We start from the raw sequence: 53585 nt of genomic DNA, 5'->3' as shown, positions 1-53585 counted from the left end.
ATTTTTTCTCATATACGCCGCCATCATCGTATGTGAAAGAGGACCACGACCGGTAAGTGAAAAGATGAAATCACTTTTAGAAATACAGCGGGCTTGTTCAATTACTTTTAATGCTTCAGATGATAAGGGCACGCGAAATTCTTTTGTTGTATCACGTTTTCCTTTCATATTCTCAGCAGGTATGATCCATATATCCCCATCAATTTGATCTTTATGAATATGACGTAAAGGGTTAGAGCGAACCCCTGTAATGATAAGCAGACGAAAAGCAAGATGTGTTATGTTTTGTGTTTTACAGAGGAACTGATAAAAAGCCGGCACATCTCTCCAATGCGCCGTTAGCGGTTCATTCTCCGCTAACGCTTTGACCACAAGCAGTAAATTCTCCTCTAGTGCATTAGCATACCTACCTTTGCTTTCATGTTTAAGATCACACCGGAATGAACGCGTATAGACAATTTCCCGCATAGCAAGCTTAGGTTTGCTTTTCAGATTTACGCATTTCGGTTCTATCTTCCCGTATCATGGTCCTTAAGCCGTCTAATGATGTATGTTCGATGCGTCTCATTTCAGCATCCTCGATAGCTCGTAATGTTTCCGGATTTGGTTGGAATAGATCAAGCGGTAATGCTCGATCTCTAGCAATGCGGGTCATAAACATGCGTACTGCATCCGATACAGTTAAACCCGTAGACTTAATAACTGCACTTGCAATTTCTTGAACTTCATCAGGTATGCGGGCTTGAATTTTTCCCATTGCTAAACCTCCTATTCAATTGTAGTACAATGTACTACACGTTAAGTTTATGTCAAGAGTTTCAACAATAGCTTTTCACAAGAGAACTTAGCAAAATTCAAAAAATGATTAGAGAAAGTTGGCAGAATAAGATATGTTTTGTAGAAGAATATTGGAAAATCCTATTCCCTAACCTTTATTTATGAACCTCGCACTTTTAAAAAAAACTATATAAAATCAATGTGATATATGAATAAAAAAGAGCATAATATCACTAAAAGAGTGTTATAGAAATGATGTATCATGACGATTCTACCACTCGATAGTGCTTCGATAAGAGAAGCAATAGCGCTTCTTGAAAAAGGGAAGTTAGTAGCGTTACCAACGGAAACTGTTTATGGATTAGCGGGCGATGCAACCAATGGGAGGGCAATTTCTTCTATTTATTCTACAAAGGGTCGTCCGCAAATTAATCCTCTTATTGCGCATGTTAGCGGCATCGAAATGGCACAACGTTATGTTAAAATTGACTTTCTTTCACGCCAATTAATGGAGGAATTTTGGCCAGGGCCTTTGACATTGGTTTTGCCTTTAAAGGAACAGCATAATATCCATCCTTTAACAACCTCTGGTTTGAATACCTTGGCTGTTCGTTTTCCAGACAGTCGTTTTGCGGAAGTGGTACAACATTTTGGCCGTCCACTTGCTGCTCCTAGTGCGAATCAATCGGGGCGTCTTAGCCCTACTTCAGCTGAGGCTGTTTTTGCATCTTTGGGGGAATCTGTTCCTTTAATATTGGACGGAGGACCTGCTAAAATAGGGCTAGAATCAACGATTATTAAAATTTGTGGTGAAAATATTTATCTTTTGCGTCCAGGGGGGCTTACGGCTGATAAAATTGAAGAAGTTGTGGGGAAGTCTTTAAAACGGATAGATCAAAGGGCGGCGATTGAAGCTCCTGGGATGTTAAAATCGCATTATGCCCCCAATGCCACGGTTCGTTTGAATGTAGAAAAGGTGGAAAATGGTGAAGCGCTTTTAGCATTTGGTTCAAAGCGTGTTATGGGGGCTGAAAATGCCGTTTCTATTTTAAACCTTAGCGAAGATGGAAAGTTGGAAGAGGCAGCCTCTCATTTATTTCAATATATGAAGGAATTAGATTCATTTAAAGTGAGATGTATCGCAGTAGAACCTATTCCATCATACGGATTAGGGGAGGCTATCAATGATCGTCTTATACGGGCTGCAGCTCCAAAGGAGAAATGAACATGGAGCAGGAATTAATTGAGGGGTTTAGGGAAATTGTTGGTGCTAAGCATGCTATAACAGATCAAGCGTTGATTGCGCCGTATTTGCTTGAAGAGCGTGGGCTTTTTCATGGAAAAACACCTTTACTTTTACGTCCATCTTCTTGCGCAGAGATCTCATCGATTATGCAGTTAGCGAGCAAAACGCGCACACCGATTGTGCCACAGGGTGGAAATACAGGGCTTGTGGGGGGACAACAACCAGATGAAAGAGGAGGGAGCGTTCTTTTATCCATGGAGCGATTAAATAAGATTAGAGCTATAAATCTTGAGGGAAATTTTGTTGTTGTAGAGGCTGGTGTTATTTTACAGGATTTACAGAAAAAAGTGGATGAATCAGGTCGTTTTTTCCCTCTTTCTTTGGCATCTGAAGGTTCTTGCCAAGTAGGAGGCAATCTTTCGTCGAATGCTGGAGGGACAGCTGTTTTAGCTTATGGCAATATGCGTGATCTTTGTCTTGGTTTAGAAGTTGTTTTACCGGATGGGCGTATTTTAGATGATTTGCGTTTTGTTAAAAAAGACAATAGCGGTTACGATTTAAAAGATCTTTTTATTGGTGCAGAAGGCACATTGGGAGTTATAACCGCAGCCGTTTTGAAGATGTTTCCAAAAATAAAAGGAAAAGCTGTTGCTTTGGTGGGATTATATAGTCCGGCGAAGGCTTTAGAGTTTTTATCTCTGGCTCAAGAATATGGAGGAGGGATGTTGACAGGTTTTGAGCTCATGGGAAATCTCAGTTTGCAAATGGCTTTAGATTATAAGATGTGTGAGAAGCCTCCTCTTCAGCGGAAACATGAATGGTATGTATTAATGAACATTTCATCGTTGCAAGGCAATGATGAGGCATTATCGGTATTGAGTACTATTTTAGAAGAAGCTTTAAAGAATGCGGTGATAGAAGATGCAGTTGTTGCGCAATCTTTAAAACAGCAAGATTTTTTTTGGCAATTACGAGAAAGTATATCATCAGCACAAAAGTTAGCAGGAGGGTCCATTAAGCATGATATTGCAATCCCACTTGCTTCTATTCCTGATTTTATTGCTGAGGCAGCGCTTATTGTAGAAGATATTGCTCCAGGAGCACGGGTGATTTGTTTTGGACACATGGGCGATGGAAATTTACATTATAATATTACACAACCTGTAGGAGCTGATACGACAGTGTTCTTGCAGTTATGGTCAACAATGAATCATCGCATTCATAGTTTAGTGGTGGACTATAGAGGTGCATTTTCTGCTGAGCATGGAATTGGTCAGCTTAAGCGCGAAGAACTTCGTTCTTTTAAATCGCCTGTCGCATTGGATATTATGCAAGGGATTAAAAAAACGCTCGATCCTTTAGGGATAATGAATCCTGGAAAAGTATTATAATTCAAGAATGGTGATCATGTATTTTTGTTTAGATTTTAATAACCAAAAAAGAAACCAGTTGTTTTTTATTCAAACTTTTAATAATCCAATGAGAAAAAGCTGCTAAAGGGTGTATGTTATTTAAGATAAATTGGGATAATGTATATGGCTAATCAATGCTTTAATCAGGCAAAAGCGGTGCTTGAATTTCGGTTAGATCCGTGCCATTTGCCACAAACGACGACATATTTTTCATCCAAAACGGGTAATCAGGTTATTTGTTCGTTAAATGAGCGTGGTGTTTCTTTTAAAACGGATATGCCTTCAAGTTTATCGCATTTAATACCCCCTTATCATTTCCAAGGAATTGCAGCACGTACCGTAAAAACGCGTTCAGGAGAAAGAGCTGTTGCATTAGAATTACTTCATGCCGATGAGGAAGCTTGTATACCACTTTTGGTTTCCAGAGATTTGAATAATGTTCTTCTGGATTGGCGGTTATGGGCGGATACTTATGGCCTTCCCATGCTTATGATCAATGAAGATAATCGCATTCTGGTTGTAAAAGATCGTTCTGATTTACATCGATTTTTTGGTACAACAGCACATTCTAAACAAAAGCGTTTTTTACTTCGTTATAGCAATCCGTTAGGCTTGCGTTTGGTGATTGCGAATCGAATTGCACTCCAGTAATATTAACATGCATTTATTTTTGTACTACCGTCAGCATTTATCTTGTTGTGCTGTAAAACATCGTTGTTTGGAGCGGTAATATAAGGCATGTAAACTTCACACATGAAGTGTTTTAGGAGATATGGCAAATATTCTTAAGTTTGCTTGTAGGTATTTGTGTAAGTGCAGCATAGGAGTGGGAAGCAAGAGGAACCCGCTCAATGAGAATCCAGACCTTTACAGACGGGATTTGGTGTGACTTTTGGTTCTTGAAAACAAAAAGAGGAAGTCAATGATTGTAAATGAGAGTTTTTTGACACCATACATTGGCAGCAGGAATCGATTATGTAAAACGCTTTTTTCGGAGAGGTAAAAACGGTTTTCATAACAATAGAAACTGTTTTTTTTGGCGGTATAATTTTGGGTTTTTGCCACATCATAAAAACACCAGCAGCTTGCTGGAAGTGTTTTTGAATTTTTTTATAAATAATTTCTCCATGTTGAATGAGAGCTTTGAATATTGCAGAATATTCTTATTTCATCTCTCTCTCTTATAATCAAAATCATTTAGATAGAAAGGGTGATCGTAATATTGAGAGTTGGAAAATACAAAGATGGTATCGGTTTTTATTCCAGAAAGATGGAAGAGTGGATTTATACTATTTGCAGGTAGTGTTGTAAAATGGGAGTGATGAGCATGAGAGGTATTGTTTAAGAATTTGTATGTGAATAATATAACTATCTTTTTTGGGCATTTTATTTTTTGTAAAAGCGGAATTTCATTAAAAACGCGATAGATAAAAGAAATGATAGTATATATGTTTTTCTTCAGGACTTTATAAGAAAGAAAGTGTTTATAAAAATGATGAGAAAATACGTTTAAAGTAACAGTAAAATGATCATTTTATATTACATTTTCGGATTCAAAAAATTTTCCTATTTTATCATGAGTAGATATTCTATTTATAATATTTGATTGTTCAAAGGAAAGCACACTCATTTTTTCAAAATTATGGTCAACGTAAAACAGTGAGAAAATTTGTGTGTCATGCTCTTATATAAAATAATAAAATCGTAAAAAAGAATATTCAAAGGATTTTATTTTCTCGCGCAACGGCTCTCCATCCGATATCACGACGAACAAAACCTTCTGGCCAATCAATACAATCAACAGCTTCATAGGCACGTTTTTGTGCATGCGTAATCGTTTTTCCTGTTGCAGTTATATTGAGAACACGTCCACCATTTGCAATGAGTTCTCCATCACGCAACACTGTACCAGCTTGAAAAACTTTCACATCGGGAAGAGAGTTTACTTGATCAACGTTACGGATAACAGTACCTTTTTGGGGAGAGTCTGGATAACCATTAGCAGCCATAACAACGGTGAGAGCAGCTTTTTCAGACCACCGAAGAGGCTTATTTTCAAGTTTTCCTTGAGCAGCAGCAAGAAAAATTGGCAAAATGTCATCTTTGAGGCGCATCATTAAAACTTGACATTCAGGATCACCGAATCGTACGTTAAATTCAATTAATTCGGGTCCTTTTTGCGTTATCATTAATCCGACGAAGAGAATACCTTTAAAGGGAGCGCCCATTTCTTTCATGCTTTTTAAAGCTGGTTCAACAATTTCTTTGAGAGTACGATTCACTATTTCTTTGGTCATGATGGGCGCTGGTGAATAAGCACCCATACCACCGGTGTTTGCTCCAATATCCCCATCACCTACACGTTTATGATCTTGAGCAGATCCAAAAGGAAGAGCAACTTTACCATCACAAAGGCAGAAGAAGCTTGCTTCTTCACCTTCAAGAAAAGATTCTACAACAATTTTGTTTCCTGCATCTCCAAATGTACTTTTGAAGCAGGCATCAACTGCGTTAAATGCTTCTTCCATAGTTGTTGCAACCACAACACCTTTGCCAGCTGCTAAGCCATCAGCTTTAATAACAATGGGAACATCTTGTTGCTGAATGTAAGCTTTAGCTTTAGAGGCATCATTAAAGCATTGGTAACTTCCTGTAGGAATGTTATTCTTACGACATAAATCTTTTGTAAAAGCTTTTGAACCTTCTAGTTGAGCAGCTTTTTGAGTAGGACCAAATACACAGATGTTAGCGCTATTAAGAGAGTCTGTTATACCCGCAACCAATGGTGCTTCTGGTCCTACAATTACAAGATCAATAGAACGTGCTTTACAAAAATCAATAACAAGGGAATGGTCATCAATGTTTAAATTAATATTTTCACCAAATTCTGTTGTTGCAGGATTTCCAGGAGCACAGTATAACTTTGTTAGCAGTGGTGATGCTGCTATTTTCCATGCTAAAGCGTGTTCTCGTCCACCTGAGCCAATAAGAAGAATATTCATTGCTTGCTCCTCTCATAAAAGATGATTAATCTCATCCCCTTCTCATAAGAATGAAATGTCTCTATCGCAAGACCAAAGGTAAATCATTTGATGAAAAAAAATAAAAATATCGCGCATGTTCAGTCCTATGATAGCCAAGGACGGGTTATGGATGCATCTTCCAAACAATGGGTTTACAATTTCCTTCCCTGTTCTTTATGGTTTTATGCGCAATTGGCGCGTTGGGATCGGCCTATTGGATGGCAATTGTTGATGTGGCCTTGTTTTTGGTCAACAACAATGGCTTTTTTCTCTTATAAAATGCATTACGATACTCTTTTATCAATGTTTCTTCATTGGGTTTGGTATCTTTTTCTTTTTTTTCTGGGATCTATTGCTATGCGAGGGGCAGGATGTACTTGGAATGATCTTATTGACCATAAAATTGATGCTCAGGTAGAAAGGACACGTTCTCGCCCATTGCCGACAGGTCATGTGAGTCGGTTTCAAGCAAGAGTTTTTATACTTGTGCAATGTTTGGTTGGTTTAGTTGTTTTATCACAATTTAATAGGTTTAGTTTTTTTCTAGGTATTTCGTCATTGATAGCTGTTGCATTTTATCCTTTTATGAAACGCGTAACATATTGGCCGCAGTTTTTTTTAGGCGTTGCGTTTAATTGGGGGGCATTAATGGGGTGGGCTGTTGTCTTTGGAAGTTTAAGCTGGGCACCAATCTTGCTTTATGTAGGATCAATTTTGTGGACCATAGGATATGATACAATCTACGCACATCAAGATAAAGAAGATGACGTTACTGTTGGTGTCCGTTCTACGGCTCTTCTCTTTGGTAAAGCAACCAAGCGTGCTTTAGTATTTTTGTATGGTGGTTTTGTGATGTTCATTAGTCTAGCATTTTATTTAGCTGGAGTCCCTGTTCTTAGTTTTTTGGGGATTTTTGTGGCAAGCATCCATATGTTTATTCAAATTAAAGTCATTGATATAGATGACAGTTCACAATGCCTCAGGCTTTTCAAATCTAATTCGCTTATTGGTTTTGTGATTTTTGCTGGTTTAGTATGTGGGGGTATATGGACGATATTTTATCCTGCGGTCTAAAAATAAGTTAGCTAAAATCATAGTTTCTACTGAATACAGTATGTTTTTTTAAATAAGCTTGTTGCTAATCTATTTTTAAGCGATACAGTAGAAAATATTACTAATCAACTGTTACAGTGGAAATGAAATTCTTCTATTTAAATAAAATAAATCATCTTCTTTTAGAATTTTTCAAATAAAAAATATTTGTTTAACTGTTGGGAAGAAAAAATCTTCATAACGATGAAATTTGAAGGATTAGGGATAAAGTTTTTGTCTTTTCCAATCGCTGTGTTCAACACAATCTCGTGTAAAAAGCAGACGATCATGTAAACGAAATGGGCGATCACACCAGAACTCTATAGAAAGGGGTTTAACACGAAACCCAGACCAATAAGGTGGTCGTGGAATATTACCTAGAGCATAACGCGCAGTATATTGAGCAATTGCTTTTTCGAGCACAAAACGATTGTCTAAAGGTTGAGATTGTTTAGATGCCCATGCACCAATTCGACTACCACGTGGTCGTGATTGGAAATAGGCATCGGCTTCCTGTTGACTTACTTTTTCAACAATTCCTCTAATTCTTACCTGACGACGGAGCGATTTCCAATGAAAACCTAAGGATGCTTTCATTGATTTTAAAATTTCTTGTCCTTTACAGCTTTCATAATTGGTATAGAAGACAAAGCCTTGGGGACTGTAGTCTTTGAGGAGAACCATACGAACATTAGGGAGTCCTGTTTCGTCAACTGTTGCTAATGCCATAGCATTCGGATCATTTATTTCACTTATCGTTGCCTCTTCAAGCCACTTTGCGAAAAGTTCAAAAGGTTTTTGCATTTGCATAAAATGATCATCTGTTGGTATTTTTTTGCTCATAGTTTCTCCAAATATCAGTGAGCATGGGTGAGGCATTTTCTCATTTACTTTATCATCAAGAAGTCACAGTACCATTTTTCCTTATTTTCAAAAAGCCAATGCTATCGTGTATTTCTATGGTAGTTTAATTATTTTTACTTTAGCATAGACTACAAGGAGCTATATTAAATAAATATCTCATTTTATCTGGTATTTTAGTTTATTGATAGACATATAAAGAGAAAAGAAGAAATTATTCTCTAGAATAGATTGATGAAGTTATAAGGGTATTAACAACGTATCAGTTGATATTTTGAAAACGAAGAAATTGAAAAGAGGGCAATATGCGTGATCCCTACACGATTCTGGGTGTGGCACGTACCGCAAAATCGCAAGAGATTAAATCGGCATTTAGAAGATTAGCAAAGAAGTATCATCCAGATCATAATAGAGATGATGCAAAGGCTAAAGAAAAATTTGCTGAAATTAATCAAGCTTATGAAATTATAGGTGATAAAGATAAAAAGGCACAATTTGACCGCGGTGAAATTGATATGGAAGGAAAACCGCTTTATCAAGCCTATGGTACTGGTGAAAATTTTAGCAATAAACAAAATCCCTTTTCAGGAAGAGCAAAGGGATTTGATTTTTCCTCTTCAGGTGGTGCAGGTTTTGATGCGAGTGATATTTTTCGGGATCTGTTTGGAGGAGGAGGTAGCTTTTCGAATTCCACACACTATAACCGTCCCCAACAAGGAGCACATGTTCGTGCTAATCTTGCCATAACACTAGAGCAGATGGTTGGCGCAGAAAAGGTGGAAGCTGTTTTTCCAAATGGAAAAAAGTTAAAAATTAAACTTCCATATTATATTGAAGACGGACAGGTTATTCGTTTAAAAGGTCAGGGAGAAGAGGTAGCTCTTGGGCAAGCAGGAGATGCGTTGATAACCATTCAGATTCAAAAACATCCTCGTTTTCGGGTTGAAGGAAGAGCACTTCATCTTGATTTACCAGTTTCTCTTAAACATGCTGTTTTGGGAGCAAAAGAAGAAGTTGAGACGTTGGAGGGACGTGTGGTTTTAACGATTCCTGCGTGGTCAAGTTCTGATCGCGTTTTACGGTTGAAAGGGAAAGGGCTTCGTTTAAAAAATGGTACAAGAGATGATCTTTATGTGCATGTTCGCATTATGTTGCCGGAAGGTGAAAATGCCGCGCTAGAACAGTTTTTGCAAATGCAACAAGATTAATTTTAAAATTTTTATATATAAAAGCGTAGTTTTTGTTTGATTTTAAACCAATTGCTTGAAGAAAAAGTTGACCTGTGTCATAGGCAGATGAATAATATTAATTTTAAGTAACAATGGGGCAGTGCTGATGGCTAAGGGTAATGGTTTATTGTACGGTAAGCGTGGTTTAATTTTGGGGTTGGCCAATAATCGCTCCATCGCTTGGGGAATCGCTAAAGCGGCAAGTAGCGCAGGGGCAGAGCTTGCTTTTACCTATCAGGGTGAAGCAATGAAAAAGCGTGTTGAGCCTTTGGCTGAAGAATTAAAGGGGTTTGTTTGTGGACATTGTGATGTTTCTGACAGTGTCTCTATTGATACGGTCTTTAAAGAAATAGAGAAGAAATGGGGAAAACTCGATTTTTTAGTTCATGCTATTGGTTTTTCTGATAAAGATGAATTAAGTGGTCGTTATATTGATATCAGCGAATCAAATTTTATGATGACCATGAATATTTCCGTTTATTCCCTAACGGCTCTAACGAAGCGTGCAGAAAAATTGATGCCAGATGGTGGTTCAATCTTGACACTGACCTATTATGGAGCAGAAAAGGTTGTTCCAAATTATAATGTAATGGGGGTTGCTAAAGCGGCTCTTGAAGCGAGCGTGAAATATTTAGCGGTAGATTTAGGTCCTCAAAATATTCGTGTTAATGCTATATCTGCTGGACCCATTAAAACGTTAGCAGCTTCTGGTATTGGTGATTTTCGTTATATTTTAAAATGGAATGAATATAATGCTCCATTACGTCGTACGGTAACAATTGAAGAGGTTGGTGATTCTGCGCTTTATTTTCTTTCAGATTTGTCTCGTTCTGTTACTGGTGAAGTCCATCATGTCGATTCGGGTTATAATATCATAGGTATGAAAGCCGTTGATGCACCAGACATTTCTGTCGTTAAAGAATAAAGTTTGGTTTATAGGATTTTATTGGACAGCAGTAATTTGACCAAATTTAAAGTGGCTAAGAGTATTTGAGCGCAAAGAGCTACCTTGTGTATAGCATACAACATGCGTTGTCGTTGTAATATTTGACAGAGAAACGGATCTTTTTCATGTCGCATAATACATTTGGTCATTTGTTTCGTGTAACAACATGGGGTGAAAGTCATGGTGCTGCTCTTGGTTGTGTCATTGATGGTTGTCCACCTGGAATTATTTTTACTCTTGCAGAAGTTCAAGCTTATCTTGATAAACGCAAACCAGGACAATCAAAATATACAACGCAGCGCCGAGAACCAGATAAAGTAGAGGTCCTTTCAGGAGTTGTTGTTCAAGACGATGGGACGACATTGGTGACAACAGGTACACCAATTTCTCTGTTGATTCGAAACACAGATCAGCGTTCGAAGGATTATAGCTCGATTGCCCATCAGTATCGTCCAGGACATGCGGATTATACTTATGATATTAAATATGGCATTCGTGATTTTCGAGGCGGGGGACGTGCTTCGGCACGGGAGACGGCAGCACGTGTTGCAGCTGGTGCATTTGCTCGTAAAATCGTTCCTGGTTTGATTGTACGAGGAGCAGTGATAGCAATTGGTCCTCATAATATTAATCGTGATCGTTGGGATTGGTCAGAGGTTGATAATAATCCTTTTTTTACAGCTGATGCAGAGATGGTTCACATTTTTAGTGATTATATCAGTAAACTCCGTAAAGAGGGGACATCTGTTGGAGCGGTTGTTGAGATCGTTGCAGAAAATGTTCCGGCAGGTTTAGGAGCCCCTATTTACGCAAAGCTTGATCAAGATATTGCCTCGTTACTTATGTCGATTAATGCGGTAAAAGGTGTGGAAATTGGTGATGGTTTTGCGGCAGCCCGCTTGAGTGGAGAAGAAAATGCCGATGAAATGCGAATGGGAAATGATGGAAAACCGCTTTTTTTATCAAATCATGCGGGAGGTATTTTAGGGGGAATATCGAGTGGACAGCCAATTGTTGCACGTTTTGCTGTAAAGCCTACTTCATCAATTTTAACACCTCGTCGCTCTATTGATGTTGATGGTCATGATATAAACGTTATAACAAAGGGGCGTCATGATCCATGTGTTGGGATCCGTGCCGTTCCTGTTGGTGAAGCGATGGTTGCTTGTGCTATTGCTGACCATTATCTAAGACATCGCGGTCAAGTTGGGTGATTGAGAAGGTGAACAATGGCGTATGATGAAAAAAAAATTGTTTCTGCACTTAAAGCTTTTGAACACGGTGAAATTGTTGTGGTAACAGATGATGATGACCGTGAAAATGAAGGTGATTTAACTGTTGCTGCAGCGCATTGTACAGAAGAAAAGATGGCGTTTATTCTTCGTCACACAACAGGTATTGTGTGCACACCTATGCCAAAAACAGAAGCAAAACGGTTTAATCTTTCTCCTATGGTACCAGATAATAACTCTGCACATGGGACACAATTTACGGTTACTGTTGATTTTAAACACGGCATAACAACAGGGATCTCAGCACATGACCGTACATTAGCTGTACGTAATCTTGCGAATTCAAATGCAAGTGCGGATGATTTTGTTCGTCCAGGGCATGTTTTTCCTTTGATTGCGCATGAAGGGGGGGTGCTCATGCGTTCAGGTCACACAGAGGCGGCTGTTGATTTATGTAAATTAGCTAATTTGCCGCCGGTTGGTGTTATCGGTGAGTTAGTTAATGATGATGGAAGCGTTAAACATGGCGATCAGATTATGAAATTTGCGCAAGAACATCGGTTGCATATTATAACGGTTGCAGATTTAATTGCTTACCGCCAACGTAAGGAAATATTGATCAAAAATGTTGGAGAAATGCCTATTGAAACATTTGTAGGTCCCGCTATTATTCAAAGTTATCAACTCCCTTGGGAAGCCGTTCAGCATATTGCAATTGTTTTTGGTGATGTCCGTGAGGGGGAGGATATTCCTGTGTATTTACATCATGAAAACATTATAAATGACGTTTTTTGTCAAACTTCAGATATTATGGTGATGATGCGGCGTATGATGGAAAAAGAAAAACGTGGCGTATTTATTTATTTGCGTGAAGGATCTGTTATACAATCAACTATTGATATTCAAAACATGGCAAGAGACAGTTCAGAAAACCATGTGCAGGCGATTGAACGCGAAGAAGAATGGCGCAAAATTGGTTTAGGATCACAAATTTTAAAATATTTAGGAATAGGCTCTGTTATTGTTTATGCTTCTAAAGAGCGCCATTATGTAGGTTTGGAAGGTTTTGGAATTCGTATATCCAGAACAGATATTTTTTGAGGTTCATATGAAAAAAGAGATACAAGAGGGAGATATTACGACCTTAAGTTTCGAGCAAGCGCTTAAGCAACTTGAAGTTATTGTCGAAAATTTGGAACGTGGCGATGTGCCTTTGGAACAATCCATTGATATTTATGAACGCGGTGAAGCGCTTAAAAAGCATTGTGAAAAACTCTTAAGAGTTGCTGAAGCTAAAGTTGAAAAAATCCAGTTTTCAGAAGAAGGTTCTCCAGAAGGAGTAGAACCACTTGATGCTAAATAATATTAAATCTTTTTGGATATTTATTGTGGGACTTAAGAGATGCAATAACCTTAGTTTATAAACAGAAAAATTTATTGATTTCTTTTTTATATAATAATTTAAAAATGAGGAAATTATAGTTCATCTCAATAGAAAAGAGCATTTTTCAGTAAAAAAAGATGCAAAACTGTAAATAAGAGTAGAGAAGATGTATTTCGTTGCGTTTTCTTGAGTTAAGATAATAGAAAGGATTTTTTTTGTCTCAGGTCCTAACACCATTGCTTGACCGTGTTTGTTTTCCGCAAGATTTGCGGGCATTGCATGAGTCTGATTTGGTACAGTTGGTTGATGAGTTGCGGACAGCAACAATTGATGCGGTTTCTGTAACAGGTGGTCATCTTGGGGCGGGACTTGGTGTTGTTGAGCTCACTGTTGCATTACATTATATTTTTAATACACCAGAGGATAGGATTATTTGGGATGTTGGTCATCAAACCTATCCACACAAGATTTTAACGGGGCGTAGAGAAAAAATTCGCACATTACGTCAAGAGGGCGGATTATCTGGTTTTACAAAACGTTCAGAAAGTGTGTATGATCCATTTGGAGCGGGGCATTCATCTACTTCTATTTCAGCGGGGCTTGGCATGGCGGTGGCAAGTGCTTTGAAAGCAGAGACAAGACGCAATATCATAACTGTCATTGGTGATGGTGCAATGTCTGCGGGTATGGCATATGAAGCAATGAACAACGCTGGTGTTTTGAATGCGCGCTTGATTGTTGTTCTTAATGATAACGATATGTCTATAGCACCACCTACAGGTGCTATGAGTGCACATCTTGCACGATTAGTGTCTCGTCCTTCTTATCGTCATTTGCGTGAACGCGTAAAGATGTTGAGCGAAAAATTGCCAAAGTTTTTTTTGGATAAGGCCCGTCGTTCAGAGGAATTTGCGCGTGGCCTTTTGGTTGGGGGAACTTTATTTGATGAGCTTGGCTTTTATTATGTTGGACCCATAGATGGGCACAATTTGGGGCATTTATTGCCTGTTTTTAAAAATGTTCGTGAATATCCTAACGGTCCTGTTTTGGTGCATGTTGTAACCCATAAGGGAAAGGGATATCCACCTGCAGAGGCCTCGTCTGATAAATATCATGGTGTTAATCGTTTTGATGTCACGACAGGAAAACAGGTAAAAGCATCAAGTAATATTCTACCCTATACCAAGGTATTTTCTAAAGCTTTAATAGAAGAAGCTCACCATGATGATAAGATTGTTGGCATAACAGCAGCGATGCCAACAGGGACAGGTCTTGATTCTTTTGCGAAAAAATTTCCTGAAAAAATGTTTGATGTTGGTATCGCTGAGCAACATGCCGTAACTTTTGCGGCAGGACTTGCTTGTGAAGGGTATAAGCCTTTTGTTGCAATTTATTCTACTTTTTTACAGCGTGCTTATGATCAAATTATTCATGATGTATCAATTCAAAAATTACCGGTACGTTTTGCTATTGACCGAGCAGGTTTTGTGGGGGCAGATGGCGCAACACATGCTGGAAGTTTTGATATTGTTTTTTTGTCCACTCTTCCTGAGTTTGTTGTTATGGCACCTTCTGATGAGCTTGAATTGATGCATATGGTGCGTACAGCTGCAGCTTATGATCAGGGACCCATTTCTTTTCGTTATCCGCGTGGTGAGGGGATTGGTATAGATTTACCGCAACGTGGTGAGTTATTAGAAATTGGAAAAGGGCGCGTTCTGCGTGAAGGGAATAAGATCGCTTTGGTTTGTTTTGGAACGCGGATGTCAGAAGTGTTGCAAGCTGCTGATGCGTTGGAGGTTGAAGGGTTATCTACAACGGTTGCAGATGCACGGTTTGCAAAACCTTTAGATAAGGATTTGATGCGTCGTTTGGCACGTGAGCATGAGGTATTGGTGACAATTGAAGAGGGGGCAATCGGTGGATTTGGAGCGCACATATTACAATTTTTAGCGCAAGAAGGGCTCTTAGAGCATGGTTTGAAAGTTCGTACACTACAACTTCCAGATGAATATTTGAATCACGGCTCACCAGAAAAAGTTCTTTCACGTATCGGGCTTGATGCTATGGGCATTGTCAACACGGTTTTTACAGCTTTGGACCGCGAGATTCGAACAGGATAAAAAATTCGAGTATGAGATGGCTGCCAGAAAAAGACTCGATATTCTTTTAGTTGAAAAAAACTTTTTTAAGACACGTTCACGCGCACGTGATGCTGTTATGCGCCAAACTGTTAAAGTTAACGGAGAAATCGTTTTTAAAGCTGGGCAAATCGTTTTTGATGATGCAGAGATTACCGTTTGTGATCCAGCGCAGAATTATGTTTCTCGGGCAGCGTTAAAATTGATTGCTGCACTTGATGCATTTCCAATTATAACAGATAAAGTGACAGCCATTGATGTTGGTGCATCAACAGGTGGTTTTACGCAAGTTCTCTTAGAGCGTGGAGCAGATCATGTCATTGCTGTTGATGTTGGGCATCATCAATTTGATAAACGTTTATTGGGCAACAGTGCTATAACGTTATTAGAAGGCTTGAATGTCAGAGATTTTAAACAGGAACATTTAGGTGGGCGAGAAATTGATCTTATCGTTTCAGATGTTAGCTTTATTTCTCTCAAACTTGCATTGCCTCCTGTTTTGTCTTTAGCCAAGAAGGGTGCCCAAGCTGTTTTACTGGTAAAGCCTCAGTTTGAGGTTGGTCGTAAACATTTTAGTAAGGGAGGAATATTAAGTCCATCAAGTGCTAAAGAAACTGCTGAGGCGCTTTTTGTTTGGTTAAATACACAAACAGGGTGGAGTGCAAAAGGTTTAATTTCTTCCCCTATTACAGGTGGTGATGGCAACGTGGAATATTTACTATTCGGAGAAAAACAAGAGTGAATGACAATGTCATAATCGATCATATCGGAGCAAATGGTTATGGTATTGCTAAGACGTCTCACGGCTTCGTTTCTGTTCCTTTTACTTTACCAGGAGAGTGTGCTGAAATTACTGTTCATGGAAAATATGCAACATATATAGCATTAAAAGAAAAATCATCAGAACGCATTGATACTCTTTGTCAGCATTTTGGAGAATGTGGAGGGTGTACTCTTCAGCATTGGCATATGGATGCTTATCGCGTATGGAAACAACAATTGGTTGTTGAGGCGCTTAAAAAGTATGGACTTAATAATGTTGTTGCGCCTTTAATAGAATGTAAACCTTATAGCCGACGGCGGATTACTCTAACAGCATCCATGACCCCACAGGGGCAAAAAGTTGGTTTTAACCGTTATCTCTCTCATGAGATTGTAGCTCTTGAGGAATGCCCAGTAAGCCGTCCAGAGCTTATTTCTCAGTTGCATAATATCAGAGAGCTCTGTGCTTTTCTAAAGAACTCTGCCAAACGGTTTCATGTTACGATAACATGTGTTGAAAATGGTTTAGATGTTGCTTTAAGCGGTTGCATTATATACCATGAATCACTTCGTCAGAAAATGATCAGTGCTGCTCTTTCATATGGGATTATACGTTTATCTGTTGACGGTGAAGTTTTGGTTGAACGAGAAAAACCAGAGATTTACTTTGGAGATGTCCGTGTTGAATTTCCTTCTGGTGGTTTTCTGCAAGCAACTTGTGAAGCGGAAAATATAATGGGCAATATTATTTTGACTCATTTAAAAAAAGCAAAGAATGCTGTTGATTTGTTTTCAGGGGTAGGAACATTTACCTTGCGTATGGCAAAAAAGATGAATGTTCATGCAGTAGAAAATAATGAAGATGCATTAAGAAATCTAAATACAGCAGCACGTTTTGCGACTGGTTTAAAAACGGTCACTTGTGAAAAACGTGATCTTTTCCGACATCCCCTTTCTGTAAAGGAACTTGAATGTTTTGAGAGTGTTGTTTTTGATCCTCCCCGTGCTGGTGCAGAGCAACAAGTACGTGAATTAGCGAAGACAACAGTATCACGTGTTGTGGCAATTTCTTGTAATCCTACTACATTTGCTCGTGATTTATCTCTTCTTGTTGCAGGGGGGTATACAGTAGAAAAAATCATACCGATCGATCAATTTTTATGGTCACCACATGTCGAAATTGTTGCTGTTTTGAGCAAAAAGAAAAAAAAGAAAGGTTGGAAACTTTAGCCTAATTTTTTTTAAAAGTTTACCTGAGTATTATTATAAAATCTCTCCAAAATTTATCTATAATAATAACCTTTTTCTCGTTGATCTAAGAGCACTGAATGTAGAAAGTGCTTTTTTATTATGAAATATAAAAGACAAGTTACCCCACACAAAAAAACCACAAAAAAGACGAATGGATTACGAAGAATATGTGTCTGAATAAGCCTGTTCCATCGTTATATTTGCCATCTCCCAATGTTTCTAAAATTCTTGGTACTTGAGACGGTCCATAAGAAGAATCTTTAGTTCTTTCTTGTACAGTTTTTATCCATATAACTCTCCCTGCCTGTAATGTATAAACGAATGATTTTGATTGGTTCAACAGACACAGATTTAAAATGAGAGAATCTTACGGTATTCAAGGTTCTAATACAATATGAATAACGCTAGATTATCTTTATAAATCAATGCATTGTACCCCCTCACAAAATGGTCGTAATAGACGAGAAGGAGGCAATACGGGGAAGGAATGAGCAAGCTTATTCCTCTATAAGCGCAGTTCCACCGATTGTCATATTATTGATTCGAAGGTGAGGTTGGCCAACACCAACAGGGACATTTTGGCCAGCTTTTCCACACATACCAATACCATTATCTAGTTTACTATCATTACCAATCATTGTGATACGTTTCATAGCATCCGGTCCATTTCCAATAAGAGTTGCCCCTTTGATTGGTGCACAAATTTTACCATTTTCTACTCGGTATGCTTCAGTACATTCAAAGACGAATTTTCCAGAAGTAATATCAACTTGTCCTCCACCAAATGAAACAGCATAGATACCACTTTTAAGTGAAGAAAGGATTTCTTCAGGTGTTTTATCTCCTCCTAGCATGATTGTATTGGTCATTCGTGGCATTGGTGCATAAGCATAAGATTCACGCCGTCCATTTCCAGTTGATTTACCTCCCATAAGCCGTGCATTAAGCCTGTCTTGCATAAAACCAACGAGCTTTCCATCTTCAATGAGAACGTTATATCCTGAAGGGGTCCCCTCATCATCAACAGTGAGAGAGCCACGGCATTGTGGAATTGTTCCGTCATCAACAACTGTAACACCTTTTGCTGCAACTTGTTGTCCTAAAAGTCCAGCAAAAGCGGATGTTTTTTTACGGTTAAAGTCACCTTCTAAACCATGACCTACAGCTTCATGGAGCATAACACCAGGCCATCCGTTGGCTAAGACAACATCAAAAGATCCAGCAGGTGCTGCTTCTGCTTCTAAATTTGTTAAAGCCATACGTAAGGCTTCATCTGCAGCTTTCTTCCAATTGTCTTCATGAATAAATTGGTTAAATGCTTGTCTCCCTCCACACCCATAAAAACCATTTTCACGTCGATTGCCTTCAGCTACGACCACAGATATAGAAAGTCGCACAAGGGGACGAATATCACGAACCAAATAACCATCTGCACGTAAAATTTCAACATGTTGTAGCGAGCCGGAAAGAGAAACAGTCACTTGATGCAATTTATCATTTTTAGCACGTAAATAGGCATCAATTTTTTGCAAAAGAGCACTTTTTTCTTCAAATGATGGAGCATCAAGGGGATTATGCGGTTGATAAAGTCTTTTGTTTGTTTGTTGAGGTGCTATACTATAAGGCCCTGCATGATTATTATAGGTAACAGCTTTAGCAGCTTCACTGGCACGTTTGAGTGCAGCAGCTGATAACTCACTAGAGTGAGCATATCCAGTAGCCTCTCCAGCAACAACGCGTAGTCCAAATCCCATATCTTGATGAAATGAGCCGTTTTTAAGCTGCCCATTATCAAATAAAAGAGCTTCGCTTTCTGTGTACTCAAGGTAAAGCTCACCATCATCAGCATGATGAAGTGTTTCCTGTACAAGTGATTGCACTTTAGAGGAAGCAATATCAAAATGATCAATCAGCGATTTCATAAGAATTATCCTATTTTTATGGGGGCTTAGAAGATTTTTATCAATCTAATTTTAAGAATCTTTCAAAATATACGATGAAATTTCAATCGTTTAAAGTGTATTGATTTCACTCATGTTGGTAAGGTTGCATAGGCGTCGCCAAGACCATGAAGGTCAACAAAACCTCCAATCCCTTGTTCCGGAGTTGTAAAGATAAGATAGGTTGCCATTTTTCCTTTTAAAAAGAGCTGCAATATGTCTTCTTTAAGAAAGGCTTCAGCAACACAATTATCACCAAGACAACGACGATATTCCATTCTGCCCATATTTTTATCGTCAATTTTAATTCCAACGCCAGGACGTAATTCAACGCGAATCGGAACAAAAACACGCATCAAGGCACCTTGCTTTTGAGGAAGTTTATAAAATGTAACGCGCAAGGTAATATCTTGACGCCCTTGTGTGTGAACGTTTTGTACAACTTCACACTGCATGTTAGGTGTACCTGGTGGTAGAGAACAAACTTTTGTCCATGCACCATAGGTTTGTGGAGCAGGGACACTTTGCGCATAGGGTGTTTGTGCAAATGCATGACTGATAAAACTACTATAAAGTGTGTAAAAAACAGTGCCAATAAAAAAAGTTTTTTTGAGTAATTTATAAAGTATCACAGAAAATCCTATCCGACTTAACACTCACAACCATGCATAGATTTACATAAAAAATGAATTCCCTATAAAAAACTATAACACAAAATCAGTATTTACCCAAATATATTAATTCATAGGATATATTTTTATGATACACTTGTAATATGGGAAAGAACGTTGATTGAAAAAATGTGTTTTTATTGCCAGTATTTTCATCTACTTTTAGGGTATACGTGCGAAAGAGATATTTCATATTTTCTCAAAAATACGATTGGTCTTAATTGGTCATTTCCATACGCTAGATAATATTTGTCAGATAATATTGGGTTTGTGAATGACAGAAATGGAAAAGGGCTTTGAGTGGAATGTCAGTTTCAGAAAAGTTATCGGTTGTGAATGGTAAATCAACGCCACCAAAATCCACTATTAGTGATTATATCACATTATTAAAGCCACGTGTTATGTCTCTTGTGATCTTTACGGCTTTAGTTGGTTTGATGGTGTCTCCTGTTCCTATCAATCCGTGGTATGGTTTTTTAGCAATTTTATGTATTGCTGCTGGTGGCGGTGGTGCGGGAGCACTGAACATGTGGTATGATGCTGACATTGATGCTGTGATGGAACGGACTAAAAAGCGTCCCATTCCCATGGGTAAAATCAGCTCTCAAAAGGCATTTATTTTTGGCATGGTTCTTTCTATGCTCTCGGTATTGGTTATGGGGAGCTTCATTAATTGGTTTGCGGCATTTTTTCTTGCTTTTACGATTTTCTTTTATGTCGTTATCTATACAATTTGGTTAAAGCGTATCACACCACAAAATATTGTTATTGGTGGTGCTTCTGGGGCTTTTCCACCAATGATTGGATGGGCCGCGGCAACAGGGACAGTGAGTATTGATAGCTTTTTATTATTTTTGATCATTTTTATGTGGACCCCCCCCCATTTTTGGTCTCTTTCTTTATTTTCATCTCTTGATTATGAGGCTGCAGGCATCCCTATGATGCCTAATGTACGAGGTGAACATTCAACAAAAAAACAGATTTTATTTTATACTATTTTGATGGCATTATGTGCTGCTGCTCCTTGCTTTATTGGTCTTGGCGGAATTTTTTATGCTATTTTTTCAACAATTTTAAGCATTATCTTTATTTATTTTGCCTATCGTTTATGGAAAGCTGATACACATAATGAAACTATTTTGATGGCCAAAAAAACGTTTTTCTTTTCGTTACTCTATTTGGCAGCTATCTTTGGAGTTCTTTTGATTGAATCTCTTGTTTGGTATTTTATCGCTCTTTAGGCAAATAAAATGAAAAAGCAAATTTAAAAAGAGCTTTTCTTCAAGAAAATTCTGTAAGAAAACACGATAGAGTCTGTTCTTATGCAAAAGATGATATTGCGCGTTTTTTTACATTGCTTATTCATGTATAATAATAGGTTGTTTGAATATATAGCTAAAACTATAGAGATTAAGGATGATTTATGTCTGGACTTCCCCCTTTAACGATACGTCTTTGTGGTCCACGTGGATTTTGTGCAGGGGTTGATCGTGCTATCCAGATTGTTCTGCTTGCATTAAAAAAATATAGTGCTCCAGTATATGTTCGTCATGAAATTGTACACAACCGCTACGTGGTTGAGGGATTACAGCAACGGGGAGCTGTTTTTGTCGAAGAACTTGATGAGATTCCAGAAGAACATCGCAATCAACCGGTTGTTTTTTCTGCTCATGGTGTACCAAAATCTGTTTCAGAAGAAGCGCGATGCTATAATTTGTTTTATCTCGATGCAACATGTCCGTTGGTCTCGAAAGTGCATAAACAAGCGATACGACATCAACGTCATGGTCGTCATGTTATATTGATTGGTCATGCTGGTCATCCTGAGGTGATAGGGACAATGGGACAGCTTGAAGAAGGGGCTGTGACGCTTATTGAAACGATAGAAGATGCTTTGCATTATCAACCCAATGATCCAGATAAATTAGGATTTGTGACACAAACAACGCTTTCTGTTGAAGATACTGCAGGAATTATCGATATATTACAACAACGTTTTCCTACATTAGCAGCCCCAGCGGCTGAGTCAATTTGCTATGCTACAACGAATCGACAAGATGCGGTTAAAGCAGCGGCAAAGGGGAGCGATTTGTTTTTGATTGTTGGAGCACCAAATTCTTCTAATTCACGACGTTTAGTAGAGGTTGCCGAAAAGTCTGGTGCGCGGCAAGCTATTTTAGTTCAGCGCGCTGATGAAATTAATTTTGAAAACCTAAAATCTCTTTCTATTGTCAGTCTTTCAGCAGGGGCTTCGGCTCCTGAAATTATTATTGATGAAATTATTTCAGCATTTCGTGAGCGTTATGATGTCACAATAGAATTAGCTGAAACAGCGGTAGAAACGGAAAAATTTTTAGTGAGTCGCGAATTACGTGACGTCATTTTAACGTCTCAAGATATGGCTTTCGTCAATGGTCAAGCAAATAATGCAAAAAATGAAAATCAGAATACAAACATATCTACAACGAAAGCAGAATAATGGCCGTTTATACAGATATTCACCCAAATGATTTAAAAGTGTTTTTAACACGTTATGCAATAGGATCACTTTTGTCTTATCAAGGTATAGAGGAGGGGATTGAAAATTCTAATTTTATGTTAGAGACAACACAAGGGCGATTTATTTTAACACTTTATGAAAAGCGTATTTCAAAAGATGATTTACCTTTTTTTTGTCGCTTGATGCAGCATTTAGGACAGCGTGGAATTCCTTGTCCTCAACCTGTTATTCAAAATGATGGAATGATGATCTGTGAATTAGCAGGACGTCCTGCCGCTATTATTACTTTTCTGGAAGGAGAGTGGATCCGCCAGCCCAATATAGATCATTGTGGCGAAGTGGGGATGGGGCTCGCACAATTACATTTAGCAGGACAGGATTTTACACTTAGTCGTAAAAATACTCTTTCTGTTATGGATTGGAAGGTCTTGTGGCAACATTGTCAAACCAAAGAAGATGCATTGTTAAAAGAATTTGGACAAAAAATTGAGTTGGAATTGGCTTTTTTACAGAAAAATTGGCCGTTCAATTTACCAATAGGCATTATTCATGCAGATCTATTTAATGATAACGTCTTTTTTGTGAATCATCGTCTTTCTGGGATGATAGATTTCTATTTTGCTTGTAATGACTTTTTTGCTTATGATTTAGCGATCTGTTTAAATGCTTGGTGCTTTGAGCCTGATCATTCCTATAATCTTACCAAAGCACGTAAGTTATTGGAAAGTTATCAAAAAATAAGACCATTGATCCCTTTAGAATTGGACAAGATGGTTTTATTAGCTCGTGGTGCGTCTCTACGTTTCTTACTCACACGTCTATATGATTGGTTTAATACACCGCCTAATAGCTTTGTTATTAAGAAAGATCCATGGGAGTATTGGCACAAGCTTTGTTTTTTCAGTAATGTAAATTCGCTAAGTGAATTAGGTTTTTAAATTTTATGGCAACTCAACAAAAAGTCGTTGAAATTTATACAGATGGTGCTTGCTCAGGGAACCCTGGAATTGGAGGATGGGGGGCAATTTTACGCTGGAATGGTCATGAACGGGAGCTTTATGGCGGTAAGATTCATACGACAAACAATCAAATGGAACTCATGGCGGCTATTTGTGCATTAAAGGCGCTTAAAGAGCCCTGTTTGGTCGATCTTTATACAGACTCAGTTTATGTGCGTAACGGTATATCTAAGTGGATTGAAGATTGGAAAAAGAATAATTGGCGCACCGCATCAAAAAGTCCTGTTAAAAATATGGAGCTATGGCAAGCTCTTGAGGATGCTAGTTCTTGTCATACAGTCAGATGGCACTGGGTAAAAGGGCATGCGGGACATCCAGAAAATGAACGCGCAGATGCCCTTGCTCGCAAAGCAATTACTCAATATCGTGAAAATGGACGTTTTCCAGCATAATTGCTGTTTGGGAGCTTTTTCTTTTATCACGGAGTCGCAAGCGGGGTTGGCTGCGTATGGAATATGAATGTTCCACTTAAGGCGTGATCTTTAAAAGAAACTGTATAAAAAATTTTTTGGTTTATTTCTTCTGGTGCGAAATAGAGTGGAGCACTGAAGAGTGTATATTCTGCGTTATCACTGACTTTTCTTGCTGCTCCAATTTGCATTTCTCCTCCATCTAAAAAGAGAGAGGAAGGTGTAGTTTTGTTGTTATTTTGTATTTTTATAAGAAGGGTACTGTTATTTTTTTCGGCACTTATTTTTAGTGCATTCTGCATCATGCGGGGCAAAGAATCTTGCGCCTTTTTTAAGAAGGAAGCAGGAAGATGTTTATTTTTAAGAGCAGATGGCGAAAAATCAAAGTTAATAGTAAATGGAAGACAGATTTGATTACATAATCCAAGAGTGAAAGCACCACTTAAATTTTTGCTTGAACCAGAAAGATTGAAGGGCAATATTACTTTATCTTTATAACCTAATGACCAATCATTTTCTGTTTCAAAAAGCTGTGGAGTAGGATAAAAGATTTCATAAGAAATCTGTTGGTTGAAATTAAAAAATGGTGCCATGCCAGAATTACCTGGATTACGCCAGTAAGTTTTCCATCCTGGTTTAAGCTCAATTTCAATAATGCCTTCTCTTATTCCAGAAAGAGAAGGTTCAGTGATCGCTAATCGGATACGACCACCATCTGATTCATACCAAGATGTTGCGAAAAGCTGGAGTTTTTGTTCTGTTTGAGCATTTACAGGAATGTTAAGTAATTCTAAAACTATGAATGTTAAGCTTAAAGTAACGAAAAGCTTTTTATAAAAGAAAGTTGCGATATTTTGTAAATGTGTAAATATACGACTTTTTTTCATTGGAGTTTTATTTTCCTAGTGTGCTAAATGAACAAACTTTTATCATGTAAATTATGGAGAATAACAGATTAATGAAGCGGTGTAATGGCTTTTTAGGTGGACAATTACTCATAGCAATGCCTGGGATGAATGACAAACGCTTTATTCGTTCTGTTATTTATATTTGTGCGCATTCTAATGCCGGTGCGATGGGCATCATTCTTAATCAATTGCATCATATTGATTTTCCAGAGCTTTTGCTTCATTTGGGAGTCATAGACAGTGGCCAAAAAAAAAGTCTTTCTGAACCAATAAAACAGTTTCCAGTTCGCTATGGTGGTCCTGTTGATCCTTTGCGTGGTTTTGTCCTTCATTCAGATGATTATGCTTGTGAAGAAACTGTTTTTATTGCAGATAAGATCTGTTTTACTGCGACAATTGATATATTAAAAGCGATCAGTTGCGAACAAGGTCCGCAACATGCACTGGTCGCATTAGGCTATGCTGGATGGAAAGCGGGGCAACTTGAGGCAGAAATTTCTACAAATGGTTGGCTAATCAGTTCTACATCACCTAGTTTTCTTTTTGAAAGCGATTTAAGCTGCAAGTATGATAAAAGTTTAACACGCATGGGTATCGATCCAACTTATCTTGCTTCTGAAATGGGACACGCGTAGAGTTTTTTCTAAGCTTTTTAACTTTACACGTTATTTTATCCATTATGTTTTTATTTTATAAGGGAAATGGCTCTGAACGAGTGTAATTAATTCTTCTATGGCAATCGGTTTCGTCACAAGTGTACTTTGAACATATTTACAGCCTTCTTGACGAAGAAAGATTGCTTCTTTTTCATTTTCAACACCTTCTGCGATAATTTGCAAATTAAGATCTGTTGCCATATTAATGATAGACTTTAGAACAATTTTCTTCTTAAGAGAGTCGATTGAGATAAGTGAACGATCAAGTTTAACCATATCAAATGGATAACGTACGAGATAGGTCAGAGACGAATAACCTGTTCCAAAATTATCGAGTGCGAGATTCATTCCCAGTGTTTTAATTTGTTCAAGAAAGTGCGCTGATTGTTCAGGATTATTTCTTAAGACAAATTCAGATATTTCAATCATCAGACGCCCTTTGTGGAGCGGATGGCGAAGCAAAGCGGCACGCAATTGACTGATAAAACGAGGATGAATCATTTCTGCGCTTGGTAAATTAATTGAAATAAAGAAAGATTGTTGGGAAAACTTTTCTTGTACATTTATAAGATCAATAATGGCATTATCGATGATAAACTGTGACAAATCCATAACAATTTGTTCATTTTCTACGATTTTTATGAAATCAGAGACATTTAAATTTCCATAAGTGGGATGATGCCATTCTACAATTGTTTCAAAACCAATAATATGTCCGTCTGATAAATTAAGAATAGGATGGTAGAGGATTTTCATCTCATTACGTTTTATGGCATAATGAACATCTTTCTCCAGAGTATTATGTTCGAGACCCAAAGTGCGAAAATTAGGACGAAAAGGTTCAATATGGTTTCCACCCATTTGTTTTGCGCGAATCATCGCTAATTCACTATCATTAAAAATATCTTTAGCCGTCGATCGGCTTTCACTCCATGTAACCAATCCGATAGAGGTTGAAAGGATTATTTTGTTTTCTGAAAGTGAAATAGGTGCTGAAATTGTTTTGTGCAAATGATCTGCAAATGCTGCAATTTTTTGTGGTTCGGTTTCACTAAGTAAAATAATTGCAAAGCGGTCTGCTGAAAGACGCGATAAGGTGTCTTGAAAGTTAATGAGACGATTTAAACGACGTGCGATTATAAGCAGTACAGTATCCCCAACTGCTATGCCTAATTTGCGATTAATTTGGCGAAAATTGTCAAAATCAATCATAAAGACAGTCGGTCTAATTTTGATATTTGCTTTCGCTAAAGAGGTATAATTTTGTAGTCTATCAAAGAAAATTTGTTGGTTAGGAAGTCCGGTTAAGCTGTCGTGGATTGCATCATGCAATAAGCGTTCTTCGGATTTTTTATGGTTAGTAATATTGACAATGGTTCCAATGACACGTGTGATTTTTCCATCTTTTTGCATAGCCGGACGTGCACGAAGAGAAAACCAATGATAATAACCACCACCGGAAGAAAGACGAAAAATTTGATCAATGCGCCCTTTTTTATTTTTAAGAATGATATCCAATACAGCTTGAAAGCGTTCACGATCATCATGGTGCAAGGCTGAAATCCAGTTGCGCATAGGTCCATTGAGGTTATGAATTTCAGTACCAAAAAGGGTTGCCATGTTTGGATGTACAACAATACGGTCACGCTCGATATTCCAATCCCAAATAATATTTCCAGCACCCTTTGCTGCGAGTACTTGTTGTTCCAGGTCGGAAAATATTCCTTCATGGAAAGCGTCATTAGAAAAAGTTTGTTGCAGGACAGTAAAGCTTATGAGAAGAACAATGAGCACTAATCCCCCCGCTAATGCTGGCTGGATAATATCATTGTTTAAATGTCCAGCTATGCAAGCATAGGCTCCAACACACCAAAAGCTAATGAGCAACCATGTTGGAATAAGCATAATAGCGCGGTCATAGCTTCTGATTGAGAAATAGATGATTAATATTATACCAAGCACAGCGGTAAGGCCAAAAGACAAACGCGCAATTCCAGCTGCTCTGATGGGATCATAAATAGCAAAGGCTCCTAGACTGCAAAAGGCAATGGTCCAAGCGATAGCACCGTAACTAAAATGATAATGCCAGCGGTTAAGGCTGAGATAGGTAAAAAGAAAAATGAAGAGTGTAGCAGTAAGAGCTACTTCTGTACCAGCACGCCAGATTGGTTGTGTTGTGAGTGTAACTGCAAAGAATTTATTTAAAAAGTTGAAGTCAATACCAATATAAAAAAGCACTGCCCAAGCAACAGCAGCTGTTGCAGGAAACAGCCCTGTTCCACGGACGACGAAGAGAACAGTTAACAAAAGCGCTAAGAGACCTGATATCCCAAGAAGAATACCATGATAAAGCGTATAAGAATTAATTGCATCTTTATAAGCTTCAGGTTGCCATAAATAGATTTGCGGTAGATTTGCAGAGTTAAGTTCGGCCACAAATGTAACAACAGCACCAGGGTTAAGAGTAATACGAAAGATATCAGAGTTTGCACTAAGTTGACGATCGAGGGAAAAACCTTCGCTTGGCGTTATGGATTGAATCCTTGCTGATCCAAGGTCTGGCCAAAAAAATCCAGAACGTGCCATGCGGTAATGGGGGGCAACAATGAGACGATCAACTTGTTCATCTGTTGGATTTGCAAGAGAAAAAACTGCCCAATTTCCGGAAAATTTTTCATTTTTTGCCTGCACTTCAATACGCCATACAATACCATCTGGTCCTGGCGCTGTACTTGTTTGAAAAATAGAGTTGTTTGTATGGTGAATTTCAATTGCTTTTGAGAGATCAAGAGCAGCATCTTGAGAAGAAATTTTAACTGGCTCAATTGCTTGTGCTGATGTAAGATGGACAAAAGAACTAACGACTACAATGAAAATGATGTCAATTATTTTACGCAAACTCTTCACAATGTCCCACTCTCAATATTTTAGGATGTTTAATTTTCATTTCGATTTTTGAGAAAAAACGTCCACCTTTTATAATTTATTTACATAATAAATTGTTATCACTTTTTCTTAAGTTGTGTGATTTTATATACAAATAAACCACATACCCATTTGCTCCAATAGAACTTGAAGCGAATGAAGTTTTATATTTTAAAAGGGCAAAGTTAAACCATAAATTTCCAGATTTCACGGATATACCTTCACTCATTAGAATCTTTATCACATGAAGTATGAATTGGGTAGTTTTGTACGCCTCTTTGCCCAATATTTCCAAAACTTATTTAATGAGAAGAGCTTTTGTGGTAAATTTTATGATAAAATATGTGATGTTATTGTGATGCTGCTTTGAAAAGAAGTTTTTACTTTAGCTTGTATGAAAGAGTTGACGTTAAATCATCAAAATTTATGAGGGGTCCTACAGGTCCGACAGCAGTTAGTGTTGGTGTGGAGTTTGTAAAAAGACGATGTGCTAAATCAGTTAATCTTTTAGGAGTAATGAGATTGAGGCGTTCAATTGTTTCCGATATTGGAATTGGTCGACCATAAAGGAGTATTTGGCGAGCAATGAGATGTGCTTGACTAGAAGGATTTTCCTGTGACATTGTCAGGTTCGCACGATATTGCGTTTGTGCTCGTTGTAGTTCATTGGCGTGAATATTTTTGCTGACCTTGGAAAGTTCATCAAGAATCACAGGAATAAGTTCTTTGAGCCCTTCTTGTCCGGTAGCTGCGTGAACACCAAAAAGTCCAGTATCTGAAAATCCCCAATGAAAAGCATAAATAGAATAGCATAATCCACGTTTCTCTCTTACCTCTTGAAAAAGACGTGAAGACATACCACCACCAAGAATGATTGAAAGAATTTGGGCCGCATAAAAATCACGCGCGTGATAAGCGCGTCCTTCAAACCCTAGAACAACTTGTGTATCCATTAAATCGCGATATTCACGAAAGTCGCCACCGACATAATTTGCAAGATTAGTAAGAGGTGCGGTTGAATGGGAGCGAAAAGTACCAAGACGACTTTCAACTTCTCGCACGAAACTTTCGTGCTTTACAGCTCCTGCTGCAACGACAATCATACGATCTGCACTATATTGTTTATTGATGAAATCATGGAGATCAGTAGATGTAAATGATTGAATAGTTTTAGCTGTTCCTAAAATAGAGCGCCCAAGGGATTGATGACGAAAGGCTGTTTCTGTAAAATGATCAAAAACAATATCATCAGGAGTGTCATGGGCAGCACCAATTTCCTGAAAGATTACTTGTTTTTCTCGTTCTAGTTCATTGTCGTCAAATTTTGAATGCATTAAAATATCGGCTAAAATATCTATAGCAAGAGGGATATCGCTTTTAAGTACACGTGCAAAGTAAGCTGTTGTTTCAATACTGGTTGTAGCATTTATTTCACCGCCAACATCTTCAATATCGGTTGCAATTTGAAAAGCAGTGCGGTTTTCGGTTCCTTTAAAAGCCATATGCTCAAGAAGATGAGCAATACCATGCTGTGTGGAGGTTTCATTGCGTGAGCCCACTTTAACCCATATCCCGAGGGCAACACTATCAATTTGTTGCATTGTATGTGTGGCGATAGTCAAACCATTACTAAGGCGACATATATCTACATCCATGTATTTACAACTCCATTAATAAGCTAAATACCTCATTGTAAAGGTATTAGAATATTCTTGATTTAAATTAATGCAGCTAACTTTAATAAGATGCACGCGATTTTAAAGAAATATAATCTTTTACTATTTTTTCATCATTAGCAAGACTTATAAAATGTTCTTCGTGTTTCATTACATCATTGAGATGAGATGGCCATGGAGCATGAAGGCCACAAGCGCTTTTAATCGTATCAGGAAATTTAGCTGGATGAGCCGTGGCAAGAACGATCATTGGAATATGCGGTTTTTTGTTTTCACGCGCTACTTGAAGAGCAACCGCTGTATGTGGATCAACAAGATAGCCACTTTCCTTATAGACACTATCAATTGTTTGAGCTGTTGTAGCCATGTTGCTTTTCCCGGCGGAAAATAGGGAACGAATATTTTTGAGTTGCTTTTCATCAAGAGTAAAGAGCCCCGTTTTTTTCAAGTTTTCCATTGCATTGCGAATCCAGATTGGATCACGATTGCCACTTTCAAAGAGCAAACGTTCAAAATTAGAAGAGACCTGAATATCCATAGAAGGTGATGTTGTATGGACTATTGGTTGTGTTTCATAAGTACCACTGGTCAATGTACGTACAAGGATGTCGTTATCATTCGTTGCGATGACCAGTTGAGCAATGGGTAATCCCATACGGGCTGCGACATAACCTGCAAAAATATCACCAAAATTTCCAGTAGGAACAGTAAATGAAACAGCTCTATCAGGAGCTCCTAAAGAAAGTGCAGATGAAAAATAGTAAACAATTTGCGCCATGATACGCGCCCAATTTATAGAATTCACACCTGAAAGTGCTCTTTTTGTACGAAAATTGTGGTCATTAAACATTGCTTTGACAAGGGCTTGGCAATCATCAAAATTTCCTTCAATGGCAATGGCATGAACATTTGAACATTGATTGGTTGTCATTTGCCGTTGTTGAACAGGTGATACACGTCCTTTAGGAAATAAAATAAAAATATCTGAGTGTTCTTTTCCAGCAAAAGCTTGTATCGCAGCTCCACCTGTATCACCTGATGTTGCAGCAATAATCGTTGCACATCTATTTTTTTCAGTCAAAACATAATCCATCAGTCGAGAAAGAAACTGCATTGCTACATCTTTAAAAGCTAAAGTAGGACCATGAAAGAGTTCAAGGATAAATTCATCTGCTCCAGTTTGTCGTAACGGACAGATTGCTGGATGGTGAAAGGTTGCATAAGATTCAGCGATCATATTTTCAAAAGCTGTATATTCGATTTCGTTATTCACAAAGGGCCACAGAATAGTTTTAGCAATTGTTGTATAGGACTGACCACGAAGTGCTCGTAACGCATCAAATGATAGCTGAGGAAATTTATCTGGCAAATAAAGTCCCCCATCACTTGCCAACCCTGTCATGATTGTTTCCGTAAAGCTTAAAGCAGGAGCTTCACCTCTCGTGCTGATATATTCCATAAGTCTTATCCTTTTTTTTATTTCTGGCAAATTGGTGAAGTTATTTATTTCACGTTTTTCATAATATTTAAATTATTAAATGGATAGAGCTTCTTTTCTTCTTTTTAACTCAATAATGAAAGGAAATAGTCTTAAGCATTTTTATTTTTAAGATATAAACGTCAAATGTTCACAGAAAATCTGTTGCAGACGAAAATTTCCTCTCTATTATTCACTCACTTAAATTTTACAACGTATCTTCACTTGTGCACCTTCTAAAATAATAAAATTAAATAGATAGAATGGTAGTTACTGAAGAACTTTTGTATAAAACTCAATCATTCATAGTTATTTTATGCTCTTAATACTTTGTAACAATTACATCTGCTAAACCGAATGTTAAAATGATACATCTCAGAATTCACACTGGAAGATTTATAAGGTAATTTTATGGCATTTCGTGCGCAAATCTATACTTTGCATAATCTTTTTTTAGCATAATTTATCATTTTGTATAATAATAGATATTATATTTATGCTATACAGTATGGTAACTTAAAGTTTATCCATAGAAAACATACAACAGCCTGCTAAATGATGTGAAGCAGGCTGTAAAGTATTCTCATTTTTAATAGAAAAAATACTGAGTATCTTTGAATTATTTTCCTTTAATTTTTCCTATTGCACATCCGATTATCCCGCTAAATATGGACATAACAAATCCAGTCAAGAATCCAAAACCTAAAGCTCCTACTGTAGAAAAAATTCCTAGCGTAATTGGTTCAAACACTTTCTCAAATTTTCCTTCAAAGGCAGATTCACTTTTTGCTTTATGAGTGAAACTTGGGACATAAAGAGCCGCTATATCGATAGCTTTTTTCTTTCCTTGTTCTATTAAAGAGACAGTTTCCCATTGAGTATCATTGTTCAAATGATTGGCATGAACATTTATAACTTGTGAAAGCAAAAAAGAAACTGCTATTAAAATATTTAATACGTAAGTTTTCAATACTTTAATCATAATTTTTCACCACTACTTTTACTTTTATTTTAATCTGAATTGAATAGATTCGTCGGCAGAATTAGTGCACATTGAGAGAAACAGAAGCATTTAAAGCTTTTTTCATTCTTAGTGTGATAATTCATTAGTTTTTTGTCATCAACAATCGATCAACACAGAATATATCCATAGTTTATATTTCATATGAGAAGGTTTTATTCTGATGAAATTTCAATTCTAACGAGATTTAAAACACGATATTATTTTACTTATTATCCATCCTAAAAACATGCCTATCGTACTTGATGCATATCCAAGTGCCATCCCCATACCAAAAGCCCCGATTGTAAGAGGTTCAACGACCTTTTCAAATTTTCCTTCAATAGTAGTTTCATTACTCACTCCACGATTTAGACTGGGTCTATAGAGAGAAACGGTATGGACTGCATCCTTTCTTTTCTGCTTTATTGCAGAAACAAAAGTATTCTCACGATGAGTACTATTTTGCAAAGAGTTTGCATGTACATTTACAACCTGAGAAAGAGAAAAGGCAGACATAATGAAAATACTTAATATATGATTTTTAAATAATTTAATCATAATTTACCTCAAATATTTTATACTATATATATGCGTAAATTTATACTTTGGATATTTGGATATAATCTACAACATTTATATTTTGTAGAAAGATGAGCTTCATTATGTAATTATTTACAATAAATTATAGACACATAATGAAGCTAATATTCTAGAGTTCTAGATGAGGTTGAATTATTTGAACATCAATACTATGTCCTTTATCCAACTTATTATCGATCCTATAAAGCTCATTGCATATCCAGTAAACAATAGTCCCATTCCTATAGTTATAGGCTCAACGACCTTTTCTAATTTTCCTTCACCAGTTGTTCCATTTTCTGTTTGATAATTTACAGATGGAACATAGAAAGCAGTCGTAGAAACTACATCGGATGTCGCATATTTTACTTGTTCCATTGGGAAAACAGAAAGTTCCTCTTTTGGAGTATCATTTTTCAAATAGTTTGCATTAACATTTACAGTTTGTGAAATAAAAAAAGTGCTCGCTATAAAAATGCTTAAGATATAATTTTTAAATATTTTTATCATAACTTTACCTCAAATATTTTTAAGTTATATATGTAAGAAATATACATAATGTTTATGTATCTCACACTATATATAATTTATATATTTCAATATGTATTTTTAGTCAATAATAAAAATACATATAAAAATATAACTGTATTTTTTTATAAACATTATTGTAAAAAAGTAACAGTAATAATTACAAAAATATTTTTTAAAAAAATTTATGCAATATCTTATTATGTGTTATATATAAAACAACACGTGGTTATCGTATGATTTTTATAAAATGATATTAATATTATTTTTTTAATACAATTATAAATAATAAAGTTGATCAAACTTTTTACATAATAAATATATATAAATTTATTTATTATAGATATTATAATAAAAAACATAAAAATTATGATATATTTATAAAAATATTCTTAAAAATTAAAATATTAATGGACATGCTAAAATATTATTATTTATATGAGTTATTATAGGTAGTCATTATTATAATAATATGTGTTCTATAGATATTATTAAGTTATTATTCAATGATTATTAATTGCATCATGATAGCATAATACTACTGCTTACTTAACTATTAATTATATACATTTATCTTATAGATAATAATATGTTATAGATACTAAAAAATATACAGCTCTCTCATAGTGGAAAGTAGAGCTCGAATTGGATAGAGATAAATGATATTATCTTTTTCTCGCCAATGTGAGCGGCGTATTACTATGATGCAAAGTGTATAGAAGAATGTCAATTCAGACATATTTATGAGTGCCGAAAGATCAGCATTGGATAATATTTTTCGACATTTTCTTCTTTCCAAACTGAAAAGCCGCTTTTATTTTTAGAAAGGGTGTTTTTCCTAAAGTTGGATTACTTTTGAAAAGATCTGATTTCATTGCTTATTTAAAAAGTCTATTAAGTGCTTTTGGAAAATTTTGAGCAACTACTGGTATCTCTGTACGTTGTTTAACATGATTGTATGTTTCATATTTAAGTGCTTTTTTAAAGAAACCGTTCTCAAGGTACTCAAGCCTATTTTGCAACGCTATATATGATGATAAAGTCCCATAATATAAAATTCTTAGGACATCAGAATTTTTGACGTTTATAAAGAAGAAAGATGGCAGTGCCATACACTTTGCTCGCTCCTAATGTTGCTACTAATTTTTGCCTTTTGAGATAATTCATTAAAAGGCATTTTTATTTCTTTAATTCAGCATATCCAGATTTTAAATGAGAGAATCTTACAATATTCGGTTTTTTTGCTTAATTTGAATAATGATTAATTATTGATTATAAATCAACATGTTGTCTGTAAATTACTTGGTATGAAATGTTTTTTATAAAAGGCACATTTTTCATAAAAATGTATTCTTTTTGTTTTTTGTAATCTTAGGGAGGTTGTACTAATTGATGCTGTTAAAATACTGTTTGAGCAGCAAAGTAAATAAGCCTTCAACAAGTTTACGAGATTTGGATTGAATAAATATAAGCCCGTGTAACTCAACAAGGACGCTTTTGTCATTTTCAATAAACTTTTGTGTTCCATAGATTCCGCGAATTTTAATATTTTTTTCCATAATCAATAGGCACATCCCTTACAATTTTACCATAGTATGTGATTTTTTTGATCAGATGAAAGAGGCTAGCAATTCTCACATCTTATCGAGCAAGGCATCGTAATATTCCTTTTTGACAAATATAATAATTTATCAGGATGAGCTGCTGAGGTTGGGAGTGGGATATCGGAGTTGAGATAGATAAGCAGGGTTTAATTTTTATGAGTTGGCACCCCTGTTTTTGGCTTTTTTTAAAGCACGTGCAATGGTTAACAGACTTATGATTTCAATGAGGCGCTATATTTTTCCTTCACATTGAGATGCAATTCACCCGTGTCGTGAATTACGCATTTATTGAAGTTATTATAAAAGGAGCAGCGAGAAGAGAAGGACATTTGAATAAAAATGCTTCTTACAAGAGTTTACAAATTGATATATTCAAGAGATTTTTTATAATAGATCTCGCCATACTGCCATTGCTTCTAAGACTTCTCCTAAATGAGCATGTTTTGCAATAACTGTTTCTGCACCAGCTTCTGCAAGTGCATTAGAATGGCCAAAATAGCTATGTGATCCTCCCGTAAAGCCGATGACACGCATGCCTGCTGCTATGGCTGCGTGTACACCATGAAGTGAATCTTCTATAACGATAGTGTTTTGGGGCTCTGCCTGTAATTGTTGTGCGGCAAAAAGGAAAACATCAGGGGCCGGTTTCGTTCTTTTTGTTCCAACTTCAGGTGCTGAAAATATTTTACCTTCAAAAAGGTCATAGAGATCAACCGTGGTGAGCATCTCTTTTATATCTACGCTTTTTGCATTAGAGCAGATACAGTAGGGATAGCGTGTTTGAATAATTTCTACAGCTTCTCTTACATCATCAATAGCCCGTAATTTAGTTTTTATTTGTGTACGAAAAATATTAGTCATTTGGTCTATGAGATGAGCAGAAATTGGTTTTTCTGTTTCCTGTTCAACGTGTTTAAGAATATCGCGAAAGATAAGCCCTGCAAAACGCTCACTCAATTCTTCGGGTGATATTTCATATCCTGTTTGTTTGAGCAATTGTGATCCAATTTTTGCTGCAAGATATTCAGAGTCAACGAGAACTCCGTCACAATCAAAAATAATAAGATCTATCTGAGGCATAAGATATTCCTTTACATGTTACGAGATGGACAACTTTCATGAAAACGATATTGAGAGGATCTTATTTCATAAAAATAAGTTTTGAAAATGATTCTTAATTCTTTTACGAAATAAAAGATATGGGAACAGTACATTGAAAAAAAGAAAATTAAGGTTTCATTCATGTGAAAGTTTTTTTTACTAAAAAAACAAAAACAATTATCAATTTTGTAGAATTTTAACGATACGTTTACGCTATTTTGTAAATATGGATTGGTAATGCGGGCCTATAAACTATTTTAGTTGATTATAGGGCAAATTTAGTTAATTTTGTTGGGTTTTTCATGACAGTTATTCAGCTTCAAAAAGATTTCCTTCGTATCCCCTCACAAATGCCATGGCGCAATAAAATTTTTAAAGGAGATTGTGTTTCCGTTCTAGAAAAACTTCCAAAACATTCTGTTGATATGATTTTTGCAGATCCACCCTATAATTTGCAATTGGATGGAGCTTTATACCGTCCAGATCATTCGCTTGTTGATGCGGTTGATGATGCATGGGATCAGTTTGAGAGTTTTGCTGCTTATGATGCTTTTACCCGTGCATGGTTGCTTGCTTGTCGTCGTGTATTAAAACCCAACGGAACACTTTGGGTTATCGGATCTTACCATAATATTTTTCGGGTTGGAACGGCATTACAAGATTTAGGTTTTTGGATGCTTAATGATATTATTTGGCGCAAGAATAATCCGATGCCTAATTTTCGAGGGCGCCGTTTTCAAAATGCTCATGAGACGCTTATTTGGGCCGTGCGAGATCAAAAAGATAAAAAGTACACATTTAATTATGATGCCTTAAAAGCGGCAAATGAAGATCTACAAATGCGTTCAGATTGGCTTTTCCCTCTCTGCACTGGAGCTGAACGTTTAAAGGATGATTCAGGGCGTAAATTGCATCCAACACAAAAACCGCAAGCGTTATTAGCGCGTATTATTATGGCTTCTAGTAAACCTGGTGATGTTATTCTCGATCCGTTTTTTGGTTCGGGAACAACAGGTGCTGTTGCCAAGCTTTTAGGGCGTGATTTTGTTGGGATTGAACGCGAGCAAGATTACATCGATGCAGCATGTGAGAGAATTGCGGCGGTTCAACCTTTAGCGCAACCAGAACTAGCGATTTTGGATAGAAAAAAAGCAGAACCGCGCGTAGCATTCAACAGTTTGCTTGAAGCAGGTTTACTCTATCCTGGAGAAGTTCTTTATGATCGTAAGAAGCAAGTATCTGCTATTGTAAGAGCTGATGGTACGATTATGCATGGTGGTGAAGCGGGTTCAATTCACGCAATGGGAAGAAAGGCTCAAGATTCGCAGAGTTGTAATGGTTGGACCTTTTGGTATTATGAGGAAAATGGACGGTTGAAGTCCATAGATCATTTAAGAATGATCATACGTTCACAAATGTTAAAAACGGGTGTTTTATGAACTAAGCTGATCGCTTCATTCTATTGACCACCAATGTACCTGATCTTGATTAAGATGGACGTGAGGGCGTTTTATGCCTTTCTTAGATGTTTTTTATTGACACACTAATCTCGCTTGTAAGCGGCAAGCGAGTATTTTTATGCTTCTTGTAGAAGAAATTAAAATGAGAAATTTTCACTCTATGTTCTAGTTTTAGTTCCAAGACAGTAAAATTTCAATATAAGCTTATAAAAATGAAATATCAGAATTAAAAGGTTCATTCAGAAGTTCCAAATTAAGTGCTTTTTTGAATACGTACATCTGTAAAGTGCGTAAAATGTATTTATTTATAAAGATAATTTAACGCAACTCATATTGAATTGCCCTCGGAATATCGTCAAGTTTTTTCATTTCAAACTTGTTCCATATTGAATCGATGAAAATTACTTGCTTGCATGTCATAAACGGGGTTGGCGTGTGAATAAAAATTGTTAACGAAAGAACTAAAAGTACCTCTTATGAACCGTTTCACGTACCAAGGGATGTTGAGGGGGCTGGTAAATATAACGATGGAGCCGACTTACTCCTTCATAAGCGAAAAAAGGATAGAACCTGAAATTTAAATTTAAGATTTTTAAGCTTTTCTACCCCTCCTTAATTCTTATCTGTAGAAAAATTGGTTATTTCATTTTTTTAATTTTTCTTTTGCAGATTAATAAATAATCGCTAGAGATACAAAAGTCTCTGTTAGAAAACATTTTTATGAATAGGGAAGGTTATTTAAATCTGAAAGAATTGGGAAGTGCTACGGAAATGGCTTTTTTCATAACAGTAGGTAATGCTTCTTCGGTAAGATGTTGAATGTTACACCACCAACCATTTTCACAATTCATTTCATGAACATCTTCGGTATAGTAAACATCGAGTTTTAGAGAAAAGTGAGTAAAAACATGTGTAATTTGTCCCTTGAATTGCCAATTGGCAGTAAAGGGTGCGTTTTGGAGCCCATTTTCGTTGTTTATGCCAATATTGTTAGGAATTTGGGTCATTCCACCAAGGAGCTTTTGCGTCTGTCGTTTTTCCAAATAAATTTGTCTCTTTTTATTAAGGACCACAAAAGCAATACCTGTTTTTGAAGGGCGTTCTTTTTTAGGGGCTTTAACTGGAAAAGACTCCGGTTGTTGCATCTTTTCTGCTTTGCATAAACATTGAAGAGGGCAGGTATAACAAGATGGTTTGCGTGGAGTACAAATTGTTGCTCCCAAATCCATCATTGCTTGAGCAAAGTCACCAGGACGATTTAAAGCAGTAATTTTTTGTGTTTTTTCTTTAATTTCAACTTTTGCTTTTTGCAATATTGAAGTGATAGCAAAAAGTCGCGCTACCACACGTTCGACATTACCATCAACCACTGCTACAGGGTGGTTAAAAGCAATCGCAGCAATGGCTGCGGCAGTATAATCTCCAATACCGGCTAGAGTTCGCAATTCTTTTACAGATTGTGGAAATTGTCCCGCGTAGTTTTCAACAAGCTGTCGCGCACATTTTTTAAGATTACGTGCGCGTGAATAATAACCAAGTCCAGCCCATGCTTTCATGATATCATCTTGTGAGGCTTTTGCTAAAGAGAAAAGATCAGGCCATAGTTTTAGAAATTTTTTAAAATAAGGCTTAACTGTTTCAACGGTTGTTTGTTGAAGCATGATTTCAGAAAGCCAAACTTGATAAGGATCAGGACGGATACCTTGTTTTTGCTTTTCAGGGGTAATCCGCCATGGAAGATGTCTGTGATTTTGATCGTACCAAGCAAGGAGGTGCGAAGAAATTTCATACATGATTGCTTTCAAGCATAGGGAGATATAAAATGCAAAAGAAAAAATTATTTATTTTGTAATTCATGTTTTTTGCTCTTTTATTATCAAGGCTCTGGTGAGAAAAGGCTTTTTATTTTGTTGATATTTCATAAATTGAGGAGGCAACAATTTCTAGATGAAACAAATGATTTTAATTTAGTAAGCGGTTGAACAATGATCTAAAAATGAGAAAACAGCTTAAAAAACGTATCTTTTATTCTCTTTCTGAGACGGTATACAAAATACTTGATCCAGTTTTACGCAAACGGACAGGGCTTAATGTAGCGCTTATAGAACATTGGCCACAGATTGCGGGCTATGATATCAGTGAACATACAATGCCGCTTAAAATTATTTGGAAACGTCGTGCAGATCAAGATGAAGTTTTTCAGCCAGCAACACTTGTTGTCGCATGTGAAGGATTTGCTGCGTTAAAATTGATGCATGAAACAGAGGAATTACTTCATAGAATTAACGGATTTTTTGGCTACATTGCTATTGATCGCATCAAGATTGAGCAAAGGAGTATGTCGGTTTTTATGAATCACTTGCCTCTAAAACCGCCTTTGAGTGAACAAGACAAAAAATGCGTGGAAAAAATGCTTGAAGGAATTGAAGATAAAAGCTTGCACCAAGCACTTTATAAACTTGGCTGTTGCATTTTCTTGGAAAAAAATAATAAATAGGAAGATATTTTATATATTTTTCTTTAATATATGAGAAAGCATTGGATTCCTATTTGTTAATAACAACAGAAAAGTATTATTTATGGTAAAATATCGTTCTTTTTTATCTTTCGGGATAATTTTTCTCTTCATAACGATTGTACAAAACAGTGTAACAGTTGCTTTAGCGCGTGATCCCAAACCAGTGGCAACAACTGTTGATATGGCAGAGCTTCTCCAATCGGGTAAAGTAAAGGATCGCTTTGAGGGAGAGGCGGATGCACCAGTCGTCATTGTTGAGTATGCTTCGTTGACATGTACCCATTGTGCGCATTTTTATAATGATATACTTCCCCAAATTCGTAAAAAATATATCAAAACAGGAAAAGTAAAACTTATTTTCCGAGAATATGCTTTTGATCCTCGGGCAACAGCAGGTTTTATGTTGGCACGGTGTGCACCAGAAGATCGCTATTTTCCTTTGATAGAAGTTTTATTTCAAAAACAAAATGAATGGGCTTTCGGAAAAAATGCTCTAACACCATTGAAAAAAATTGGCTTAATGGCTGGTTTTACAGATGAAAGTTTTACTGCTTGTTTGAAAAATCAGTCCATTTTAGATGAAGTAAATGCATCTTTTGAACGCGGTAAAGAGCTTGGTGTCACAGCAACACCTACTTTCTTTATTAATGGTAGTAAATATGAAGGTGCCATGAAAGTAGAAGAATTTTTTTCGGTGATTGATAGTTTTCTTAAAAACTGAATCTTAATCTTCCAGAAGATGGATAGTGATACTTTTGGCCATTATCTCCTTTGGAAGGATTAATATTATGCATTTATGAAGCGATATTGTTTTTGAGCCAATTTTGAATCAAATCATTGCTTTTAAATGAGCCTCGGTTGAATGATGTTTTGATGCTGATATGGGAGGATTTGTACAGTGAAAAAATGGGTTTATAGTTTTGGAGATGGAAAGGCAGAAGGAAGTGCAAGTGAGCGTAACCTTCTCGGAGGTAAAGGGGCTAATTTGGCAGAAATGAGTAATCTTGGTTTGCCCGTACCGCCAGGATTTACGCTGACAACAGAAGTTTGTAATTTTTATTACGCCCATGACAAATCATATCCAGAAGAGCTACAGGAATCTGTTAAGCAAGCACTAAGACGTGTTGGTGAACAAACAGGACGTGAATTTGGGAGTGAGCAAAAGCCACTTTTGCTGTCTGTTCGTTCAGGGGCTAGGGCTTCTATGCCAGGGATGATGGATACAGTGCTTAACCTTGGCATGAATGATGAGACTGTAAAAGCCATTGCTTTACAAGCCAATAATGAACGTTTTGCTTATGATAGTTATCGGCGTTTTATCCAAATGTATTCTAACGTTGTTTTGGGGCTAGACCATTCGTATTTTGAAGAGATTCTTGATGAAGCAAAGGCATGCAATGGTTACACTATTGATACAGAAATGACAGCAGATGATTGGAAGAATGTTATTATTTCTTATAAAGCCTATGTTGAAGAAAAATTAGGAACCCCTTTTCCACAAGATCCTGAACAACAGTTATGGGGGGCAATTGGAGCCGTTTTTTCAAGTTGGATGACGGCACGCGCAGTTACTTATCGCCGTTTACATAGCATTCCTGAAAGTTGGGGAACGGCAGTTAATGTGCAAGCTATGGTTTTTGGTAACATGGGAGAAGATTCGGCAACAGGTGTTGCTTTTACACGCAATCCATCGACAGGGAAAAAAGAACTTTATGGTGAATTTTTAGTTAATGCGCAAGGGGAAGATGTTGTGGCGGGCATTCGAACGCCTCAAAATATTACAGAAAGTGCGCGTATTGTTGCTGGTTCAAATAGACCGTCGTTAGAAAAAATTATGCCTGAGGCTTTTTTGAAATTATGTCAGATTGCGCAGAAGCTTGAGCAGCATTATCGGGATATGCAAGATCTCGAATTTACCATTGAAAAAGGTAAATTATGGATGCTTCAGACTCGTTCAGGAAAACGCACGGCTCGTGCGGCTCTCAAGATGGCAATTGAAATGGTTGAGGAGGGGTTAATAAACCGTGAAGAGGCTGTGATGCGTATTGATGCAAAGTCGCTGGACCAACTTTTGCATCCAACACTTGATCCTAAAGCAGAACGTTTTGTTATAGGACGTGGTTTACCTGCTTCTCCTGGAGCCGCAACTGGTGAAATTGTTTTTACTTCAGAAGAGGCAGAAACTGTGTCGGCGGAAGGTCGCAAAGTTATTTTGGTCCGTGTAGAAACAAGCCCAGAAGATATTCATGGTATGCATGCTGCAGAAGGAATTTTAACAACGCGTGGCGGTATGACAAGTCACGCTGCTGTTGTTGCGCGGGGGATGGGAAAACCATGTATTTCTGGTGCTGGCAGTGTGCGGATTGATTATAACACAAATACGTTGTTTGCCTCAGGAGAAAGCTTAAAAAAAGGTGATGTTATCACAATTGATGGTGGAAGTGGAGAAATTTTCAAAGGGAAAGTTGCAATGTTGCAGCCTCAGCTTTGCGGAGACTTTGCAAAATTAATGGAATGGGCTGATGGGATGCGACGTATAAGAGTTCGCGCTAATGCTGATACACCATCTGATGCCCGTATGGGGCGATCTTTTGGGGCTGAAGGTATAGGTCTTTGCCGTACGGAGCACATGTTTTTTTCTGATGAACGTATCGTTGCTATGCGTGAAATGATTTTAAGTCATGATGAAAGTGGTCGTCGTAAAGCACTAGATAAGCTTTTGCCAATGCAGCGTTCAGATTTTAGTGAATTATTTGAAATTATGTGTGGTTTACCTGTTACTATCCGCTTGCTAGATCCACCATTACATGAATTTTTGCCTAAAACGAAAGCAGAAATTCTTGATGTTGCAACAGCTATGGGGGTTTCTGCTGAAGTTCTTGCTGAACGCGCTCAGCAGTTGCACGAATTTAATCCTATGCTTGGATTACGAGGATGCCGTTTAGCTATTACTTATCCTGAAATTGCAGAAATGCAAGCGCGGGCGATTTTTGAAGCAGCAGCAGAAGCTGCCCAAAAATCTGGATCTCCTGTTATGCTTGAAATTATGGTGCCACTGGTTGCGCTTAAATCTGAACTCGATTTTGTAAAAGCGCGTATTGATCGGGTTGCTGAAGAAGTGATGAAAGAAAAGGGAAGCACTATTCAATATATGGTTGGAACGATGATTGAACTTCCAAGGGCGGCGCTTCGAGCAGATGAAATTGCTGAAACTGCTGAATTTTTTTCATTTGGAACAAACGATTTGACACAAACTACTTTTGGGATTTCCCGTGATGATGCTGCTCCTTTTTTAGCAACCTATTTTCAAAAAGGTCTTTTAGAGCAAGATCCTTTCGTGTCTATTGACCGTGATGGAGTAGGGGAACTTATTACCATTGCTGCACAGCGTGGACGTTCAAAGCGTGCAAAAATAAAATTGGGAATTTGCGGTGAACATGGAGGCGATCCTGCTTCTATTACTTTATGCGAAGAAAATAACTTAGATTATGTTTCGTGTTCTCCTTTTCGAGTACCAATTGCTCGTTTAGCAGCAGCTCAGGCCGCAATAGCAAAAAGGATGTAATGGGTTAATATTTTTTGTTGTATCGTTATTACTGAAATAAATTTTTATATATTCTTTTATTTTCTTTAATAAAGGGAATAAAAATGCTTCTAAAATGCACGATAAGTTATGTTACGCGAGAAAGTGCTTTTTTTAGAAGTTTATAAGAAAAAATATAAAGCAGGATAGACAAAGATGTATTATTAATACACTTTCTATTGAAGAACCTCTTGATAGAGAGAAACGTGTTATTGTGCAGTCAATTTACGCGTTTGCTTTTTTATGGGGGAATGAGCTCCTCACGCAAAATAGAATGCTCCAAACAAATGTATTTTTTTTGCACATCATGCTGTTTGAGATAGACATCTCTCAGTGGATGTCCATTTCACATTGACATTCGTGGAATGGGGATTATGTAAACTCCCCGTAAGTTTATAAACTCCACTATACGCTACCATCTTTACCTTTATGAAGGAATATCAAAGTTATACAATATGTTGATTTATAATGATATTTTTTTATTTCTTATATTGAACAAAAGCTGTAAATATCATAAGATCTTCTCATTTCAACCTCTTTTATAATGAATCAATCAAAACCATGTTTTTTGCATGTTATAGGCGGGATGAGCGTCTGTGGATAAAAAATAAAGCAAGGATATGCCTCTTATGAATCGTCTCAAGTGTCAAGAGCTGTCACAAATTGAAGGTAGGTACAGTGTGTAATGGTGCTGGCTTGCTTTTTCACAAGTGTAAAAATGATAGCGCGCGCGCAGTAGGGGCTGCTATTATTCACGGGCGTTGTTGTGAAATGGTCTTGGGTGCTTTAAGAGATGTTTTTTTAAGAAAGCCCGTGAATGGCAATCCAAGTGTATTTCGTTTGGGACATTTTGTTTTGCGTGAGGGGGGGGGGGTGAGTTCAAAAAGACATGTGATAAATAAAAGCATGAGGCAATAGGTAATCTCCATTATTTTAAAGATATTGCTTTAGATGTCTTTGAAAGGCGTAAAGCTGAATTAAAAGGAAATGGCAAAGATGAAAACTGGTTTTTACCTTAAAATTTCATATTCTTCCCAAATTAGGCTGTCTCCCTGTTTTAAGAGATTATACAAACAGAGATGCGCAATATTCTTGCCTCCATTTGGCATACAAAAGCTATAACAGCTGAGAAAAGTACTAAACTGTCTTAACATTTGTTTCAAATATACTGCTGCGTTAAATTTAGATGTTGATTTATAGGCAATATTAAATACACACGCTATTTTAGGAAAACAATGTCATAAAACACATAATTTTCCAGCAATAGATTGGAGAGAAGTGCTGTTTTTTTCAGATACTTTGCAAAACAACAACCATAACACAACTAGCTTTACGTCTACTTATCCTTACAGGTGTTTGCATAAATTCTTTGCATCATATTTATAAAGATCAAATTGACGATAATATATGGACAATTCGTGGTTCGATAATATGAAAGGTTTACGTGATACTACAAAAATTTTGTGTCCTTTTATCATCAGAAGCAATAAAAATGCTAGAACAAGCGCGTTTTCTATTTTGCAATATTTCTTTTTTCTGCAATCGGTTGTGGTTTTCTTGCAGCAAATTATACGGCTCAATATGTAATGTGTAAGAAAACCATTCTGATTGATTGAATATAAGAGGGCTTGAGATGAAGGAATGTTTGAGGGGAGCATTAAACAAACGAAAGATGAATTATCATTATAAATTAAGAGATTATTTTTATAATGTAGATGATTAGCTTCAATTAAATAAACCAATTTCACGCATTTTCATTAAAATTGTGTGATTAATTTTACCTGTTACAGGAAGATCGAATATTTTTTGAAACTGTTTTAAAGCTTCTATCGTCTTTTGATCTTCTATTCCTGTGACAATAACCTCTTCATTCCCAAAAATATGTAAAGCTTTTTGCACTTGTATAATATCTTCAACAGAAGGTTCTAAAATAGCTTCTTTTAAGTGTGTCATATTTTTTGTATTGTTTGTTTCTATTTCGCTTTGCTTAATTAATATCGCGATTTCATCTGTTGCGGGATTAGATAGAACATTCTTTTGCATTCTCTGAGCAGTTTGCTGTTTCCATAAAGTGATGGCTCGGCGTGTTTTAGGTCCTTCCAATCCATCTAAGGGTCCATCATAAAGGCCTAATTTTGCTAGTTCTTTTTGCTTTTCCAGCATGCTTGCTGATTGAGAGGATAAAGATGAATTTGTGTGGTTATGATTTTGAGAATGTACAGAAGTTACACGGGAGAGTTCTTGTGATTTTTCTTCTTTTTCCGATAAAGTAGAGCTCTTACCTATACTTTGAACAGAGGAAAATTTCATTTGAGTTAAAATATTTTGATGCGTTGTCATTTGCGAAAATAAAGCATTAAATGAAATAAATAAAAAACTAATGCTAAAAAGAAGAGATCCAACAAAAAATAAAGTATTTTTTCGCGTATAGAAATAAAGAGTTTTTGCACTCCAAAAAATAAAATGAAAAATTATAAGAAGAAGTGTTATAACAATACTACTATAGTATTTACGGTGTTTTACATTTTTTTTTCGGTATGTCTTTCGTTTTGTTGCCATTACTTTTATTTTCAGTTGCGTTTATTTTTTACAAAGAAACAAATATAAATTAGGAAACGAATATGAATCAGTTCTTACTTCCAGCCAGAGAGAAGTGCATTGATATTATTGATTTTTCCTTTCAAACTCCTAAAATGAGCAGCTTCATTATATCAATTTATAAGTTGATAAATCAACAAGAGTTCTTGGCAACTTTTATTCATTTCATTTTGACAAGTCTTTAATGTGTATAAAGAGAGCACCAAATGATTAGCATTCAAGATCATTTTGGTGTTTGCAAACTGCATTATCACATATAATTATCTAAACAATAATGCCACGTTATTCTTCATTTTGGGGCATATGTTTGCCTATTATTTAAAATAAAATTGAAAATATTTGCCTATAACACTAAACAGATGACAATCATTATCTATTCTTTATAATTTACATATAGATGGTTACTTATCCATAAACGGTTTGGTAAAATATAATTATCTCTTAATATAATTATATTTTAGTGTAAATAACTTCGTATCAATTAAATTGATTTACAATGTTATAGAAAAACTGGTCTTGAGATCTTTAGATGGAGTTGTAAGAGATGCATCTATTGTTTAATATTTTGATCGACATGTTGATCATGTTTATGATGTGCTAGTAAAAATTTTATAGATAATATAAATATTTTATCGACACTAGAGTCAGAATAACAGAATTTTACTCTTTTTAGCTTTTTCAACTAAGCTAAGATGGTGAACTATTATCTAAAATAAGTATGTACACGACATGATTATATCTCTCATTTTTTACCATAGTATGTTCATTAACATGATCAGCCTGTAAGTGTATAATTTTTATGTTAATTTTTTACTGAATAGACAATGTATCCTATTTTATACGGCGGAATTGTGCCATATTTATAAAAAAGCCAATGATATAGACCCAATACATGAATACTCAATTTTATAAAAAGCACATTTTATAAATTGTTTATAAAGCAACAGTATATAAAATGCTTCTTTTATTGTATTTACCACTGCGCTACATTGATTATCCATGATACGTTTTTTAATCAAATTATTATTATTATTATTTTTTATTTTTGTCATTATTTCATTTTTTGTAGCAGATCCAAGCAGTAATCATTCTTCTAGCCCCAAAAATAATGAGACAACAACGAGCGATGTGATTATTGCTTTTAAGGAAGCCTTAAATGATTTAGGCGCATTTTGTGACCGTAATATAAAAACCTGTAAAGTAGGAAAATCTTTTTTAAGTTCACTTGGCGAACGCGCATATTACGGTGCAAGAGCTGCTTATGAATATTTAGGGAACATATTAGGGAACAAAAATAATATCAGAGACTTCCCCTAATGTTTCTTACAAAATAGAAATACAAGAGTTCTTACAAAACCATGAAATGTTATCTTGAAATAAGGATTTTTAACGTTCTTCGTGTTATTTATGTTAGGAAGAATAAATATTTATTTTTTATAAGTGTATTCAAGAATGATTATTCAAACGAAACAGGACTAAAATAATGGCGGAAAAAATCGGTACTATTATAGAGAACTTTTCGCTTTTGGATAATTGGGAAGATCGTTATCGTTATGTCATCGAGCTTGGCTATGAATTGCCACCTTTTCCGGAAAGCGCTCGAAATGATGCTCACAAAGTTCCTGGTTGTGTTAGCCAAGTGTGGCTTTTATCTTCACGTAATAACTCAGAAGATCCAATATTGACGTTTCAAGGTGATTCCGATGCTCATATTGTGCGTGGACTCATTTATATACTTCTTGCTTTTTATTCAGGCAAAAAAGCTTCTGAAATTCGCAATTCTGATGCTCAAGAGCTCTTTGAAAAACTTGGTTTAAATGAAAATCTTACACCACAACGATCAAATGGTTTGAAATCAATGATTAAACGGATTCGTAACGAAAGCTATGCGTAATCCCCTTGGTAGAAATTGCTATATATACAAAAGCTTCACACAAAACATGTATACTAAAATCAACTTTATACACGAAACCATTTTTTCGCAAAATAAGATTATTTAGTTTTTTTCCGTTTGCTTTTGCGTCCAAGACCCATTTCTTTGGCCAAAGCCGATCGTGTTTTTGCATAATTAGGCGCCACCATAGGATAAGAACTATCTAACTGCCATTTTTCACGATATTCCTCTGGTAACATTCCATAATGTGTCATGAGATGACGCTTTAGAGATTTAAACTTCTTTCCATCTTCAAGGCAAATGAGATAATCAGGAAATACTGAACGTTTTGGATTAACGGCAGGCCTTTGTTTTTCAACTTCGACTTCTGTTAACTCTAGATTCCCTGCTTTACGAAAAGCAGCATGGACATCAGCAATTAAACTTGGCACTTCAGTCGGTCGAATAGAATTATTACTCACGTAGGCAGCAACAATATCAGCAACCAATGTAATAACTAAATTGCTTTCAGTCTCTAAGACTGCACGATGTTCCATTCTTGTTTCCTTTAATTTAAAATTGAGTAATTCAAAATCGAGATATAGTGCATATACTCATGATATAAAGATCTCATGCACATGAGTTTCATATTGTACAAAAATCTTTTTTGTCAATTCAATTATTCTATAAAATTGCCAAAACACAAAAAAATCAAATAAATACCCATTTTTTGTCATAATATACAATAAGAAAAACGAAATTATTACATGCTAAAATATATTTTTAGCCTATAACATATCATACATAATATATAATACATCACAAATATAAAAAGATATAGGATGAAATTTATTTATTTTTTTGAGAACGTAAAAATAAAATTACTAATTATAAAAATATAATATATAAATTATTATTTTATGTTTTGAATACTTATAATTTAGTAAGTTTATTTTTAATAAATTTCAAATTTATTTTTATTATTTATATTTATTAAATTTAATAATAAAAAACAATATATATTACAAACATGACACAATAGCATTGTTTATAATATAAAACTATTCATTAAAACGACATAGAATATTTTTATTTTTTATAAAGTAATAATAATATTTATGATATATTTATTCATTTCTATAAAATTATGCGATTATACTGTTTCAAAAAAAATCAATTCTTTTTCTCATAGTTTAATTGTTTTACCAGTCACTTTCATTATAAAAGTGGTATTATATCCCTAGAAAACAATAGCTGTGATATGTAATGAACAGAAAGGTATTAGTTTAAAAATTATCATGGCACTATTTTTGCAAGTGAATAGAACTTATAGATTTGTACACTTGCATCAATAATTGTGATTCTAACATATAAATGAAGCTGTTAACATATTTTAATATAGGATTGTGTATGACTCGCACTTTTGCAATTCCTCCCAAAGCATCTAGAATCACTCATAAGGAAATATATCATGGTATTTTTCGTGATGATCCCTATCATTGGCTACGTGCGTCTAACTGGCAAGATGTTTTTAAAAATCCTAACTGTCTTGATCTCAATATTCGACATTATCTTGAAAAAGAAAATGCTTATCAATCAGCTCAAATGGCTGATACAAAACCACTACGAGATTTGCTTTTTACCGAAATGAAAAACAGGATCCAAGAGAATGATAGTTCTGTTCCTATAAAACATGGTCCTTTTGCTTACGGATTCTCTTATGTTACCGGAGGCCAACAACCACATTATTTTCGGACACCAAGGAATGGCGGAGAAAAAAACGTGTACCTTAATGGTGATGTCTTGGCAGAAGGCAAAGAATATTTCAAATTTGGTTCAGTTCAAGAATCTCCTGACCATACACATGTGGTATGGACCTATGATGACAAAGGATCAGAATTCTATACAGCTAAAATTCGTAATTTTGAGACATTGTCTGACTGTATGGACACAATTACTGATACATCTGGTCAAATTGTATGGGATGCTAGATCTGAAGGTTTTTTCTATACTAAGATGGATAAAAACCACCGACCTTCAGAGCTCTATTATCACCAATTAAACACAGATCAATCACAAGATAAGCTTATTTTTCGTGAAGACAATCCAGGTTTTTTCTTAGATGTAAGCGGTTCTAAGCTTAATGATGTTATTTATATTAATATTCATGATCATGAAACATCCGAGATCTGGTTAATTCCTGCTGAGGCGCCTTTTACTATTCCCCAATGTGTACGGAAACGACAAAAAGGTATTGAATATTCACTTACAGAAGGTGGTGATGTCTTTTATATTCTGACCAATTTAGATAATGCAAAAGATTTCAAAATTATGGTAGCGCCATATACATCTCCACAATCAGAAAATTGGTCTGAGTTTGTCCCACATCAGCTTGGGTGCCTAATATTATCCCATGATGCTTATCAAGATTTTCTTGTCTGGATCGAACGTTTTGAGGGGCTTCCACGTATAAAAGTAATGGAACGTACCACTAAACAAGTTAATTCCATTGCTTTTACTGAAGAGGCTTATTCTTTAGGTCTGCAAGGAGTTGCAGAATATAACAGTCCAACTATTCGTTTTTCCTATTCGTCTATGACAACACCTGATCAAGTGTTTGATTATGAGATGAAAAATTGTAAACGGATGCTTTTAAAAACGCAAATAATTCCCTCTGGGCATAATAAAGATGCATATGTAACACGACGTATTACAGCAATAGCAGACGATGGTGAGAAGATTCCTATTTCACTTTTTTATCACAAAAATACTCCCCTTGATGGTGGTGCGCCTTGTCTGCTTTACGGTTATGGTGCTTATGGGATCTCTATTCCTGCCAGTTTCAATAGTAATGTACTTTCTCTAGTAAACAGAGGTTTTATTTACGCTATTGCTCATATTCGCGGAGGAAAAGAAAAGGGAGTAGAATGGTATGAGAAAGGAAAACATCTCTTTAAGCACAATACATTTACAGATTTTATTGCTTGTGGGCGTTACCTTGTAAACAATAAATTCACTTCTCACGACCGGCTGATTGCTCATGGTGGTTCAGCAGGGGGGATGTTGATGGGAGCCATTGCCAATATAGCTCCACAGGATTTTGCTGGGATCGTAGCAAATGTGCCTTTTGTTGATGTCTTAGCGACAATGTTAGATGCTTCATTGCCACTCACTCCTCCAGAATGGGCCGAATGGGGGAATCCTCTTGAATCAGAAGAAGATTATAAGCTTATTGCTTCCTATTCCCCTTACGATAATGTCAAAGCTCAAAACTATCCCCCTATACTTGTGATGGCAGGATTAACAGATCCTCGTGTAACTTACTGGGAGCCTGCAAAATGGGTGGCAAAATTACGAGACCTAAAAACAGACGATAATGCAATTTTATTACGTATTAATATGGATTCAGGGCACGCTGGTGCAGCTGGACGTTTTTCAAAGCTAGAAGAAGTTGCCTATATCTATGCATATATTCTAAAGATAGCAGGAAAAGACTTTTGCTAATCCATAATACCTCTGTATGAAAGTCTCCGATAATTTATTGGATTATAGGGACTTTCATACACTAAAAAATTATTGAGACAGTTTAAAATTCACATTCTTCATAAAGTTTCAAAACATAGTCCCAATTAATTAAATGGTCTACAAAGGATTCGAGGTACTTCGGTCGAGTATTGCGATAATCAATGTAATAGGAATGTTCCCACACATCGACACCCAAAATAGGTCGAGCATTGTGCACTAAGGGATTTTCACCATTAGGCGTTTTCATAATTTCAAGCTTGCCATTTTTAACAGCAACCCACGCCCATCCAGAACCAAATTGGGCACTAGCAGCAGCAATAAAATCAGCGCGGAATTTGTCGTAACCACCTAGATCAGCGTCAATAGCTTTTGCTAACTTTTCAGGAAGTTTTTGGCCACCACCATTTTTTTTCATCCAAAGCCAAAAGTGGTTATGATTGTAATACTGCGCTGCATTATTAAACAAACCAATATTTTTTCCAAAACTTTTTTTAACAATATCTTCAAGGCTTTCATTTTCTAAGCCTAACTCTTTCACAAAATTATTGGTGTTGGTAAGATAAGCGAGGTGATGCTTATCATGATGATATTCAAGCGTTTCGCGTGACATATAAGGCGAAAGGGCATCGTAATCATAAGGCAATGGGGGCAATTCAAAAGCCATTTAAAAATCTCCTCGATTCTAATTGTTAAGCTTATTTCATAAGCCTAATTTGCCATTTACCGCATTTAAAAGCAAATGTTGAATACCTAGTTTGTATGAAATAGTTTTAATGTCTCTCTTTTTGTAAAAGAAGCTTTTAGGAAATGTATATTCATCAATCAAAAAGGGTATTGGTCTACATCAAGATTGCTTCTGAAGATTTTTTACATCTATGAGTGGGTAATAAATATCATTATCTTTTGAATAAAAAGTAAATGGAAATAGCTATTATTCCTTGTTTTTGTATCTCTATTTTTTCAAATACCATATAAAATGTTTTTAATTTTTGCAAAACTCTTCCAGTTTATGGGTGTATCATAATGTTTTCAACAGAATAATAAGTGTTATTTTTTAGGAAATATTTTTCAATGTGCTTGATTTTATTTTATGGTGCTACCCATGAATAATATAATGTAAAAATTAGTGGACATTACCATCTTTATGCTTAATGCAAGAGCACAGCAGCACTATCATACACTTACCGGTTGCCAATGTGGTGACAGCTTTTATCTTAATTGAGCAAGATGAGATTTTAGATATCAAGAAAAGTAAATCATATGCAAATTTATTAGAATGAGTAAACTGCAAGATTTTCATTTTCTGTTCCTAGAAAATCAATACAAAGAGCAAAATAATTGATGGATAAATGGTTCCTTCTTATGTTAAAATTACAACTGTATATCAGTTTCTGCTACGAATTTGTATCGATGGCAATGCCATACAAGACTCAGAAATTTTATGATAAAAAAGTAAAGTCTTTGATTTTCAGATATTGCGTCCAATCACAGGAATCGCTATAAGGTGCAGGAGTCGCTATAAAGCGTGTTTTTTTGGGGTATAGCCAAGCGGTAAGGCACCGGTTTTTGGTACCGGCATTCCCTGGTTCGAATCCAGGTACCCCAGCCAATACTTAATTAAATCAATAGGTTATATAAAAGTTCGGGAATTTTGATTCCGTTGATTCTTTTAACT

43 protein-coding genes, 1 tRNA gene and 2 pseudogenes are annotated in these 53585 nt (G+C 36.2%); 26 read left to right on the top strand and 20 right to left on the bottom strand.

The annotated features are described in order from the left end of the window. Together ACFILN_RS00370 and ACFILN_RS00365 are read right to left on the bottom strand one after the other, a co-directional pair. A pseudogene (locus tag ACFILN_RS00370) lies at nt 1–330 on the bottom strand (tyrosine-type recombinase/integrase); the annotation flags it as partial. A 145-nt stretch (nt 331–475) separates the two neighbouring features. Further along, nucleotides 476–757, bottom strand: coding sequence for a type II toxin-antitoxin system RelB/DinJ family antitoxin (locus ACFILN_RS00365; RefSeq protein WP_273791337.1), 282 nt, complete (start codon nt 755–757; stop codon nt 476–478). A gap of 282 nt (nt 758–1039) precedes the next feature. Between ACFILN_RS00365 and ACFILN_RS00360 the strand changes: the two genes are divergently transcribed. From ACFILN_RS00360 to ACFILN_RS00350, 3 genes are all read left to right on the top strand, one after another. Continuing rightward, a complete protein-coding gene (locus ACFILN_RS00360) occupies nt 1040–2002 on the top strand; it encodes an L-threonylcarbamoyladenylate synthase (RefSeq protein WP_375664732.1) in 963 nt (320 codons plus the stop codon). A gap of 2 nt (nt 2003–2004) precedes the next feature. After that, the gene (locus ACFILN_RS00355) at nt 2005–3414 is read left to right on the top strand and encodes an FAD-binding oxidoreductase (protein WP_273791339.1); all 1410 of its coding nucleotides are present in this window, start codon (nt 2005–2007) and stop codon (nt 3412–3414) included. A 144-nt stretch (nt 3415–3558) separates the two neighbouring features. Further along, nucleotides 3559–4086, top strand: coding sequence for a DUF6101 family protein (locus tag ACFILN_RS00350; protein WP_012754813.1), 528 nt, complete (start codon nt 3559–3561; stop codon nt 4084–4086). A 1067-nt stretch (nt 4087–5153) separates the two neighbouring features. Here the strand turns inward: ACFILN_RS00350 and purD are convergent. Beyond that, nucleotides 5154–6437 (bottom strand): phosphoribosylamine--glycine ligase, encoded by a 1284-nt coding sequence (purD, locus tag ACFILN_RS00345; RefSeq protein WP_375631379.1) that lies wholly within the window; start codon nt 6435–6437, stop codon nt 5154–5156. 90 nt (nt 6438–6527) lie between these two features. Between purD and ubiA the strand changes: the two genes are divergently transcribed. After that, nucleotides 6528–7532, top strand: coding sequence for a 4-hydroxybenzoate octaprenyltransferase (gene ubiA, locus ACFILN_RS00340; protein ID WP_375631380.1), 1005 nt, complete (start codon nt 6528–6530; stop codon nt 7530–7532). A gap of 237 nt (nt 7533–7769) precedes the next feature. Here the strand turns inward: ubiA and pdxH are convergent, their stop codons facing one another. Then, nucleotides 7770–8393, bottom strand: coding sequence for a pyridoxamine 5'-phosphate oxidase (gene pdxH, locus ACFILN_RS00335; protein ID WP_375628318.1), 624 nt, complete (start codon nt 8391–8393; stop codon nt 7770–7772). Between the two features lie 323 nt (nt 8394–8716). Between pdxH and ACFILN_RS00330 the strand changes: the two genes are divergently transcribed. The 8 genes from ACFILN_RS00330 (at nt 8717) to ACFILN_RS00295 (ending at nt 17335) form a co-directional block, all read left to right on the top strand. Beyond that, nucleotides 8717–9619, top strand: a complete 903-nt coding sequence (locus tag ACFILN_RS00330; RefSeq protein ID WP_273791343.1) for a J domain-containing protein — start codon at nt 8717–8719, stop codon at nt 9617–9619. A gap of 127 nt (nt 9620–9746) precedes the next feature. After that, the gene (gene fabI / locus ACFILN_RS00325; RefSeq protein WP_273791344.1) at nt 9747–10565 is read left to right on the top strand and encodes an enoyl-ACP reductase FabI; all 819 of its coding nucleotides are present in this window, start codon (nt 9747–9749) and stop codon (nt 10563–10565) included. A gap of 146 nt (nt 10566–10711) precedes the next feature. Continuing rightward, the gene (gene aroC, locus ACFILN_RS00320) at nt 10712–11800 is read left to right on the top strand and encodes a chorismate synthase (RefSeq protein WP_375631381.1); all 1089 of its coding nucleotides are present in this window, start codon (nt 10712–10714) and stop codon (nt 11798–11800) included. A gap of 15 nt (nt 11801–11815) precedes the next feature. After that, nucleotides 11816–12919 (top strand): 3,4-dihydroxy-2-butanone-4-phosphate synthase, encoded by a 1104-nt coding sequence (gene ribB, locus ACFILN_RS00315; RefSeq protein ID WP_375631382.1) that lies wholly within the window; start codon nt 11816–11818, stop codon nt 12917–12919. 7 nt (nt 12920–12926) lie between these two features. Then, nucleotides 12927–13181: an exodeoxyribonuclease VII small subunit gene (locus ACFILN_RS00310; RefSeq protein WP_273791347.1), complete on the top strand. Its 255-nt coding sequence runs from the start codon at nt 12927–12929 to the stop codon at nt 13179–13181. Nucleotides 13182–13417: 236 nt separating this feature from the next. After that, nucleotides 13418–15325 carry a 1-deoxy-D-xylulose-5-phosphate synthase gene (gene dxs, locus ACFILN_RS00305; protein WP_273791348.1) on the top strand — a complete coding sequence of 636 codons (1908 nt, stop codon included), beginning with the start codon at nt 13418–13420 and terminating at the stop codon, nt 15323–15325. A 16-nt stretch (nt 15326–15341) separates the two neighbouring features. Then, nucleotides 15342–16085, top strand: a complete 744-nt coding sequence (locus ACFILN_RS00300) for a TlyA family RNA methyltransferase (RefSeq protein ID WP_375643156.1) — start codon at nt 15342–15344, stop codon at nt 16083–16085. Further along, nucleotides 16082–17335 carry a class I SAM-dependent RNA methyltransferase gene (locus tag ACFILN_RS00295; RefSeq protein ID WP_375670609.1) on the top strand — a complete coding sequence of 418 codons (1254 nt, stop codon included), beginning with the start codon at nt 16082–16084 and terminating at the stop codon, nt 17333–17335. Before ACFILN_RS00300 ends, ACFILN_RS00295 begins: the two co-directional genes overlap by 4 nt. A 518-nt stretch (nt 17336–17853) precedes the next feature. Here ACFILN_RS00295 and tldD read toward each other — a convergent pair. Together tldD and ACFILN_RS00285 are read right to left on the bottom strand one after the other, a co-directional pair. Continuing rightward, nucleotides 17854–19278, bottom strand: coding sequence for a metalloprotease TldD (tldD, locus tag ACFILN_RS00290; protein ID WP_273791351.1), 1425 nt, complete (start codon nt 19276–19278; stop codon nt 17854–17856). 110 nt (nt 19279–19388) lie between these two features. After that, the gene (locus ACFILN_RS00285; RefSeq protein ID WP_375670608.1) at nt 19389–19928 is read right to left on the bottom strand and encodes an invasion associated locus B family protein; all 540 of its coding nucleotides are present in this window, start codon (nt 19926–19928) and stop codon (nt 19389–19391) included. A gap of 344 nt (nt 19929–20272) precedes the next feature. Between ACFILN_RS00285 and cyoE the strand changes: the two genes are divergently transcribed. The 4 genes from cyoE to rnhA all read left to right on the top strand — a co-directional run bounded on the left by cyoE (nt 20273) and on the right by rnhA (nt 23878). After that, the gene (cyoE, locus tag ACFILN_RS00280) at nt 20273–21208 is read left to right on the top strand and encodes a heme o synthase (protein ID WP_273791365.1); all 936 of its coding nucleotides are present in this window, start codon (nt 20273–20275) and stop codon (nt 21206–21208) included. Between the two features lie 182 nt (nt 21209–21390). Continuing rightward, a complete protein-coding gene (gene ispH / locus ACFILN_RS00275; protein WP_375631385.1) occupies nt 21391–22446 on the top strand; it encodes a 4-hydroxy-3-methylbut-2-enyl diphosphate reductase in 1056 nt (351 codons plus the stop codon). Next, nucleotides 22446–23405, top strand: coding sequence for a homoserine kinase (locus ACFILN_RS00270; RefSeq protein ID WP_375667977.1), 960 nt, complete (start codon nt 22446–22448; stop codon nt 23403–23405). The genes ispH and ACFILN_RS00270 overlap by 1 nt, the downstream gene beginning before the upstream one ends. A 5-nt stretch (nt 23406–23410) precedes the next feature. Next, entirely contained in the window at nt 23411–23878 is a 468-nt protein-coding gene (gene rnhA / locus ACFILN_RS00265; RefSeq protein WP_375637427.1) for a ribonuclease HI, read from the top strand. A 26-nt stretch (nt 23879–23904) separates the two neighbouring features. Here rnhA and ACFILN_RS00260 read toward each other — a convergent pair whose 3' ends face one another. Further along, on the bottom strand, nt 23905–24783 hold the full coding sequence (locus ACFILN_RS00260) for a protein-disulfide reductase DsbD domain-containing protein (RefSeq protein ID WP_375670606.1): 879 nt from the start codon (nt 24781–24783) through the stop codon (nt 23905–23907). A 71-nt stretch (nt 24784–24854) separates the two neighbouring features. Here ACFILN_RS00260 and ACFILN_RS00255 point away from each other — a divergent pair, with 71 nt between their 5' ends. Beyond that, nucleotides 24855–25439: a YqgE/AlgH family protein gene (locus ACFILN_RS00255; protein WP_375631387.1), complete on the top strand. Its 585-nt coding sequence runs from the start codon at nt 24855–24857 to the stop codon at nt 25437–25439. Nucleotides 25440–25481: 42 nt separating this feature from the next. Here ACFILN_RS00255 and ACFILN_RS00250 read toward each other — a convergent pair whose 3' ends face one another. The 9 genes from ACFILN_RS00250 to ACFILN_RS00210 all read right to left on the bottom strand — a co-directional run bounded on the left by ACFILN_RS00250 (nt 25482) and on the right by ACFILN_RS00210 (nt 36332). Beyond that, nucleotides 25482–28367, bottom strand: a complete 2886-nt coding sequence (locus ACFILN_RS00250; RefSeq protein WP_375631388.1) for an EAL domain-containing protein — start codon at nt 28365–28367, stop codon at nt 25482–25484. 398 nt (nt 28368–28765) lie between these two features. Then, nucleotides 28766–30040: a M16 family metallopeptidase gene (locus ACFILN_RS00245; RefSeq protein ID WP_375631389.1), complete on the bottom strand. Its 1275-nt coding sequence runs from the start codon at nt 30038–30040 to the stop codon at nt 28766–28768. An 82-nt stretch (nt 30041–30122) separates the two neighbouring features. After that, the gene (gene thrC / locus ACFILN_RS00240) at nt 30123–31520 is read right to left on the bottom strand and encodes a threonine synthase (protein WP_273791360.1); all 1398 of its coding nucleotides are present in this window, start codon (nt 31518–31520) and stop codon (nt 30123–30125) included. A gap of 637 nt (nt 31521–32157) precedes the next feature. Then, nucleotides 32158–32520: a hypothetical protein gene (locus tag ACFILN_RS00235; protein ID WP_273791361.1), complete on the bottom strand. Its 363-nt coding sequence runs from the start codon at nt 32518–32520 to the stop codon at nt 32158–32160. Between the two features lie 216 nt (nt 32521–32736). Further along, complete coding sequence (locus ACFILN_RS00230; protein ID WP_273791362.1) at nt 32737–33099, bottom strand: hypothetical protein; 363 nt, start codon at nt 33097–33099, stop codon at nt 32737–32739. Nucleotides 33100–33273: 174 nt separating this feature from the next. Beyond that, nucleotides 33274–33630, bottom strand: coding sequence for a hypothetical protein (locus tag ACFILN_RS00225; RefSeq protein ID WP_273791363.1), 357 nt, complete (start codon nt 33628–33630; stop codon nt 33274–33276). 896 nt (nt 33631–34526) lie between these two features. Continuing rightward, nucleotides 34527–34760, bottom strand: a complete 234-nt coding sequence (locus ACFILN_RS00220) for a hypothetical protein (protein ID WP_273791557.1) — start codon at nt 34758–34760, stop codon at nt 34527–34529. 273 nt (nt 34761–35033) lie between these two features. Next, entirely contained in the window at nt 35034–35207 is a 174-nt protein-coding gene (locus ACFILN_RS00215) for a hypothetical protein (RefSeq protein WP_375637425.1), read from the bottom strand. 429 nt (nt 35208–35636) lie between these two features. Next, a complete protein-coding gene (locus ACFILN_RS00210) occupies nt 35637–36332 on the bottom strand; it encodes an HAD family hydrolase (protein ID WP_375660123.1) in 696 nt (231 codons plus the stop codon). A gap of 371 nt (nt 36333–36703) precedes the next feature. Here ACFILN_RS00210 and ACFILN_RS00205 point away from each other — a divergent pair, with 371 nt between their 5' ends. Continuing rightward, nucleotides 36704–37792: a site-specific DNA-methyltransferase gene (locus ACFILN_RS00205; RefSeq protein ID WP_375613050.1), complete on the top strand. Its 1089-nt coding sequence runs from the start codon at nt 36704–36706 to the stop codon at nt 37790–37792. 755 nt (nt 37793–38547) lie between these two features. Here the strand turns inward: ACFILN_RS00205 and mutY are convergent. Further along, nucleotides 38548–39606 carry an A/G-specific adenine glycosylase gene (mutY, locus tag ACFILN_RS00200; RefSeq protein ID WP_273791560.1) on the bottom strand — a complete coding sequence of 353 codons (1059 nt, stop codon included), beginning with the start codon at nt 39604–39606 and terminating at the stop codon, nt 38548–38550. A gap of 203 nt (nt 39607–39809) precedes the next feature. Between mutY and ACFILN_RS00195 the strand changes: the two genes are divergently transcribed. The 4 genes from ACFILN_RS00195 (at nt 39810) to ACFILN_RS00180 (ending at nt 44832) form a co-directional block, all read left to right on the top strand. Continuing rightward, the gene (locus ACFILN_RS00195) at nt 39810–40310 is read left to right on the top strand and encodes a DUF721 domain-containing protein (RefSeq protein WP_273791561.1); all 501 of its coding nucleotides are present in this window, start codon (nt 39810–39812) and stop codon (nt 40308–40310) included. 82 nt (nt 40311–40392) lie between these two features. After that, complete coding sequence (locus tag ACFILN_RS00190; RefSeq protein ID WP_273791562.1) at nt 40393–41052, top strand: DsbA family protein; 660 nt, start codon at nt 40393–40395, stop codon at nt 41050–41052. 177 nt (nt 41053–41229) lie between these two features. Continuing rightward, nucleotides 41230–43896: a pyruvate, phosphate dikinase gene (gene ppdK, locus ACFILN_RS00185; protein WP_375637424.1), complete on the top strand. Its 2667-nt coding sequence runs from the start codon at nt 41230–41232 to the stop codon at nt 43894–43896. Nucleotides 43897–44592: 696 nt separating this feature from the next. Beyond that, nucleotides 44593–44832, top strand: a complete 240-nt coding sequence (locus ACFILN_RS00180; protein WP_375670604.1) for a hypothetical protein — start codon at nt 44593–44595, stop codon at nt 44830–44832. Between the two features lie 807 nt (nt 44833–45639). On the opposite strand, the gene ACFILN_RS00175 is transcribed toward ACFILN_RS00180, so the two are convergent. Then, entirely contained in the window at nt 45640–46473 is an 834-nt protein-coding gene (locus ACFILN_RS00175; protein WP_375637422.1) for a peptidoglycan-binding domain-containing protein, read from the bottom strand. 1038 nt (nt 46474–47511) lie between these two features. Between ACFILN_RS00175 and ACFILN_RS00170 the strand changes: the two are divergent. Both ACFILN_RS00170 and ACFILN_RS00165 read left to right on the top strand, forming a co-directional pair. Beyond that, nucleotides 47512–47887, top strand: a pseudogene (locus ACFILN_RS00170) (DUF5330 domain-containing protein). A gap of 108 nt (nt 47888–47995) precedes the next feature. Further along, a complete protein-coding gene (locus ACFILN_RS00165; RefSeq protein WP_375666964.1) occupies nt 47996–48406 on the top strand; it encodes a SufE family protein in 411 nt (136 codons plus the stop codon). A 98-nt stretch (nt 48407–48504) separates the two neighbouring features. Here the strand turns inward: ACFILN_RS00165 and ACFILN_RS00160 are convergent, their stop codons facing one another. Then, nucleotides 48505–48942, bottom strand: a complete 438-nt coding sequence (locus tag ACFILN_RS00160; protein WP_012754848.1) for a MucR family transcriptional regulator — start codon at nt 48940–48942, stop codon at nt 48505–48507. A gap of 853 nt (nt 48943–49795) precedes the next feature. Between ACFILN_RS00160 and ACFILN_RS00155 the strand changes: the two genes are divergently transcribed. Beyond that, on the top strand, nt 49796–51889 hold the full coding sequence (locus tag ACFILN_RS00155; RefSeq protein ID WP_375670603.1) for a S9 family peptidase: 2094 nt from the start codon (nt 49796–49798) through the stop codon (nt 51887–51889). Nucleotides 51890–51971: 82 nt separating this feature from the next. Here ACFILN_RS00155 and ACFILN_RS00150 read toward each other — a convergent pair whose 3' ends face one another. Next, nucleotides 51972–52574, bottom strand: a complete 603-nt coding sequence (locus ACFILN_RS00150) for a superoxide dismutase (RefSeq protein WP_375663218.1) — start codon at nt 52572–52574, stop codon at nt 51972–51974. An 870-nt stretch (nt 52575–53444) separates the two neighbouring features. Here ACFILN_RS00150 and ACFILN_RS00145 point away from each other — a divergent pair. Then, nucleotides 53445–53519 (top strand) — tRNA-Gln (locus tag ACFILN_RS00145). The last annotated feature ends 66 nt before the right edge of the window (nt 53520–53585 follow it).

It is taken from the genome of Bartonella sp. CL434QHHD (assembly GCF_042195145.1).
Lineage (GTDB): Bacteria > Pseudomonadota > Alphaproteobacteria > Rhizobiales > Rhizobiaceae > Bartonella.
The sequence above is the reverse complement of the archived record's forward strand: the minus strand, read 5'-3'. Positions and strand labels throughout refer to the sequence as shown.

Bases quoted from the DNA above. Each gene is read 5' to 3' on its own strand.
- rnhA (WP_375637427.1), top strand. From the start codon at position 23,411: ATGGCAACTCAACAAAAAGTCGTTGAAATTTATACAGATGGTGCTTGC.
- ACFILN_RS00350 (WP_012754813.1), top strand. From the start codon at position 3,559: ATGGCTAATCAATGCTTTAATCAGGCAAAAGCGGTGCTTGAATTTCGG.
- ACFILN_RS00230 (WP_273791362.1), bottom strand. From the start codon at position 33,099: ATGATTAAATTATTTAAAAATCATATATTAAGTATTTTCATTATGTCT.
- ACFILN_RS00270 (WP_375667977.1), top strand. From the start codon at position 22,446: ATGGCCGTTTATACAGATATTCACCCAAATGATTTAAAAGTGTTTTTA.
- ACFILN_RS00150 (WP_375663218.1), bottom strand. From the start codon at position 52,574: ATGGCTTTTGAATTGCCCCCATTGCCTTATGATTACGATGCCCTTTCG.
- ACFILN_RS00235 (WP_273791361.1), bottom strand. From the start codon at position 32,520: ATGATTAAAGTATTGAAAACTTACGTATTAAATATTTTAATAGCAGTT.
- fabI (WP_273791344.1), top strand. From the start codon at position 9,747: ATGGCTAAGGGTAATGGTTTATTGTACGGTAAGCGTGGTTTAATTTTG.
- ACFILN_RS00300 (WP_375643156.1), top strand. From the start codon at position 15,342: ATGGCTGCCAGAAAAAGACTCGATATTCTTTTAGTTGAAAAAAACTTT.
- ACFILN_RS00195 (WP_273791561.1), top strand. From the start codon at position 39,810: ATGAGAAAACAGCTTAAAAAACGTATCTTTTATTCTCTTTCTGAGACG.
- ACFILN_RS00175 (WP_375637422.1), bottom strand. From the start codon at position 46,473: ATGGCAACAAAACGAAAGACATACCGAAAAAAAAATGTAAAACACCGT.
- thrC (WP_273791360.1), bottom strand. From the start codon at position 31,520: ATGGAATATATCAGCACGAGAGGTGAAGCTCCTGCTTTAAGCTTTACG.
- ACFILN_RS00330 (WP_273791343.1), top strand. From the start codon at position 8,717: ATGCGTGATCCCTACACGATTCTGGGTGTGGCACGTACCGCAAAATCG.
- ACFILN_RS00190 (WP_273791562.1), top strand. From the start codon at position 40,393: ATGGTAAAATATCGTTCTTTTTTATCTTTCGGGATAATTTTTCTCTTC.
- ACFILN_RS00155 (WP_375670603.1), top strand. From the start codon at position 49,796: ATGACTCGCACTTTTGCAATTCCTCCCAAAGCATCTAGAATCACTCAT.
- ACFILN_RS00215 (WP_375637425.1), bottom strand. From the start codon at position 35,207: ATGGAAAAAAATATTAAAATTCGCGGAATCTATGGAACACAAAAGTTT.
- mutY (WP_273791560.1), bottom strand. From the start codon at position 39,606: ATGTATGAAATTTCTTCGCACCTCCTTGCTTGGTACGATCAAAATCAC.
- ACFILN_RS00260 (WP_375670606.1), bottom strand. From the start codon at position 24,783: ATGAAAAAAAGTCGTATATTTACACATTTACAAAATATCGCAACTTTC.
- ACFILN_RS00255 (WP_375631387.1), top strand. From the start codon at position 24,855: ATGAAGCGGTGTAATGGCTTTTTAGGTGGACAATTACTCATAGCAATG.
- ACFILN_RS00360 (WP_375664732.1), top strand. From the start codon at position 1,040: ATGACGATTCTACCACTCGATAGTGCTTCGATAAGAGAAGCAATAGCG.
- aroC (WP_375631381.1), top strand. From the start codon at position 10,712: ATGTCGCATAATACATTTGGTCATTTGTTTCGTGTAACAACATGGGGT.
- purD (WP_375631379.1), bottom strand. From the start codon at position 6,437: ATGAATATTCTTCTTATTGGCTCAGGTGGACGAGAACACGCTTTAGCA.
- pdxH (WP_375628318.1), bottom strand. From the start codon at position 8,393: ATGAGCAAAAAAATACCAACAGATGATCATTTTATGCAAATGCAAAAA.
- ribB (WP_375631382.1), top strand. From the start codon at position 11,816: ATGGCGTATGATGAAAAAAAAATTGTTTCTGCACTTAAAGCTTTTGAA.
- ACFILN_RS00165 (WP_375666964.1), top strand. From the start codon at position 47,996: ATGGCGGAAAAAATCGGTACTATTATAGAGAACTTTTCGCTTTTGGAT.
- ispH (WP_375631385.1), top strand. From the start codon at position 21,391: ATGTCTGGACTTCCCCCTTTAACGATACGTCTTTGTGGTCCACGTGGA.
- ubiA (WP_375631380.1), top strand. From the start codon at position 6,528: ATGAAAAAAAATAAAAATATCGCGCATGTTCAGTCCTATGATAGCCAA.
- cyoE (WP_273791365.1), top strand. From the start codon at position 20,273: ATGTCAGTTTCAGAAAAGTTATCGGTTGTGAATGGTAAATCAACGCCA.
- ACFILN_RS00245 (WP_375631389.1), bottom strand. From the start codon at position 30,040: ATGGATGTAGATATATGTCGCCTTAGTAATGGTTTGACTATCGCCACA.
- ACFILN_RS00160 (WP_012754848.1), bottom strand. From the start codon at position 48,942: ATGGAACATCGTGCAGTCTTAGAGACTGAAAGCAATTTAGTTATTACA.
- tldD (WP_273791351.1), bottom strand. From the start codon at position 19,278: ATGAAATCGCTGATTGATCATTTTGATATTGCTTCCTCTAAAGTGCAA.
- ACFILN_RS00365 (WP_273791337.1), bottom strand. From the start codon at position 757: ATGGGAAAAATTCAAGCCCGCATACCTGATGAAGTTCAAGAAATTGCA.
- ACFILN_RS00355 (WP_273791339.1), top strand. From the start codon at position 2,005: ATGGAGCAGGAATTAATTGAGGGGTTTAGGGAAATTGTTGGTGCTAAG.
- ACFILN_RS00220 (WP_273791557.1), bottom strand. From the start codon at position 34,760: ATGGCACTGCCATCTTTCTTCTTTATAAACGTCAAAAATTCTGATGTC.
- ACFILN_RS00210 (WP_375660123.1), bottom strand. From the start codon at position 36,332: ATGCCTCAGATAGATCTTATTATTTTTGATTGTGACGGAGTTCTCGTT.
- ACFILN_RS00205 (WP_375613050.1), top strand. From the start codon at position 36,704: ATGCCATGGCGCAATAAAATTTTTAAAGGAGATTGTGTTTCCGTTCTA.
- ACFILN_RS00310 (WP_273791347.1), top strand. From the start codon at position 12,927: ATGAAAAAAGAGATACAAGAGGGAGATATTACGACCTTAAGTTTCGAG.
- ACFILN_RS00225 (WP_273791363.1), bottom strand. From the start codon at position 33,630: ATGATAAAAATATTTAAAAATTATATCTTAAGCATTTTTATAGCGAGC.